Raw genomic sequence first — 57,671 nt, forward strand, 5'->3', positions numbered from 1 at the left:
AATGGCTGCGGCTGATGAGTTTAAAGACAAAACCAGGCACGTTCATCAGCAATGGCAGACCGATTTTACGTACTTTAAAGTGATAAACTGGGGTTGGTATTACTTGTCTACTATTATGGACGATTACTCCCGTTATATCATTGCCTGGGAACTTAGCACCAATATGGAAACGACCGATGCCAAACGGATTGTCAAAACAGCATTGAAAAAAACAGGACTCAATACGGATAATCGGCCAAGACTTTTGTCTAATAATGGTTCCTGCTACGTTCCCAATGAGTTCCAAAAATTCATAAGCGACAGTAAAATGGGCCATGTGCGTGGTGCCCCGTACCACCCGCAAACACAGGGGAAGATTGAGCGATATCACCGTTCGATGAAAAATGTGGTAAAACTCGAAAATTACTTCTTCCCTGATGATTTGAGGGCCAATATTGAAGTGTTTGTGGATTAATATAACAATCATCGTTATCACGAATCATTACAAAATGTAACGCCTGCCGATGTTTATTTTGGACGGGCTAAAGAAGTTTTGATTCGAAGAAAAGAGATAAAATTTGAAACCATAAATGAAAGGAGGAGAATGAATCGGAAGTCGGCTTAAGTAGCCATTGAAATATTGATAACTTTCTTAACGTGAAGCTAAAAGTTATCAATATTTCAACAGCAAATAAAAATTATCATAATTATTAATTTTAAATGTAAAAAGTATCTCTTAAGTTTATAGAAAAATTTGTCCAATAGGTTCTGACGTTAAACACAAGTCTCAGGACAGAACAAAAGGATATTAACAGACCGGTGCAGGCCATTCAGCAATTTCAGTTGCGAAAAGTTATTCAAACCGAAGAAGATGCCAGATTAGCGCTAAGATTTGTAAAAGCAGCAGGTTTTGAAGGGATTGAATTAAACAGTTTTATGATTAAAAAAGTGCCGTTTATTGTACCTGTTATTACTTGGATGGCAGGAATGCCAACAGGAAATAGTGGCAAGTTAAACTGGCATGAATTGATTACAGAATCAGGCTTAAAAGTGGTGAGCATTCACGAAGACTTGGGCAGTATTTTAAAGAATACCGAAGAAATTATTGCAGAGGCAAAATCATTTAACACTGAATATGTGGTGGTAACCGGTATGTATCGGTTTGATTATTCGAGCCGCGACGAGGTGCGAAAGTTGGCCACCGATTTAAACCATGCCGGCAAGCTTTTAAAGCAAGGTGGATTAAATCTCTTGTATCATAACCATAACACCGAATTTCGCAGGGTAGAATCAGGTGAAACAGCTTTTGAAGTGTTAGTGGAGAACACAGATTCTGCTTATGTAAATTTTGAATTTGACTCGTACTGGGCGATTGAAGCTGGTTGCGATGCCGTGAAATTAATGGAATTGCTTGGCAACAGAATGAAACTCTATCACATCAATGATCGGGGAAACAGAGAGAAAGGTAAAATGGGCTCTATTATAAAATCGGATAGTATGGAGTTGGGAACCGGAAATGTCAATTTAGTTGATCTAATTACGACTGCAAAAAAGTATGGGGTGAAGGCCATAATTCTGGAAACACATAGAAACTGGATTGACGATTCTCCGGTAAAATCACTGCAAGTAAGCGGTGAGTTTTTACATGAAGAAATATGATTTTGAAAGAAGATAGCTGAAAAATTACACGCAAAAATATGTTTGGTTATTGTATGATGCATGGAGTTTTCAAATATAATTTGAATTTGTAATACGCTGGAAGTAAAAGCCTCTAATCTATTGGTAAATAGCTTGATTGGCTATTTGCAATCCAATGCAAAAGATAAAATTATATATCGAACCTTGCCAATATATCAAGAGGATTGCACTCTTTTATCGTCAGTATTATAAGGACCAATAAAAGTTAATTCAGTCAGTTGTTACGGTATTCATTCGTAAGAATTGATGCAAAAGGTTGATTTCATTTGGATATCAGCCTTTTGTTCTTCTAGGTAGAATAAAATGTAAATAGTCGCTCAAGAAAATTTCCTCAGGTAGTCCGAAGGAGATACCTTAAACTTTTCCTTAAATTTTCTTGAAAAAACAGAAGGACTTGAGAATCCTGTTTTTCTGATACCAGAGAAATAGAATTTTCTTCTTCTTTTATGAATTCTGTTGCTTATTTAAGCGATAATTGGATATAAAATCGTTGGGAGTTATACCTATAATGTGGACGGTGTATTTTGCAATGCACTAACTATCAGTGATGTATTTAGTCTGTTTCTCGAATGGTCCCCTTTGGGTAACTCTATAATTACTTGTTGTTAAATTATTTAATTATCTCTTAAATACACCAAATTTTATGGAGAATCCGATAGCCAATAAAGTGTCAATAACCTATACAAGTAAAACCTCACAGATGGCTGCCCAATTTTTTAGTAAACTAAGCATCACTATTACATTTAATCCAAGTACTTTCTGATTTGCTTTCTTTTTCTTTTCTATATTTGCGAATTCAAAAAAATAACGCAAGAAATGAGTTTTAATAAAGTAGAAGCAGCTTTAGAGGAATTACGACGTGGAAAGCTGATAATTGTTGCAGATGATGAAAATCGAGAGAACGAAGGAGATTTTATTGTGGCAGCAGAGTTGATAACACCAGAGGCTGTAAATTTTATGGCAAAAGAGGGTAGAGGTTTGATTTGTGCTGCACTAACCGAAGAAAGGTGTGATGAGCTGGAGCTTCAATCTATGGTTATAAATAATAATGCCATAAATAGTACTGCTTTTACTGTTTCTGTAGATTTGATTGGTCAGGGATGTACAACTGGTATATCTGCAGAAGACAGGGCAAAAACACTGTTTGCTTTAGTTGATAAAACTACTATTCCTGCTGATTTGGGCAGACCCGGGCATATATTCCCCATTAAGGCAAAACCTGGCGGTGTTATAGAAAGGCCGGGGCATACGGAAGCTGCTGTGGATCTTATGAAATTGGCGGGATTGGAGCCAGTGGGCGTATTGGTTGAAATAATAAACGACGATGGCACAATGGCTCGATATAATGATCTAATTAAAGTCTCCGAAAAATTTAACCTAGTTCTAATTACCGTAAAGCAGCTAATCGAGTACATAAAACACATTCGTGGCAATAAAGGAAACTGATTTTAGCATTATAATTTACTCGTGTATTTGTTGCTGGATAACCTTGTTTTATTAATGGCAACTCAAGTAAAATTAGTGGAAGGTTATTATTGCGAATCTCTTTATTAATTCAATTAAAAGTCAGTAATACTTTCGATTGTTTTTCTTTTTCTTTTTCTTTTCTATATTTGTGACAATAATTAGCCAAACTGATTTTTACAGAATATAGATAAATGAAGTTATTGCCACAACAACGCCGGGAAAAGATATTTGACTTGATTAGAGAAGATGGTCACGCCAAAGTATTGGAGTTAAGCAAGATATTTAAAGTGACTGAAGTGACGATACGTCAGGATCTTGAAAAGCTTGAGGATGAGGGGCTTGTTGTGCGTGAGCATGGTGGTGCTTATCTGAAAAATATCAGCGCGAATGTTCAGAATATCGAGTTGCTCAATAATGAGAACATGGCCGAAAAGGAATCTATTGCCAAAAAAGCTGTCGAAATGATTAATGATGGTGATACTATTATCCTTGATTCCGGATCAACGGTATCAGAAATTGCCAAACACATTACCGGATTTAAAAACCTGACAGTGATTACTAATGCGCTGAATATTGCTTTGATTTTAGGTGCTGATCCGGAAATAAACCTGATACTTACCGGGGGGGAGTTTAAAGCGCCAACGCTTTCTCTTACAGGGCAAAAGGCTGCTGATTCTTTGGAGGGGCTTCATGTAGATAAGTTGTTTTTGGCGACTGCAGGTATTGCATTAAAATCAGGACTTACTTATCCGAGTATCAGTGATATTTGTGTAAAGAGGGCGATGATAGAATCGGCAGATGTTGTGTATCTGGTGGCGGATTCATCAAAAATCGGAAAAAGCTCGTTTGCCAGTCTTGGGGCTTTGTCTTTGATTGATTATTTAATAACCGATTCAAAAATAAATGAAGATTATATCGATATCTTTTCTCGCCACGATATCAAAATGATCGTTTCTTAAAAACTTCCGTTTTTAGTTTCTTATTTTTTGTTTGTTACTTCCTTGTCGAAGGTTGTAATGCTCATGTATTCAGTGTTTTTTTGCTATTGATTGAGAACGTTTCATTGAGATGTCATGTCTGAACTTTTATCTGCTGTATTCAAAAAATTCTGGGTCAAATCTTATTTTTTACGAATTCTTTCTTTTTTGTTCGTGCTTTTGTTTTGTTTCTTTAAATTTTCTTTTATTTTCGCTTTGTCAATAAAAAAATAACTATACCAAAGTAATATTAAACGAAAATGAACGATTCAAAAAATTACATTCTTTCTATAGATCAAAGTACTTCGGCAACTAAAGTTATCTTATTTAATAAAAAGGGCAAAGTGTCCGATCGCGTTACTATTGCGCATCGGCAGTATTATCCGGCGCCCGGTTTTGTAGAGCACGACCCAGTGGAGATCTTTAATAATACCTGCGAGGGGATAAGCAAAATTTTAACGGCAAATGAAATTTCTGAACAGGAGTTAGCAAGTATTGCAATAACCAACCAGCGCGAGACTTCAATGATTTGGGATAAAAATACCGGAGAGCCGGTGGCAAATGCTGCTGTTTGGCAATGTCAGAGAGGTGCCGATTATTGTAATGAGTTGAAGGGGAAAGGTTATTCGGCAATGGTTTCTGAAAAAACGGGATTGCTGATCGATCCTTACTTTTCAGCCAGTAAATTGTGTTGGCTAATGAATAATACGCACGGGCTAAAAGAAAAGGCCGCCAAGGGCGATTTGCTTTTGGGAACAATGGATAGCTGGTTGCTTTGGAAACTGTCGGGTGGTAAAGTTCATGCTACCGATTACTCCAATGCATGTCGTACATTATTATTTAATATTAATACTCTTGAATGGGATGCTGAATTGATCGATTTGTTTGATCTGGATAAAAGTATGTTTCCTGAAGTGAATTTCAGCAACGAAATCTTTGGCTACACAGATCCGTCGGTAATTCTTGAAAATCCGCTGCCAATTTCCGGACTTCTTGGTGATTCGCATGCTGCATTGTTCGGTCAGAACTGTTTTTTGCCAGGAATGGGAAAAGCGACCTATGGAACCGGATCGTCAATAATGATGAACATTGGAGAGAAGCCGGCACCGTCGCCTGAGGGTTTGGTCACATCGATTGGTTACGGACTGAATAAAAAGATATTCTATGTGTACGAAGGAAATATTCATTGCACCGGAGATACAATAAACTGGCTGAAAAACGACTTGGAACTTATAAAAGATGCGTCGGAAACCGAGGCACTTGCCTGTTCGGTAGATGATAACAACGGCGTATACCTTGTTCCTGCATTTGTTGGTTTAGGAGCACCTTACTGGGATAATACTGCCCGTGCATGTTTGTCGGGTATGGCGCGAAACACTAAAAAAGCTCACGTTGTTCGGGCCGCACTCGAAAGTATTGCTTACCAGGTAAAAGACCTGATTTCTTTAATGGAAGAAAAAGGTGCCATTCAGTTGCAGGAACTTCGTGTTGATGGAGGCCCTACAAAAAATACCTTCTTAATGCAGTTTCAATCTGACATGCTGGGAAGAACAGTTGTTCGTGCCGAGATTGAGGAAGTTTCAGCATTGGGGGCAACATTTATGGCTGGGTTAGCTACCGGTTTCTGGAAGGATTTGGACGAAATCGCTTCATTAAGAGAGTCGGCGCTGGTTTACAATCCTGAATTGGATGCTGAAAATACAAAAGAGCTTTACAGCGGCTGGAAAAAGGCTGTGGAAAGAGCAAGACTATAAAACTAAATTCAAATTATAAAATCAAAAGATTAAAACGATGAAACAAAACAAACAAACATTTGGGGTAATAATCGCTACCCGAAACATTTTCAATTTTCAATTGGCGGTTGATGCCCGTAAAAAAGTGCTTGACAAATTGGCGAGCTTAGGATTCGGTTCGGTGATCCTTCCTGAAAGTGAAACGCCAACTGGCAATATCGAAGGTTATGAAGACGCGGTGAAGTGCGCTAAATATTTCAAACAACATGCTGATGTTATCGACGGAATTATCGTAGTTCTTCCAAACTTTGGCGATGAGCTTGGTGTGGTAAATTCAATTGACATGGCCGGGTTGAACGTTCCTGTTTTGGTAGTTGCTGTTGATGATGACAACGACAAAGTGGATGTGAAAAGCCGTCGTGATGCATTCTGTGGAAAATTATCGGTTTGCAACAACTTCTATCAGTACGGAATTAAATTTACCGATACTACTTACCATACTTATTCGCTGGATTGCGAAGAATTTACGAAAGATATTTACAAGTTTGCCGGTGTTTGCCGTGTTGTAAACGGAATGAAAGGATTACGTGTGGGTGCTATTGGTACACGTCCGATTGGTTTTCAAACCATGCGCGTAAGCGAGAAGATTTTGCAGCGTGCAGGTATTACAGTTGTTCCGGTTGATATGTCGGAGATTTTGGCAGCTGCCGAAAAGATCGATGAAAATGCACCTGAAGTAAAAGAAAAAGTTGAGGCCATTCAGAACTATGGTACTTGCAATATTCTTCACAAAGGACAGATCAGCAAACAAGCCCGTTTTGGTTTGGCAGTTGAAAACTGGATTGAAGAAAACGACATTGATATTTCAGCTCTTCAGTGCTGGGAATCAATTGAGAAGAACTTTGGTTGTGCCGCTTGTGTAACCATGAGTATGATGGGAGAGAAGTTGATGCCATCGGCTTGCGAGGTTGACATTGCAGGAACAATTGGTATGTACGCGTTGGCTTTGGCTTCGCAAAAACCATCGGCGTTGCTCGATTGGAACAACAACTTTGCTGAAGACCGAGACAAATGTGTATTAACACACTGTAGTAACTATCCAAAATCATTCTTCGAAAATGAGATTGAAATTGGTAGTCTCGACGTACTAGGAACTGTTTTGGGTCAGCAGGATACATTTGGTGCCGTAAAAGGTAAAGTTGCAGCGGGTAAAATGACTTATTTCAGAATTTCAACCGACGATACAAAAGGTGGTATCAAATCGTACCTGGGAGAAGGTGTAATTACCGACGATCCTTATGGAATGGACGGTGGTATTGCTGTTTGTGAAATTCCAAATCTGCAGGGATTAATGAAATACATGTGCAAAAACGGTTACGAACACCACGTTGGTATGGTTCGCGGACATGTTTCTTCAATTTTGGAAGAGGCCATTGGAAATTACATGGGCTGGGATGTTTACACACACGAATAATCAACTTAACACTTAAACTATGATACTCGTTCATAATTATGGCCTGGCACTGTTTTTCTTTTTTGTGTCAATGGTATGTTGGGGGTCGTGGGCCAATACGCAAAAATTGGCAGCCCGTACCTGGCGTTTTGAACTGTTTTACTGGGATTTAACGCTTGGATTGTTGCTTGCTGCAACTGTCGCAGCATTTACTTTTGGTAGTATGGGAACAGAAGGCCGCACTTTCATGCAGGATCTGGCACAAGCCGATGGCCGCAGCATTTTTAACGCAATGCTAGGTGGAATTGTGTGGAACCTCGGTAATATTCTGTTAACAGCTGCAATTGCAGTTGCAGGAATGTCGGTTGGATTTCCTATCGGTGGCGGTTTAGCCTGGATATTGGGTATTGCTTTCAATTTTATTCTGGTAATTCTCGATAAAGGTAAACCCGAAGGAAATGTAACACTCCTGTTTATTGGTGTTGCAGTAATTATTGTTGCCATTTATTTGAGTATGCTGTCGTATAAACGTCTGGCACAGAAACAAGAGAAAGCATCTGCAAAAGGTATTCTCTTGTCGGTTGGAGCAGGTTTGTTGATCGCATTCTTCTACGGATTGGTAGTAAAATCGCTCGACAACAGCTTTGTTACAGGTGGAGCAGGAAATCTTACTCCATATACCGGCGTATTCTTTTTTGCAGTTGGAGTTGCTGTAAGTACGCCAATTTTCAACCCGATATTTATGAAATTCCCTGTTGAAGGGGAACCTGTTAAAATGAAAGAATATTTCAAAGGCGACCTAAAAACACACTCTGTTGGTGTTTTAGGAGGATTGATCTGGATGACAGGTATGGTGGTGAGTTTTATGTCGGCAGGAAGTGCCAACCCGGCAATATCATATGCACTTAGTAATGCAGCGCCGGTTGTAGCCATTTTATGGGGAGTGTTTGTATGGAAGGAGTTTAAAGGAGCTCCGAAAGGTACAAATGCCTTACTGGCAACTATGTTTGTGTTGTTCCTGATAGGGCTGGTGTTGATATCGATGTCGAATAGTTAGAATAGAAATGGATTAGTAAAAGGAAATGGATTATAGTATTAATGAATTAGAAAAAGAGGCGATTGAGATCAGAAAGCGTACGCTTGAGGTCATTTATAACGCCGGAGGAGGACACACTGGCGGCTCTATGTCGCTGGTGGACATCCTCACCGCGCTGTATTTTTCGGTAATGAATATCGATCCGGAAAATATGAATGATAACAAGCGCGATCGTTTTATTCTGAGCAAAGGACACTCGGTTGAAGGCTACTACGCTGTTCTTGAACGGAGAGGTTTTATCGATCGTGCTCTGCTTGACACTTACGGTAAGTTTAATTCTGATCTCACCGGTCACCCAACCCGGAAAATTAAGGGAATAGAGGTGAATTCAGGAGCACTCGGACACGGACTTTCTGTTGGTGTAGGAATGGCATTAGCCTCGAAAAGACAGAACCTGGGTTTTAATACCTATGTTTTGATGGGAGATGGAGAGCATGGTGAAGGATCGATAATGGAAGCAGCAGCATCTGCAGGCCATTATAAGCTGGACAACCTGGTTGCGATAATCGACAGGAACAACTTGCAGATCAGTGGACGAACAGAAGATGTGTTGGCCATTGAAGATTTGCAGAAAAAGTATGAAGCAAATGGCTGGGCAGTTGTAAATGTTGACGGGCATGATATGGGAGCACTTATTGATGTATTCAATTCGTGCCCGGTGGAAGCGAACAAACCAACTTTTATTATTGCAAATACCATTAAAGGGAAAGGAGCTTCGTTTATGGAGAACAAAGCGGTATGGCATCATAAAGTGCCGACTGCCGAAGAGTTGGAGTTGGCAATTAAAGAACTGAACGAAAGAAAGGAGGCGTTGTATGTCAAGTAGTGTTATTCCATGCCGAAAAGCGTTTACCAATACAATTTTGGAAGAGGCCAAGGCTGATAAAAGCATTTTTGTGGTAACTTCTGATGCGCGTGGAAGTGTAACGCTGGACCAGTATGCAAATGAATTGCCCGAGCAATTTGTTGAAGTAGGAATTGCCGAGCAAAATGCAGTTGGAGTGGGAGCTGGTTTGGCACTCGCAGGTAATAATGTTTTTGTTAGCGGACCGGCATGTTTTTATTCGGCACGTGCGCTGGAACAGGTAAAAGTGGATGTGGCGTACACCAATACAAATGTGAAAATTATTGGGGTAAGTGGTGGCGTGAGTTATGGCGCGTTGGGTGCAACCCATCATAGTTTGCACGATTTGGCTGTTATGCGCACGTTTCCCGGAATGGAAGTTTATTTACCGGCCGACCGTTTTCAAACAACAAAGCTAATTCAGTATTTGGTAAAATCAGCTATTCCTGCTTATGTTCGGATGGGTAGAAATGCCGTTCCGGATGTGTATTCTGAGAATGATGATTTTGAATTTGGCAAAGCAAAAGTGTTGTCAGAGGGAAAGGATATTGCACTTATTGCAACAGGCGAGACTGTATATCATGCTGTTAAGGCTGCTGAAAAATTGGCTGAAGAAGGCATTGAAGCTACTGTGGTTGACTTGGTTTCTGTAAAACCTTTCGATGCTGAGACAGTTTTAAATGCCATAAAAAATACAAAATGTGTTTTAACTGTTGAAGAGCACAGTATTTATGGTGGTGTTGGAGCGATGGTTGCAGAACTCACATCGCAGGAATATCCGGTGAAAATGAAAATTCTGGGAATTCCCGATGAAAATGTGATCAATGCGAAACCAATCGAAATACTTGAGTATTATGGCTTAACCACTGAAAATATTGTTTCGGAAGCCAAAAAATTGCTTGCCGGATTATAAAATAGTTGAGTAAAGGAGCTGAAAAAAACGCTTAGATAGTGTGGTTTAGGCGTTTTCTAAATAAAGAGTTGACTTAAAACAGGATAGGATAAAAATAAGAAGATCTGTTATTTCGAAACGAAAATTTAGTGCATGTTGAATCGCAAATTATTCTAATTTTACGATGCTGTGAGCGAAAGAATAATCAATAGTACACATAAGTATTTAGTAGAAAAAATAAGGGCTAACGACGAAGCTGCTTTTAAAGTAGTTTATAACGACTATTTTTCGAAACTATTTTTCTTTACTTTCGATTTTATTCCGGAAAAAGAAACCGCAGAAAACATTGTACAGGATACATTTTTGGCGCTCTGGAAAAACCGAAAGGTGCTAAAAGACGATACTAATCTTACGGCCTATTTATTTTCTGTTGCCCGGAATAACTGTCTTTACAGGTTGCGCGACGCACGGTATCAGAAAAAGCTCATTAATAACTCGTTTGATATTAATGAAATCGAGCTCAACATATCATCTTTAAAGTCATTCGATACATCTGACCTGGCTTTTAATGAAATTCAGGCTATTATAATTTCTACGCTCGAGGAGCTGCCTGCGCAGTGCCGAAAAGTTTTCGAACTTAGCCGTTTTCACGATAAAAAGAACCGGGAAATATCGGAGGAACTCAACATTTCTATCAAAACTGTAGAAGGTCATATCTCAAAAAGTCTCAAGATTTTCAGAAACGCGCTGAAAGAATATTTACCTATTGCATCTTGTCTTTTAACGCTCTAGTTTTTAGAGGTTTATTTTTGAAAAGAAAAAAAAGAGAAAAAAAAGCAAATTTCACCAAGGGTATTTGCTTCCTCGTGCAATAGTATTAATAGGAGCATGAAGAATTTAAAGAACATAATAGATTACATTACCGGGAATCTTGACGCTGATGTTAAGCGTGTGGTAATTGACGAGATTCGTAAAGATGACGAGCAAATTGCCTTTTATAAAAAGCTGAAGATTGCGTGGGCTTTATTTTCTTCAACAAAGAAAATGGCAGACTATGATATTGAAAGATCATACAAACAGCTGCAAAAAAAAATTGAAAAAGAAAAAGTAAGAGAACGTTATCTTTCAATAGGTGAGGTTTTTAAATATGCAGCCATTTTTATTGCGGTGCTTGGTATTCCACTGTTTTTCTATTTGAACAGGCAAACGGAGCAAACGGTTTCGTCGGTGCAGGAATTTAAATATACATCGGTTGTTGCCGATAACGGACAGACATCAAAAATACTCCTACCCGACAGCTCTGTTGTTTGGCTGAATTCAGGAACAAAACTTACGTATAACAACGGTTATTCCTTCGACAACCGCGATTTGGTGCTGGAAGGGCAGGCCTACTTTAGCGTAACACGAAATGAAATGCTACCGTTAACAGTAGCATGCAGCGAAATTAAAGTGAAAGTGCTGGGAACAAAATTTGATGTGAACGCCTATCCCGGGAGCAATGAGATTGATGTTGTTCTGGAATCGGGTCAAGTAGAGTTGCTTAATTCTAACGTTGAATCATTTTCGTTAAAAATGGAACCAGGAGAACGAGTAAGGTACGATTTGAAATCGGATGAGTTCAAAGTTGATCATATCGATACCGAAGACTTCACAAATTGGAAAGAAGGTTATCTGATATTTGCGGATTCGCCTATGGTTGAGGTGATTGAAAAACTGGAGCGAAAATTCGATGTGGATATCGAAGTGAAAAATAACACAGTTTACAAATCTGTGTTCAACGCACGGTTTAAAGACGAAGAATTGAGCGAGATTCTTGAATACATTGAGTATTCCTGTTCAATTAAATACAAAGTGCTTAAAAATGACGAACTAAATAAATCAATAATAGAATTTTACTAACAATCTAACGAACTAAAAACTTATGATGCCTATGTGAAAATTCCTTTTTTCTTAAGATTAAAGGAGATGCGCTAACATCTCCTTCTAAAATCTCTATGTGCCAAGATATTTGCAGTGTCCGGCACAAAATAATTTGAATCATTAACTCAAATCAGAACAAATTTATGAAAAAAAACGAATGTGAATTGATTTCCATTATCCGGCAGGTAATGAAATCAAAACTATTAGTAGCTATGAAAGCAACTATTTTTATCTTACTGATAAGTATAACCCAGGTTTTTGCGGTTAGTACTTACTCTCAGACAACAAGGCTCAACCTTAGTATGCAAAATTCTTCATTAAAGGAGGTCCTGAAAGAAATTGAACAGCAGTCAGAATTCTACTTTATTTATGATGCATCTGTGGTAGATGTAGAGCAGAATATTAATGTGGAATTTAATGATAAGTTAATTACAGATGTTCTTGATAAGTTATTGCTTGAATCAAATATCGAGTACAAGATTAATGACAGGCAAATTGCTTTAACCGCAAAAAGAACTGTAACTGCTGATCAGGAACAAAAGACTATTAACGGAAAGGTTACAGATACGAAAGGTGAGCCGCTTCCGGGAGTTACCGTGGTAGTTGAAGGAACTACGATAGGAACTGTAACCGATTTTGATGGAAACTTTACATTGAAAATCCCGGCAAATACCCAAAGCGTTCAAGTCTCTTTTGTGGGTATGCGCACACAGGTATTAACCATCGATGACAGAACTAATTATTCAGTAACAATGGAAGAAGAAACTATTGGGCTGGAAGAAGTAGTTGCTGTAGGTTATGGTGTGCAAAAGAAGAGCGACTTAACCGGATCTATTTCATCGGTTAAGGCGGAAGACCTGGAAAACAGAAGTATTACTACGGTTGACCGTGGTATTCAGGGAAAAACTGCAGGTGTTCAGGTGGTAACAACCTCTGGTGCTCCAGGTGCAGAAACTTCTGTTCGTATCCGTGGTTATAGTTCAAACTCAAGCTCTACTCCACTATACATTGTGGATGGTCTTCGCACTACTAATATTAGTTACCTTGATCCTTCAGATATTGAGTCAATGGAAATCCTTAAAGATGCCGCATCTGCAGCTATTTACGGTGCTCAGGCAGGTAACGGAGTTATTTTGATCACTACAAAGAAAGCTTCAAAGGGCACTCTTCGTATCGATTATAACATGCAATATTCCATTCAGCAGGTTGCCCGAATTCCTGAAGTACTAAATGCAGAGGAATATATTCAATATGCAGTAACTGAAGGTAACCTGGTATCACAATCTCGTATTGATGATTATTATGATGGAACAACCGATACTGACTGGGCCGATGTGGCATTCGAAAACGGAGCTATGCAGCGTCACAGTCTTAGTTTTCAGGGAGCAAATGACAAGAGCTCGATCTACGGATCATTTTCATATTTAGGCAACGATGGTCCTATCATTGGCGATCAGGATAAAAACGAACGTTTAACCGGTACGGTTAATGCTGAGTATAAAATTAAGCCTTGGGTGAAGTTTGCATCAAACAACAATTTTGCCAATTTCAACACTACAAGGGTGCGCGAAGGTGGTATGTATTCAATGCTTGCTTCGGTAATTCAAATGGATCCGCTTACTCCGGTAATATACTCGAAGGACGATGTACCTCTTCATATGCAGTCGCTTCTTGATATGGGGCATGCTTTCCTTACCGATGAAAATGGCGACTACTATTCAATGTCTCCTTTCCAGGAATCGAACAATGTGAACCCATACATTATGCGAGATGGTTACCAGCAACAAAGTGAAGGTTTCAATTTCCGTGGCGTTTCAAGTATCGATGTAACACCTTGGAAAACCCTTACCTTTACTTCTCGTTTGGGATATGACTTTTCAAGTTATACTTTCTACAATCTTCAATGGCCACATACCGATAATACTGATACCAACTATGACTATGTAACAATTGAGGCAGGTAGTCTGGATAACAAATATTGGCAGTGGGAGAATTTTGTTAACTACAATGAGACTTTTAGTGAGAAGCATAATGTAGGTGCAATGGCGGGTACATCATTCTCCGAAAGAAATACTTTTGGCGTATCAGGTTCTGTAAGCGGATCAAGTGCCGAGAATATTGGTATCACTAAACTAGACCGCAACTATGCTTATTTTGCCAATGCAACCGGTACTGCCACTAAGCAGATTACTGGTGGTGAAAAACGCACTTATGCTGAATTGGCTTACTTCGGACGTTTGTCATACAATTACGATAACAAGTACTTCTTTCAGGGATCGTTACGTGCCGATGCTGCCGACCTTTCCATTCTTCCGCTCAACACAAGATGGGGATATTTCCCATCAGGTTCTGCAGGTTGGACTCTCTCTCGTGAGAACTTCTTCCAGAATTTAAACTTAAACTGGCTCTCGCATGTGAAACTGCGTGCCAGCTGGGGACAGAACGGTTCTATCTCTGGATTAGGTGATTATATGTATGCTTCAACCATAACTTCGGATGTGATGTATCCTTTCACCGAATCTACTTACCAAGTTGGTTCGTATCCGTCTTCTACAGGTAACTACAACCTGCAGTGGGAAACTTCTGAACAGCTCGACTTTGGATTGGATATGCGTATGCTAAAAGACCGACTTACTTTTACCATGGACTGGTATAAGAAAGAAACCAAAGACCTTATTATGACAACTGTAAATTCTTCGGCTGTTGTTGGTAATACAATATCTCCACTTAATGCAGGTAATGTAGTAAATAAGGGATTTGAATTTGACTTGAGCTGGAAAGATGACATTGGTGACTTCTCGTATGCTGTAAGTGGCAATCTCTCAACTCTTAAGAATGAGGTGACATATATATATCCTACTCTTAGCCGTGTTGAAGGAAACAGTGGCGGTTCAGGTGTTGCGTCATTCTTCGAAGTGGGATATCCTATTTGGTACATGAGAGGATATGAGTACCTTGGTGTTGATCCTTCAGATGGATCGCCCATCTTTAATGATATAAGTGGTGACGGACTTATAAATGATGCTGATAAAACAATGATTGGTTCGGCGATCCCTGATGTTACTTATGGTCTGACACTTAATTTGGCTTATAAAGGATTTGACCTGATTGTTTTCGCAAATGGTACCTACGGAAATGAAATCTGCTATGCAATTCCTCGTTCAACCCGTATTCAAGCCAATACCTTAAAGTATTTCTACGATCGACGCTGGACAACTCCGGGACAGAATGCTGAATATATCGCAGCTTCACTTCCTGATTATGCAAACTATGTGCAGAGTTCTGCAATGGTATTTGATGGCTCGTACTTTAAAATCAAACAGATTCAGTTGGGATACAATGTTCCAAAGGGAATACTGGACAGAACCAATATCTTTAATAACGCACGAGTGTATGTTTCATTCGATGATTTCTTTGTGTTCACTGATTATCCGGGATTCGACCCGGAAGTTTCAATGAGTGGAGATGGTCTTGGACTTGATTATGGTCAGTATCCTACTACTCGACGAGTTACTTTTGGTATTAACTTATCATTCTAATCTTTAATTTGAAAAACTATGAAAAGTAAATATATATCATTGATTTTGATTATTGTCGGTGTCCTTTCTTTCAACTCGTGCGAAGACAACCTCGACATAGAACAACACAGTGTATCATCCATCGATTCCTACTATCAGATAGATAGTGAAGCTGAAGAGGGTATTACTGCATGTTATACGGCTCTTAGAGCTCTTTACCAGGGGAATTTTACGGATATGATCATTATACTGAATAACCTTTCTGACGATATCTGGGCAGGTGGTAATAGCCACTACGATGGTCGATTTTATAGAATAAACGATTATACCTTTGATGATGCTTATGGTGGTTTCAGTACTATTTATAACAATTTGTACGCGCTCGTGTACCGTTCGAATGTAATTGTTGAATATGTAACTGGGGATACTGAGGTTATGAAAAGGGCCGTTGCAGAAGCAAAGGTTTTCAGGGCTTTTGCATATTTCTATTTGACTACTTTGTGGGGAACTCCTCCACTTGTTGATCATATACTCGCCGAAGAAGAATATCTGCAAGCCAATAGTACTACGGCTGATCTTTGGGCTTTTATAGAGAAAGACCTTAACGAAGCTATCAACAGTGGTGCCCTTACGCAAAAATCAAACAAGGATGACGTGACTTACCGCGTTACTAAACAGTTTGCACAGTCGCTTTTGGGGAAAGCTTATATTTTCCAGGAGAAATACTCTGAGGCTGCAAGTATACTTGATAATGTCGTAAATTCAGGTCTATACGGTCTTCATACTGACCTGAGCACTTCGGGAACACCTTTAGGTAATATGACTGAAGAATCCATCTATGAAGTTCATTATCTTAATGACAGATCACAAAGTGCCACCAATAATACGTTAAATTGGACAAGTATGGGGCTTAGAGGTGAAAAATATAGTTATACAGCAGAGGCTCCTTTTGCAACAGCAACCTGGGGGTATGAAAATCCAACTAAAGATCTATACGATGATTTTGTTTCAGTAGAAGGAGTTGATGGTTATCGTCTCAAGAATTCGATAGCTACACGCGATCAGATGATCAATGACTACGGTACAACCAACATCATGACGATTACAGATAATGAAGGGTTATGGTTTTACAAATACAGGATACTCAAAGATTTTTGGGCAGGTTATTTCTATGCCAATAATCATCGCATAATGAAATACAATGAAGTACTGCTTCTTGCAGCTGAGGCTCATTTACAAAGTGGCAATGCCGGAAAAGCTACGGAATATATTAATATGATACGTACACGTGCACAGGCACCATTGATTACTGGGGCTGTAACCTTTGATGAGATTAAAACTGAATCGCGTTTGGAACTCTGTATGGAGGGACACCGATTTCATAATCTCGTCCGCTGGGGCGATGCAGCAACTACACTTGCAAAGAAAGGTCAGAAGAATCCGGCTCTCTTAACGGATGGAAGTGTGATTTGGGAAGTTTATAACGACGATCCTGCCTTGTGCGGATTTAAAGTTGGTAAACATGAATTGCTTCCTTTCCCATCAACTGAAATGAGCGTTAATCCCAACATGGTTCAGAATCCAGGTTGGTAATTAACGTATAAGAATATAAAATAAGAACAGACAGTCGATTATAATACTGTCTGTTCTTTACAAACAGCTCTCATTTATACGGTTATAAGTCATCTGTAATTGGACGAAAAAATGAGATAGTGCTCTGAATGTTGCAGTTTGACCGCAGCGTAGATTTTAGAATTCATACTCAATGAAAATACATTAACCAATAACTAATATGATGAACAAATTTGTGAAATATGCTGTAATATTCGGTTGCTTATTCTTTGCATTTAAACCGGTAGTTTTTGCTTCCAACCAGGCAAAACAACGAATGATTGTATTAACAGATATAGAGGCTGATCCGGATGATTCACAAACTTTAGTAAGATTATTACTTTATTCAAATCAAATTGAGCTGGAAGGTCTTATTGCAACTACCTCGATACATCAAAAAGAAAGAGTAGCCCCCGAAACAATTCATAAAATTCTTAATGCTTATGATAAAGTGCAGCCAAATCTCGAAAAACACGAACCTGGCTTCCCAACAGCAGAAAAACTGCACAGTTTGGTAAAACAGGGATTACCGGTTTTTGGAATGCAGGGAGTTGGTGAAGGAAAAGATTCGGAAGGATCGAACTGGATTATTAAAGTACTGGAACAAGATGATGAAAGGCCTTTATGGATTTCGGTTTGGGGTGGCCCGAATACACTGGCGCAGGCATTATGGAAAATCAGGGAAACAAAAAGTAAAAAAGAAGCGGACCGCTTAATTAACAAACTCAGAGTTTACACTATATCCGACCAGGATGACACGGGTATTTGGATGAGAAATAATTTTTCTGATTTGTTTTATATCGTTAGTGTTGGAAGTTATATGACTGCCACCTGGAACGCAATAAACTCGGTGATAGAAGGAATTGATAACACTAAAATCAGTAACGACTGGATTGCCGAAAACATTCAGCAAGGTCATGGTCCGCTCGGCGCTGAATATCCTGATGTAGCTTATGGTATGGAAGGCGACACTCCTGCGTGGTTAAATCTAATCCTGAATGGACTGAGTAATTCAGAACATCCTGAATGGGGAGGCTGGGGAGGCCGTTACGAATTATATCAGCCTGAACCGTTGGAAGGCCCGATCCCATCTGTTTTTCTGGGAGGTGCCGAATATCAGCCTGAAAATCGTCCAATCTGGACCGATGCAGATGATACATACACACCACGAATTCCGAATCAATTTGGTCGTGCAATTCGAAAAGACACACTAACGGTAACAAACAATAAAGTGAGTTTGTGGCGCTGGCGTGATGATTTTCAGAAAGACTTTGCTGCACGAATGGACTGGTGTACTGCATCATATAATGAGGCAAACCACCCCCCTGTACCGGCATTAGGTACTCCTGATGAGTTCACAATAAAATCAGGAGAGATATTTAGCCTGGATGCCAGTGGAACCATTGATCCCGATGGAGATAATTTGAGTTACTGGTGGTTCCAGTATCCTGAAGCAGGATCTTATAAAAAAGCGATAAGTTTCGGATCTTTATCTGAAAACCTGTACAAGGTGCGTACTATTGTTGCTCCTGAAGTTGAAAAATCTGAAACAGCTCATTTTATTTTAAAAGTTACCGACAAGGGATCACCTTCTTTATCAAGATACAAGCGTGTGATTGTAACCATTATTCCTAATTAATCAATGATGAGAAAAAATATTTTGTGGAAAAATTCCACAGCATTCCTTTTATTATTGTTAACATCATTTCAATTCTGTGTATTTGCACAACAGCAACCTGAACTCGGAGTCAGGACAGTTAATCTTTTACATTCCAACGGATTCCAATTTAAAGATTTAAATAAGAATGACAAACTCGATGAATATGAAGATTGGCGCCTGCCCAACGATGAACGTGTTGCCCATCTTATTGGGCAAATGACTTTGGAAGAAAAAGTTGGATTTATGCTGATCAGTACCATTAACATGGGAGGAGCTTCCGGTAGTGGATTTGGTGTAAATCAAGTAGTGACCAGTGATTTGGCGGAAGAAGATAATATAAATGAAACCAATTTCTTTACGCGTCAGCCGCTACCTGTGCCCACTTTAAGTGTTTCAGGAACTACAAAAGGGATACTGGAGAGAAACCTCCGGCATTTTATTTTACGTGCCAATAGCAAGGCATCTACCATTGCAGAATGGGCGAATAAGGTTCAGGCAGTGGCCGAAACTTCGCGTTTGGGAATTCCGGTACTGATCACTTCAAATCCGCGAAATCATATCACCATCGATAACTCGCCGGGGCTAAGTCTGGGAGAGACCGGCTTTTCGAAATGGCCGGGTGAATTGGGTTTGGCTGCCATGCGCGATTTTGAATTGACCCACGAATTTGCTGAAACTGCAGCCAAAGAATGGGTCGCAGTTGGGGTTCGCAAAGGGTACATGTACATGGCCGATTTGGCTACTGAACCACGCTGGGGCAGGACAGAAGGTACTTTTGGTGAAGATGCCGATCTGGCTGCCAAAATGATGACTGAAGTTGTTCTTGGTTTTCAGGGGCAGAAATTAGGTCCTCACTCCGTGGCGCTAACCACAAAACACTTTCCGGGAGGAGGACCACAAAAGGATGGTCAGGATGCCCATTTTGATTGGGGAAAAGACCAGGAATATCCGGGGAACATGCTCGAGTACCACTTGAAACCTTTTAAAGCTGCGATCAATGCAGGTACTTCGGCAATTATGCCGTATTACGCAGTTCCTGTAAAAACTGAATACGAAGAAATTGGTTTTGCTTATAACAAGATAATAATCAACGACCTGTTAAGAGGCAAACTTGGATTTAAGGGAATTATCAATTCCGATACCGGCCCGATTTTTATGATGCCCTGGGGTGTTGAAAATCTTTCCATTTCAGAACGTTACCAAAAGGCTGTTGATGCTGGCGTTGACTTGTTTTCAGGGGTGGCAGATCCTACTTTTCTTTTAGAAGCAGTGAAGGAAGGCTTGGTTTCTGAAGCTCGTATCGACGAATCAGTAGCTCGTTTATTAAAGGAAAAGTTTGAATTGGGGATTTTTGAAAATCCGTATGTGGATGTGGAGGCTGCTGATACAATTGTTGGCAATGCTCAGTTCCAGGCCAGAGCAGATTTGGCTTTGCGAAAGTCGATTGTTTTGCTTCGGAATGAAGAAAATCTACTTCCTGTAAAACCAAAAACTAAAGTATATTTTGAAAAATACATGGTTTCACGAGGCAGCAATAATCCTCATATTGTAATTGTTCCGGAAACGAATAAATGGGATGTGGAATTTGTGGATACACTGGAAAAAGCCGATCTGGCTGTTTTATGGCTGATTCCCGGTTCCGGAGGTTTGTTCGGCTCAACAGGTGCTGAAATTCATAATGAACTGTCGAAAAACAGTATCGATGTAGACTATGTGAATCGTATCAAGACTCAAAGATCAACAGCAGTGATCATCAACTTTAGTAATCCCTGGGTGATCAGCGAGATAGACAATGGAAACCTGAACACAGTCTTGGCAACTTTTGGTACAACCAGCGATGCTGTACTTGATGTTTTATCAGGTAAGTTTAATCCCACGGGTAAAATGCCTTTTACTATACCTGCATCTATTGAGGCAGTAAAGAGCAATCTTCCTGATGTTCCTGGAAGTCAAGAATATGATGGTTATGCTGTTTTTAATTTTGATGAGGGAATTAGTTATTAAAGTATAGTCGATTGGTATTATTCTAACGGTGTAATAAAATTTTCACTGTTGTCTTAAGATTATGAAACAGAATAATTAAAAAATGAAAAATATCTTAATAACAGTCACAATGGTAGCTTTATTCTTTGGTTTGGCTCGTGCTACTGGTCAGAAAAGTAAAGAAGGAAATACCAAATTAAATCTGTCTGATTTAAAACTTGTTGGTCAGATTGATGAAAAATATCAATCGTTCAACATTGAAATGTGTGAGGTCGTTGGGGGTGATTTTTGGATACCTTATGATCTACTGGTTTCAAGCAAAAAAGGAGACTTTGAAGCCTTAAAGCGAACAATTCCTCCGGTTAATCTGTACGAGAGAAAACTCAGAACACTCACTACAGCCCTGGGACCTATGTACATCAGAGTAAGTGGCACCTGGGCAAACACGACCTACTTTCAGGATAATGATAATCCGAAATTGACCTCTGCCCCTGATGGTTATGAAAATGTCCTTACCCGAAAAGAATGGAAAGGTGTGATTGATTTTTGCAAGGCCACCAATTCCGAATTAGTAACTTCTTTTGCCGTCAGTAACGGTATGCGCGACAGTAAAGGGAACTGGACAACCGCACAGATCGAACCATTGGTGAACTACACAAAATCAGTTGGTGGAGAGATAGCTGCAGCAGAAATGTTTAACGAACCCACATTTACCGGGTTAGGTGGAGGACCGGCCGGGTATGATGCAGCATGGTTCGACAGGGATTACGCTTCGTTTAAAGATTTTATGTCATCGGCAATGCCTGAAATGAAATTAGTAGGACCAGGATCAGTAGGAGAAGGTGGCTTATTAATTGATACTACCGAAATGAATATTGCTGCGGGTGCCATTGGTAAGGTTATATCAACCCGGGCAATGTACACAAGCGAGCCCAAGCCTGAATTTGAAATCTTTTCTTACCATTTTTATGGAGGTGTGTCAAAAAGATGTGGCGGAAAACTTACTGCTGAAGATGAACTGACGAATGAATGGTTCAGCAAAACCGAAAAGGAATTGGATTATTACAAGGCTTTACGTGACGAGTACAATCCTGAAGCTCCTATATGGTTGACCGAGACCGCAGAAGCAGCTTGCGGAGGCAACCCCTGGGCTTCTGCCTACAATGATTGTTTTCGTTATCTGGAGCAATTGGGAAGGTTGGCTAAAAATGATGTTCAGGTAGTAATGCATAATACGATATGCGCCAGTGAGTATGCTTTACTTGATCAGGATTCGCACGAACCGAGGCCAAATTATTGGGCTGCTTTGCTCTGGAGTAAATTCATGGGAACAAAAGTTTATGAATCAGGTATTTCAAGCCAGGCTGTCGATGTTTTTGTTCATGACCTGAAAGGTTCTGAAGATGGTATTACTGCCTTGGTTATTAATCCAAATGGTAATGAGTCAGCTATTGAAATACCGAAAGATGCAGAACAATATCTACTTACTGCAGATGAACTTCTTACGAAAACCGTAAAACTTAATGGAAAAGTACTAAAACTTACTGCTAATGAAAAACTGCCTGATATAAAAGGAGAAAAAGTTAGTGCAGGAACTGTTTCTATACCCTCGTATAGTATTATGTTTCTGACTTTTAGAAATTAAGAAACACATTGAAACAGTTCTAAATGAAATTCAACAAAATAAAATTTATAATCTAAGAAATTAATAAAATGAAGAAATATTTCGCATTTTTAACATCTGTCTTAGCAGCACTTTTGTTCGTTTCCTGCGGGCAAAAATCGTTTGGATTGGAAGACTTGGCTGTCAAAGTTGACAAAAGCCAACAAGCAAGAATCCTGATTACCACTGACCTGGAAGTGGATGACATGAACGGCGTTATTTTGAGCCTGATGTACGCCGACCAATATGACATTGCAGGTATCGTCTGGACGGCAGGCATGTGGCATTTCAGTGGTGACCACGGCCTCCATACGCTTGGCGAGATCACGCCAAATTACAGATGTGTCGCCCAAGATTGCGAACATCGTGTGCAGACGGCAGCCGATCTTACAGAGTATCGTCCGGCTGATCCAACCTGGCTTGACCGTATGATGGATTATTACGAGGCCGATTATCAATTGATGAGCAAAAACAATCCGAATTACCCGACACCCGAATATCTCAGGAGCATTACCAAGGTTGGCAATATCGAATTCGAAGGCGATTATCGCTTCGAAACCGAAGGCTCCAACTTTATCGTTGATTGCATAATGGACGAAGATATGCGTCCGTTGTACATTCAGCATTGGGGTGGTATTAACACTACAGTTCGTGCCCTGTACACTATTTATGAGAAATATCACGGCACATCGGAGTGGGAGCAGGTTCTTGCAAAAGTTACCTCTAAGGTTCGTATCGGCGGTAGCGGCGAAGACAATTGCCGCGCTGATAGTAAGATTGACGATATGTTTCCAGGCTTGCAGGATGGTGGCTATTCAATGGGGGGCTTCTTCAGCTACCCTTCCTTCTTTGGAGCGAGCTACAACTCCGAGATGCGCGCTCCAGACGAACTTCAGCCTTATCTCCACGCTGATTTCATACTGGATGCTTACAAGAATGGACACGGTAAACTCGCTGAAGAGATTTGGCTGATGGGAGAAGGCCGTGCTATCTTTGGCGAACCGATTATTTACAACTATGGTCTAATAACCTATATGGATTGGGCAAAGGCAGGCGAACTTGGCTGGTCAACGTCAAGACCAGGTTTTGCGCGTGCTGACTTTAAACCATTCGACTGGAGCGTTTGTCAATTCGGATGCGCCTCTTTCATCAACATCGGGTTGCGTTCGGATGTCACCAACAGAATCACACGAGGCTTCTTCGGACCGACCCATGAGGAGGCGAAAGAGAGCAATCGTTACACCATCGTAATGTGGGAGGAACTGGCAGCGCGTGCTGACTGGGCAATCAACAAACCAGAGGACTGTAACCATGCCCCAATTGTGACGGCCGAAAAATTGGATTTCGTCGCTACTCCGGGGCAGACTGTTTCACTTTCCGGCAAGGCGATAGATCCTGACGGAGACAGGCTTGTCGAAAAATGGTGGGTTCCTGATTTCTCCTGTACCTATAAGGATGGCAAGGCGGAAGGTCTCGCCGTTTCTTCTGAGACCGGCTGGAGCACTGAATTCACAATTCCCGCCGATGCGAAAGTTGGCGACAAGTTCGTGGTCAACCTCGAAGTACGAGATAACGCTACCCGACCGATGACCCGTTTTGCACAATATGTAATAACAGTTTCCTAATAAATAACATAACAAGTGGCTGGATCGCTTAGGTTTAGTTTCCAGCCACTTGTGATATGCCTGTAATATTTCTTTAAATAGAAGTGGTGGGTTAGTACAGTAATTGAATTTTGAAATGAGAATATTTGAAATCAGATCCTTAACGGTTTTAATAGTAAGCTTGATACTTAGCACTAATTCGCTTTTGATTAAAGCTCAAAACAACAGCGATTTTTTATGGTATGATTACTCATTGCCAATGGAGGAACGGATTGAGGCTTTGGTGAATTCCATGACACTTGAAGAGAAAATTACGCAATTACTGGATGAAAGTCAGGAGATATCAAGGCTTGATGTACCAAGGTACGGGTGGTGGAACGAATGTTTGCACGGTGTCGCCAGAACAGGACGTTCAACTGTTTTTCCACAGGCCATTGGTTTGGCTTCAACCTTCGACGTTGAGCTTATAAAGCAAATTGCGTCAGCTATTGGAGACGAAGGACGGGCAAAATTTAACCTGGCTATCAAAAACAATAATCGTTCGCGTTTTGCCGGAATAACCTATTGGTCGCCCAATGTAAACATCTTTCGCGATCCCCGCTGGGGGCGTGGACAGGAAACCTACGGAGAGGATCCTTATTTAACTTCCAGAATTGGCGTTGCTTTTGTGAATGGCTTGCAGGGAAACGATCCAAAATATCTAAAAGCTGCTGCTTGTGCCAAACATTACGTGGTTCACTCCGGCCCGGAAGCTGTTCGCCATGAGTTTAATGCCGAGGTTTCGATGAAGGATTTGTGGGAAACTTACATGCCGGCTTTCGAAGCACTGGTTACCGAAGCAAATGTTGAAGGAGTGATGGGAGCATACAATCGTACAAATGGCGAAGCATGCTGTGCCAGCCCTTATTTAATGACTGAAATTTTACGTAATAAATGGGGTTTCGATGGATATTTTGTTTCCGACTGTGGTGCAATAAAAGATATTTATGAAGGACATGGATTAGCACAAACAGCGGAAGAGGCTTCTGCAATGGCAATTAAGGCAGGTATGAATCTGAATTGTGGAAGCTCTTTTGAAAGTTTGAATGATGCTGTGAAAAATGGCTTGCTTACTGAAAATGACATTGATAAAGCTGTAGCTCAACTTTACAAAACAAGGTTCCGACTTGGATTTTTCGATCCTGAAGAAAATAATCCCTTTTCAAAAATTGGCCCTGAAGTAGTGGGCAGTGAAGAACACGTGAATCTGGCCCTGAAGGCTGCTCAAAACTCCATGGTTCTGGTTAAAAACAAAAACAATGTTCTCCCGTTGAAAAAGGATTTGAGAACCCTTTTTGTTACCGGACCTCAGGCGGCAAACGCAGAAGCACTGCTTGGAAATTATTACGGTTTATCAGGGAATACGGTTAATTTTCTTGATGGTATTGTAAAGAAGGTAAGTGTTGGAACGAGTGTTAATTATAACCTGGGTCAAATGCCGTATCAAAACAATGCCAATCCTATCGATTGGACAACCGATAAAGCTGCCAATGCCGAAGCATGTATTGCTGTAATGGGATTCACCGGAATTATGGAAGGAGAGGAAGGAGGAGCAATTGCATCACCGGAAAAAGGCGACCTTGTAAATGCCCGTTTGCCCCAGGCTCAAATTGAATTTTTAAAGACAATTCGTTCAAAAGGAAATAACCCTTTAATAGTTGTAATTACAGGAGGTTTCCCGGTTATAATACCCGAAGTAATGGAATTAGCCGATGCAGTGATTTATGCCTTTTATCCCGGCGAACAAGGAGGAACTGCTCTGGCAGATATAATTTTTGGAGATGTTTCTCCTTCGGGCAGAATGCCTTTCACCGTACCAAAGACCATTGATGATTTACCCGCATACGAAAATTATGCAATGGAAGGGCGTACGTATCGCTATATGACTAAAGATCCTTTAATCCCATTTGGTTTTGGTTTGAGTTATTCGTCCGTGAAATATGAAGCGACGGGGCTCGAAACATCGGGTAACATGATTGAACTAAATGTAAAAGTTTCAAATGAAGGGAAATACAATACAGAAGAAATAGCACAAGTATATATCGCGTCACCAATGGCAGGTAAAGGGCACCCTTTTTATTCACTCAAAGATTTTCAAAGGATTTCCTTACACTCCGGCGAATCAAAAGAGGTGAAATTCATACTTGACAAAGAAAAATTTGAATTGGTAGATGAGGAAGGACTAAGATTTATTCCTGAAGGTGAGTTCAGTATTTATATAGGAGGAAGTGTTCCTTCAGATCGAAGCCTGGAACTTGGGGCATCAAAACCGATCGGCTTTCGCATATCTCCGAATGAAATAAACTAACCCGTTTTATCAAATGAAAAACAATATAAACCAATAACTTTTCAATTATCACGACCTGTTTTCATGTTTAAACCAAATGAATTCAGAACGGAGATCACAGAACTACATACTGATCTTCTGGTAATATCATAAATTTTCGATACACGCAAACAACTTAAACAGATATGAAAAAATACAATACAATAAAATCCACTGCAATCTATATTGCATTACTAATAATATCTCTACAGTACAGTGCAATTGCACAGCCACAACGACCTAATCCGGTTATGTCCCCTGACGTTCAGGCAGACAATACCGTAATTTTCAGACTTCGTGCTCCCGAAGCCATGTCTGTTAAGCTTGGTGGTACAATGAATGCAGGTTATGCTCAGTTGGATATGACCAAAAATAGTGAGGGTATTTACGAAATTAAGATCGGGCCACTGGAATCTGACATGTATGTATATACCTATAATGTTGATGGAGTTAAAACTTTGGATCCCAGTAATAATGTGGTAGTAAGGGACGGTTCGAACATCGAAAGTCGTTTAATGATACCAGGAGAATTAACAGACCTTTTTGATTCCCAGGATGTATCACACGGTAATGTAACATCTGTTTGGTATCCATCTCCTGTATTTGGAATAGCGCGCCGAATGATTGTTTACACACCACCGGGATATGAAGAATCTTCAAAATCATACCCTGTACTTTATTTGCTGCATGGTGGTGGTGGCGACGAAGAAGCCTGGACAAGCCGTGGGCGTGCAAACTATATTCTCGATAATCTAATTGCCCAGGGAAAAGCAGAACCAATGATCGTTGTAATGCCAAATGGTTCTATCGGGCATCCGGCAGCTCCAAACGAACGTTCGTATTCTGCTGATACACAAACAACCAATGCCATGGATTTTAATTCGATGAATTCAGGGAAGTATGAAGAAAGTCTTGCAAACGATATTATTCCTTTTATCGAAAAGAATTACAGAGTTATTAAGGATGCCGATCACCGTGCGTTGGCCGGTTTGTCTATGGGCGGACTTCACGTTACTAACACATTTATGGCTCATCCAGATTGGTTTGCCTACATAAATGTTATGAGTTCAGGTTGGTTTATTAGCGATAAAGAAATGTATGAAAACGGAGATAAAAGGCTGGCCGAAATTGCTCCAAAATTTAACAAGACTGTTAAATATCTACGTTTTACCCAGGGTGGGCCGGAAGATATTGCCTATAAAAATGGATTGGCAATGTTAGAGGTTTTCAAAAAGAACAATGTCAAATACGAATTTAGCGAAATGTCTGGAGGTCATTCCTGGAATGTATGGCGGAAAGATCTCAAGGATTTTGCACCTAAACTTTTCAAATAATTAATCAATCTATAAACTATAAAAATGAAAAAGTTATTATTTCTCACATGGTTATTTCTGACCGTGATGTCCGTTCAAACAAGAGCGCAACAAAACCTGTTTGGTGGACAGGACATCGAATCTGCAGTAGTCAATGCAGACAATACAGTTACTTTTAGATTTCTTGCACCAAATGCAAAAAGTGTATCGGTTGCCGGCGATTTTGCCGAAAAAGCTGAAGAAAATCCGGTTGGCGGAGTTGTTGGTACAGGCTTGTTGCCAATGACAAAAGGCAAAGACGGAATATGGACCTTGACAACCAAACCACTTAGTTCAGAATTGTACATGTATTTGTTCGATGTTGATGGCGTTGCAACCATCGACCCAAATAATCCATATGTTTTCAGAGACTATGCTACCGTAAGTAACATTTTTTTGGTTGGTAATGGCTTAGCAGATGTATACAAAGTACAGGATGTCCCCCATGGTTCTTTAACACATCGTTGGTATGATTCAAAAGGACTGGGATCTGATCGTCGGATCAATATCTATACTCCTGCAGGTTATGAAAACAGCAATGCGAAATATCCGGTACTTTATCTTTTGCACGGATTTGGAGGTGATGAAGATGAGTGGGTAAATTTCGGAAGGGCTACACAAATATTGGATAATCTGATTGCTCAGGGGAAAGCCGAACCAATGATTGTTGCAATGACAAACGGCCATACTGCAATGGAAGCTGCACCAGGCGAAAGCAGCATGGGTTTTTATAAACCTGGAAGAGAAAAAGACAGGGCAGATGTTCCAAATGCTTTTGTAGACAATTTTAAAGATGTAATTGCATTTGTTGAGAGTAACTACCGTGTTGTTCCGGATAAAGCTCACCGTGCCATCGCAGGCCTTTCGATGGGCGGTGGTCATGCCATAAATATCTCAAGAACGTATGAAAACACCTTCGATTATGTTGGAGTATTTTCATCGGCAGGTGGTGGCGACGAAAAATTTGATGCCAGCCTTAAAAAGCAATTTGATAATGGTGTGAAATTATACTGGATCGGTATCGGACGTGAAGACTTTATTTTACCCAGAAACAAAGAGTTCAGGGCTAAAATGGACGAATTAGGACTCAAATATACTTACGTTGAAACCGACTACGGACACGTTTGGAAATGCTGGAGAATGTATCTATCTGATTTTACTCCATTATTATTTAAATAGGTAAACTATGAAAAATACTATTCTAACTATGAAAGTCTGGATTATTGTTTTGGCAATTGTATCTGCTTTCACAAATTGTTCAAAACAAAAACCGGTTGAGAAACCGGCCAAACCTCGCACTATCGTTACATGCGATCCTGAGTTGGATGACAATAACTCGATGATACGTTTTCTGCTTCATGCCACCGATTACCAAATTGATGGTTTGGTGTATACCAGCAGCCGTTTTCACTGGAAAGGCGATGGAAAAGGAACTACTCAGTTTATTGAAGGAAGTGAATATGACCAACTTGGACTTGGGCCTCAAACCTCGTGGAGGTGGGCGCCGGATGAACGATTTATTGATGATATTTTGGATGCCTATGAAGAATCTTATGCAAATCTAAAAGTGCATGATCCTGAATTTCCTACTCCTGAGTATCTTAAATCAGTTACAGTTTGGGGAAACTGTGCTTTCGAGGGAGACTATTCTGAAGATACAGAAGGTTCAATCCTTATTAAAACAAATATTCTCGACGAAAAGCCCGGACCACTATTTTTGCAAGCCTGGGGAGGTTCTTCAACCATTGCAGCAGCACTTCGGTCGATAGAAGATGATTACAAAAGCACTCCTGATTGGGATGCTGTTTACAAAAAAGTTTGCGATAAAATTGTTCTTTGCCTTTCAGGCGATCAGGACAATGCATACAACAAATACATCGCTGTAAACTGGCCTGATGCGTATGTACAAAATTTACGTGGAAGTATGGGCAGGTACGATAACAGTTCTTACGATTACCTTACTTCTCCCGACTGGACAGCTGAAAATATGCGAATTGGACCAATTGGTTCGTTAGTTAGGTGCTGGGGCGACGGCAAACAAATGGTTTCCGGCGATGTGATGGATGTTATTGGACCTTATAAAGGAGAATCTATTTTAGAATTGGCAAATCAGGGCTATATCATGTGGAATTCTCCTTCGCCTGTCGGAACGCTTTATGGAGATGGCGACAGTGGTTGCTTTTACAACCTTATTGGCAACGGACTTCGCGCCTGGCAAGATCCCCGATGGGGTGGCTGGGCCGGACGTTGGGATCCAAACTCGGGTGCACCAAGGTCAGGACATCCCGATTATATGGCTATGGATATTATGATGTTGCATGACAGAGTGGTAGGAGCCGCGAAAACCGGTGAAAGTTTTGATCTATTTGCCATGTTTGGTATGGCGGGACCAGGTAACGCTGAAGAAGATCATTCGTTTCCGAATATGTTTCCGGAAAGAAATCTTGCAGAAGCAGCCCGCATGAAGTGGTCGGTAACACCAAATTACGAAGATGCAAACCATTACCCTGATCTAACTGGTCCTTTGAACATTAGTGCCAAGCCGGGTGAAAAAATTGAAATCAATGCAACTGCTGTCGATCCGGATGGTGACCAAATGGATATAAAATGGTGGTACTTCCCTGTAGGTACTTACGAAAGCGATGCACTTGCTGTAGATAGTCCGGCTACTGCCCAGACTACGTTTACGGTTCCTGGAAATGCCAAATCGGGTGAAACGATCCATTTTGTGCTTCAAGCTATTGACCATGGTAGTCCTGTATTGACAAAATACCTGAGAACGGTGATTACAGTTTTGTAATCTGATTACAGGATTAATAAGTTTTATCTGCTACTACTTGGTAGATAATTGAAAAATAAAAAGTTGATTATGAAAGGCATTCTGACAAATTTGAAAGTACTGACTATTGGTTTGGTAGCTGTATTTTCTTTAACTAATTGTACAAGCCAAAATTCATTAAAAGAAAAAGAAGAGGTTCAAAAGCCGCGTGTGGTGGTTACCTGCGATCCGGAGTTGGATGATAACAATTCATTGATTCGCTTCTTACTTTTTAGTACCGACTTTGACGTTGAAGGATTGATCTATGCAAGTAGCCGGTTTCACTGGAAAGGTGACGGTCAGGGAACTACGCAGTATATTCCGGAGAGAGAATATTCCTCTAACGGACGTGATCTTGGGCCACAAACTTCGTGGAGATGGGCTGAAGGTGAGCGGTTTATTGATGATCTGGTAGAAGCTTACGAGTCTGTTTATCAGAACTTGAAAGTTCATAATCCGAATTATCCTACGCCTGAGGAATTAAAGTCGAAGATATATTTGGGCAATGTGGAGTTTGAAGGTGATATCTCTTATGATACACCAGGCTCCGACAGGATAAAGGAAATTCTTCTTGATGATGATCCAAGACCTGTTTTTATACAGGTATGGGGTGGACCTAGTACTGCATCAAGGGCGCTCAAATCTATAGAGGATGAATATAAAGAGTCTCCCGAGTGGGAGAGTATTAAGGAAAAAGTATCGGCAAAGGCAAAGTTCTGCCTGTCCGGTCAGCAGGATTTGTCCTATCAGGAATATGTGCAGCCCAACTGGCCACAGGTGGAGTCAATCATGCTTAACGCCGGTGTTACAAGTTTGGGTTACGGCGCTAAACGTGCAGTTGGCGGGACTAAAGATACCATCTATTTTTCGTCAGCATGGACTTTGGAAAATATCAAAAGCAAGGGTGTTTTTGGTGAGCATTACCGGGTGTGGGGCGATGGCCGGCAAATGGCGCCCGGCGATTTTACGGATTACTTTGGCGAAAAAGGGTATACTGCCGACGAACTTCGCGAGAAGGGGTACTGGGTTTGGACACCACCTCAGCCGGAAGGTAATTTTATTAGCGAAGGCGACACACCCATGTTCCTGAACCTGATCGGTAACGGATTACGAGCCTACGAAGGGCAAGAGTATGGAGGATGGGCTGGACGTAGAAAAGAGCTAACTGAAGAAGAGAAAGCTGCCGGATTTACCGCTCCGTATGCAATGAGCAGAGTAAAAGATGAAGTCCTTCCTGATTTCTTGCCTGCGATACAAAATAATTTCGCAGCACGTTTAAACTGGTCGGTTACAACGGAGTATGAAAATGCAAACCACGAGCCCGTTATTGAAGCGCCTCTGGAAATGACGGCAGCTGCAGGAAGTACGATAAAGCTTAATGCCAATGTTTCAGATCCGGATAACGACTATGTTTCCACAAACTGGATGCAATTTAAGGTGGGAAGCTACAAAGGCGATGTTTCTTTTGCCAATGTAACAGAAGCAACTACATCTGTAACTATTCCATCTGATGCGAATAGCGGAGGTACTATTCATTTAATTCTTACCGCTACCGACAATCAAGAAGTTCCAATGACAAGTTACCATAGAATCATTTTAACAATAAACTAAATAAAACAAGTCCCGAATTATCGGGCTAGTTTCATGAGTTACCAATGAAAAACAAATAATAATAAACCAATGAAAAAAACGATTATTTCTATTTTAGCCATACTAGCGTTTTCGCTAAACATGAATGCGCAACAAGTATTTGAACAAGACCCGGCAAAACACCAGGCAAGAGTATTTCCGATGCCCGTAGAGCATTTATATTTCCACAGCGAAATTCTTCAGTCCGATAAAAATTTCACAGTGTACCTTCCCAAAAGTTACAAAACCGACACGGACCGTAAATATCCGGTGGCTTATATGCTCCACGGTGCCAACGAAAACGATTGGGAGTGGGCAAATATTCCTACCTCTATGATCAATGAAGTTATTACAAAGTCAACCGCTGACGGGATGGCTTGTGAAATGATAATTGTATGTCCTAACGCAACAGAGGGCACAATGGGCTATTTCAATCGTGAAAATTGGAAATACGAAGATTATTTTTTCAATGAGTTAATACCTTTCGTTGAGTCGCATTACCGTGTTATTGCCGATAAAGGACACCGTGCAATTGGGGGACTTTCGATGGGTGGCGGAGGTTCATTTATGTATGGAATGACTCATCCTGAAATGTTCAGCAGCGTATATGCTATAAGCGGAGCAGTTCCTTCAAGTCTGAATGTCAGTGAACAGAGTAAAACACCATTTAGCATACAATTTAATATTGATGACCTGACAGAAGCTCAAATTGAGGAAATAAAAACTGTGGATTTTGTTTTGGATTGTGGTGATGACGATTTTCTTTTTGATGCCAATGTAGCGTGCTATCAATCAATGAAAAAGGCAGAACTTACCTGCGAATTTCGTTCCCGCAACGGGGCACACGCTTCCTATTACTGGTACGACAGCCTGGGATATGCCCTTGTTTGGTTTACCCGCCATTTTTCTGAACAATGTAAATAAGCTGATTAATGAAAAAACTAACATTTTTATTCGTCCTGTTTTTAGCAACGTTAGCTATAGACACCATTGCTCAACAAAACCTGTTTGGTGGGCAGGATATAGAGTCAGCGATAGTGAATCAAGATAATACTGTCACGTTCAGATTTATTGCACCTAATGCGAAAGAAGTGAGTGTGGCCGGCGATTTTGTTTCAAAAGTGGAAGATAACCCGATTGGTGGAATGGTAGGTACAGGGCTTGCTCCGATGACGAAAGATCAGGATGGAACTTGGACGTTAACTACTGAGCCTCTTGCATCAGAGTTATACAGCTATTTATTTCTTGTTGATGGAGTAGCGACTACCGATCCTAATAATCCATTTGTATTTCGCGATTTTGCAACATTTACCAATGTTTTTGTTGTTGGAAACGGGCAAGCAGATTTATATAAAGTTAATGATATACCACACGGTTCAATATCTCACGATTGGTACGAATCCAAAGGCATGGGAAAGGATCGCCGTGTAAATATTTATACGCCTCCGGGCTATAAAAAGAGTAAAGAAAAATATCCGGTTCTCTATCTTTTACATGGATATGGTGGCGATGAAGATGAGTGGGTAAATTTTGGAAGGACTGCTCAGATTATTGACAACCTGATTGCCCAGGGAAAAGCGAAACCAATGATGGTTGTTATGCCTAACGGACATATCGATATGGAAGCCTCTCCGGGTGAAAGCAGTATTGGTTTTGTTAAACCAAAACATTCAACTGATTATCCGGCAAGTGATGGCACTTTTGAGGGCAATTTTGATGAAATAATTGATTTTGTCGAAAACAATTACAGGGCTGTTCCCGATAAGGCTCACCGTGCAATAGCTGGTTTATCCATGGGAGGATTTCATGCCATTCATATCTCGGCCATTCATAAAAATACCTTTGACTATGTTGGTGTATTTTCATCGGGACACAACGTGATACTAAATGATGGCAAAGGGGTTTTTGCCAATTTTGATGCTTCCTTAACGAAACAAAAGGAAAACGGCCTGCAATTATATTGGGTAGGTATTGGTGTAGACGATTTTCTGTACAAACAAAATAAGGAGTTCAGAGCGTTATTGGATAAAACCGAAATGGAGTATACCTACGTTGAAACGGGGGGGGGACATATCTGGAAAAACTGGCGTATTTACCTGGGTGATTTTGCTCCGCTTTTATTTAAAAATTAGTAATCAGATTACAACTAAGCCAATAATTTAAAACTATGAAGAATAAATTTCGTACATTTTGTACAATCGTTTTTGCATCGATTTTGATCGTTTTGAGTGGTCCGAAATCATTTGCACAGAAAGAACTAGCTGTTAAAGTTGATAAAAGTAAGCAGGCAAGGATCCTTATTACCACCGACCTGGAGGCGGATGACATGAATGGCGTTCTTTTAAGCCTGATATACGCCGACCAGTATGACCTTGCCGGTATCGTTTGGACGGCAGGTATGTATCATTTCCAGGGTGATGCAGGCATGCATACGCTCGGCGAGATTACCCCTAATTTTAGGTGTAACGCCAGGCATTGCGAACATCGCGTGGAAACAGCAGCCGATCTTACTGAGTATCGTCCGGTAGACCCTACGTGGCTGGGCCGCATTTTGGATTATTACGAGGCCGATTATCAATTGATGAGCAAGAATAATCCTAATTATCCGACACCTGAATACATGAAGAGTATCACCAAGGTGGGTAATATCGAATTCGAAGGCGATTATCGCTTCGAAACCGAAGGCTCTAATTTTATTATGGACTGTATTATGGATGATGATATGCGTCCGTTGTACATACAGCACTGGGGCGGAATCAACACTACGGTTCGTGCACTGTACTCGATCTATGAGAAGTATCACAGCACACCGGAGTGGGAGCAGGTTCTTGCAAAAGTTACCTCGAAAGTTCGTATCGGTGGTAGTGGCGAAGACAATTGCCGTGCCGACAGTAAAATTGACGAAATGTTCCCTGACTTACAGGATGGTGGCTATGGTGGAGGCTTCTTCAGTTACGGTTCTTTCTTTGCAGCGAGCTACAACTCTGAGAGACGTGCCGACGACGAACTTCAGCCCTATCTTCACGCTGACTTTATTTTGGAGGCCTATAAGGAGGGACACGGAAAACTTACTGAGGAGATTTGGCTGATGGGCGAAGGCCGTGCCATTTATGGTGAACCGATTATATTCAACTATGGCCTTATAACCTATATGGATTGGGAGAAATCAGGCGAACTCGGATGGGGGCCGGTTGGTACTGGATCTAAGCGTGCGGATTTCAAACCATTCGACTGGAGTATCTGTCAATTCGGTTGCGCCTCTTTCATTAACATTGGATTGCGCCCGGATGTTGCCAATAGAAGTAATCGATTCTTCTTCGGACCGACTCCAGAAGGCGCAAAAAAAAGCAACCATTATACCATTGTAATGTGGGAAGAATTGGCAGCACGTGCCGATTGGGCGATCTGCGCACCTCAGGACTGTAACCATGCTCCGATAGTTAAAGCCGACCAATTAGATTTCGTTGCCAAGCCGGGTCAGAAGGTTTCGCTTTCCGGTAACGCGAAAGATCCTGATGGAGACAAGTTAGTGGGAAAATGGTGGGTTCCTGCTTTCTCATGCACCTACAAAGAAGGTAAAGCAGAAGGTCTGGCTGTTTCTTCTGAGACTGGCTGGAACACTGAATTTACCATCCCTGCCGACGCGAAAGTGGGCGACAAATTTATTGTTAATCTCGAAGTGAAAGATGACGCCACTCGTCCGATGACGCGTTTTGCTCAATATGTAATAACAGTATCGTAATGCAAAAATATTTCTACATCACTATCCTGCTGCTATTTATGTGCAGCGGGATAGTATCGGCCCAGTTTTTTATTGGTGGGAAGATTGAATACAAAACAATGCCCAGTAAAATTCTGAATGAAGATCGTGAATATTCGATATTCCTTCCGAAAGGCTATGCAGAGAATACGGACAAAAGTTATCCCATCCTATATTTGTTGCATGGTGGGGGTGCCAGTCATAAAGAATGGCCCGAAGAAGGAAATCTGGTACAGGTGGCCAGCCAGTTAATTGATTCGAAAGAGGCTTGTGAGATGATCATCGTATGTCCGGAGGCCAATAAAACATTTATGAATTATTTCAATAGTCCGGAGTGGCGGTACCAGGATTATTTCTTCGAAGAAATGATTCCGTATATCGAATCGAATTACCGGGTTATTGGCGATAAAAAGCACCGCGCTATTGCAGGCCTTTCAATGGGAGGCGGAGGAACAGTTGTTTACGCTTACAGTCATCCAGAGCTTTTTAATGTAGCATTCGAAATGAGCGGCTATTTATACCGTCAGGATTTATCTTCTTTTGTAGGAGAGAGTAATCCAACACTCGACAAAATGCAGCAACTCGTTGAGGACAATAACTGTGTGAAACTTATTAAAAATGCCAATGCTGAAAAGGTAGAGTCATTAAAAACGGTAAACTGGTTTATTGATTGCGGCGATGATGATTTCACGTTTGTGCCTAATATAGAGTTTGTGTTGGCATTAAACGAGAAACAAATTCCTTATGAGTTGCGGGTGCGTAATGGTGCCCATATTTGGGAATACTGGCACTCCGCATTATATATTGTTTTGCCATATATAAGTAGCTGCTTTCAAGAGAATTGATGTTTATGTATTTAGATAGTTAGTTTACGGATATGATAATTTAGTTACATATAGATAGTTTAGTTACTTAGTTAGTTTATTCGATCCGGGCTTTGTTCCGGATCGTTTTTTTAAAATACTGGGTGTAAAATACTTTTCAAAAAGTGAATGGAGAATGCGATTATCAAGATTCGTATAAATCGAAATCGTTCAGATATGGTAGGCTTATCTGAAAGATGTTATGAATTACCATGCTTATAATTCTCTTGTTCCTTATTTCTTGCTTCCAAAGCAAGTGACTTTGTGAATGGTCAAGTTCTTTATGTTAACGATGCTAAATACCTTGCCCAGTGAATATTGGGAATATACACATTAAAGCTAAGTTGATGTCAAGGTGCTTATTCATAGTAAGTTATAAATATGAATCTGACTTAAATTTTATAATTGATCAACCAAAAAGCATTTTTATTAAAAAACTCCCTGGTCTCTCCAGGGAGTCGAAGTTTGTTATAGAAATTCTATCGTTAACAAACTAAACTAAATTGTAATATTTTGATACCATCCGTATTGGCTTTGGTGAGCCGAATCAAAACCCGATAATTTGTTATTTAATGCTATGTCGTCAAAACTAATTAATACTCGCCTCAGAATCAAATTTCTGAGATGAAGGTATTTATAATTGCGACGTTTGACATTAGACTAATTTGTGGTTTCCCTTTTTGCAATTGAGAGAATTATTCTCAAATACGTTCATAGTACGTTGATGTACAAACATCGTGCTTTATCGGGAATTCATCTTTGGAATTTGCGACTTTGCGACATAAAAATTAAGTTTAAAAAATAATGTATTAGAATGACTAAGAATCAAACTCCAATATTTTTTAGGTATCGTTTTTTGTGGCATGTCCTGTTTTGGATTGTTGTTTTGGTGGTATTTTGGCTTATCTATGCTAGTATCAGAGGAGAATACTATGAGGAGTTTATTGTTAATATCATTCAATTACCGGCCAAAATGATAGGTACATATACTTTCATTTATTTAGTGCTACCGATAGCTATTAAAAGGAAGGAGTATTTTGTATTTGGTTTTTTAGTTCTTATTCACTTTGTTTTGTATGGAATTATCGTTCGTGCTTCTATATACTACATAAACCCCTTTCCAAATCCTCGAGGTTTTAAAGGAACTGAATTTTTTGATCTTACCCGGATCCTAACTAAAGCGGCTTCTGATTATGTTTTGCCTGGCATAGCTTCTGCCATTTACATTTTTAAAAGATGGTATCTTGAAGAGCAGAAGAATAAAAAAATGGCTGAGGAAAAAATCGCAGCTGAGCTTAACTTCCTGAAAGCGCAGATACATCCGCATTTTCTGTTTAACACCTTGAATAATTTGTATACACTAATCTTGATGCAATCTGAAAAAGCCCAGGATGTTGTATTGAAATTATCAGAGTTGCTTGATTATATGATTTATAAAAGCAATGTTGAATTTGTGCCACTGGTAAATGAATTAGAAATTGTTGAAGGGTATATTGAGCTTGAAAAAATGAGATATAGCAAGAGACTCAAGTTAGTATATAATGTAACCGGAGATGCAGATAAGCATGAAATTGCACCACTAATTTTGCTGCCATTTATAGAAAATTGTTTTAAACATGGAGCAAGTAAGGATCGTATAAATCCGCATGTTAATATTGAAATATCTATTAAGCCGGAGTTTCTAACCTTAAAAGCAGTTAATTCAATTCCAAAAATTAAGGATCAGGAAGAGGATGAAAATCAAGGCATTGGATTAAGTAATGTAAAGAGAAGACTCGACTTGATTTATCCGGATAAACATGAGCTTGAATTTAAATCAGATGATAAATTATTTGAGGTGCTATTAAAAATATACTTGGAGTAATATTTCGCTATGGAAACAAAAGTACAATGTTTAATTGTAGACGACGAACCTCTGGCCATCAATTTGTTGAAAATGCATTTGAGTAAGTTTGGTGCTATTGAAATTGCGGGAGCTGTTGAGGATGCTGTTGAAGCCATCGATTTTCTGAACACACATAATATTGATCTGATGTTTCTGGATATCCATATGCCCGAGATGAAAGGAACAGAATTATTAAGATCACTAAAAAATCCCCCGGCTGTTATTTTTACTACGGCATACCGCCAATACGCGCTTGAAGGTTACGATTTGAATGCAATTGATTACCTGTTAAAACCAATCTCATTTAGTCGTTTGGCACAAGCAGTTGAGAAATATTTTGCGTTTCATAAACAACAAAATAGTACTTCGCCTAATCCTGAAATAAACGAAAACTTTCTTTACCTACAGGAAAGAAGTTTTATTCACAAAATTCCTGTCGCCGAAATAGTATATGCGGAAAGCATGGGGGATAACCTTACCTTTTACCTCAAAGACAGAGAAATTACCAGCAGATGCACCGTTTCTTCAGTGGAAAAATTTTTGTCAGAAAACGGATTTATAAGGATACATCGTTCTTATATCGTATCTCTTAAGCTTATAACAAGTATTGGCCCGGTGAGTGTCTTTATCGGAAAAAAGGAATTACCCATTGGAAGAACTTATAGGAAACGAGTACTTGAACAGCTTAATTACAAAGCATTTTTTAACAAAAAATAATTAAAGCAATGAACCTAACTAAATCAACTACTTCGTTAATCGAATTAATTTTTCGATCGGTATTACTGGCAGGTTTAACTATTTTATTTTTTTCCTGCAACAATGTCGAAAATTATCCGAAAGAACCTGATCCTTTGGGAACCGGGAAGGTTAAGTGGTCGGAAACATTGACACCGGACGGTTGGACGAGTGTAAATAATGAAGACGGGGTTACGCTGGGCTACTCAAAAAGTTCCGGTCTTCAGTTGATCCAGGTTGATGGATACGCCTTCAAAGATCTTAATAGAAACAATTTGCTTGACCAGTTCGAAGACTGGCGCCTCGACTTTGGAACAAGGGCTGAAGCTATGGTGGATGAGATTTCGGTACAGCAAATGATGGGCATGAAAATGAATCCATTCGGTGCCTGGAGTGTTAACCCGGATACACTGGATGCTGTAATAAAAAATTCTCTCGATCTTGGTTATCGTCAGTTGCGCGCACCACGCGGAGGTGCGAACGACACAAGAACGAAAGTGAACTGGAACAATATGGTGCAAGAGTACATTGAAGGGCTTGACGACATGGTTTGTTTACCTGCGGTTTGGATTGACGATCCCCGGTCGGGTGATGTATCGAGTTGGCCAAGTAATCTTGGTTTGGCAGCTACATTCGATCCTGAAATTGGAGCTCAGTACGGCAGGATGATGTCGGAAGAATGGCGTGCTATGGGAATTTCAATGCAGGTAGCTACACAAATGGACCTGGCAACCGAACCACGCTGGAAAAGAATTCCCGGTACTTTCGGAGAAGATCCCGCATTGTCGAGGGATATGGCACAGGCCGTTATCAACGGTTGGCAATCAACGTATGATGAAGCAGGAAACGACCTGGGCTGGGGCAAACACAGCGTAAATAACCAAATGAAACACTTTTCGGGCGACGGTGCTGCCGAAGGTGGTCGCGAATCGCATACCCGCGACGGAGCATACAACGTTTTTCCTGGCGGCCAGTTTTTTACGCACACTCTACCTTTTCTGGCTTGCATGGATCTGCCTGGAAAAACCAAAACGGTATCGGCTGCCATGACAAACTATTCTGTAGGAATTGAAGCAGATGGTTCTCCTGTTGGGGGAGAGCGTCTCGCCACAAGTTACAGTACATACAAAATCAATCATTTATTAAGAGATAAGTACAACTGGGATGGTTACATCCTCACTGATTTTGGTGTTCTTACAAGTAAAAATTATGGAGTTGAAGATCTGACTCCGGTGGAAAAGAGATTAGCCCTCCTGCAAGCTGGATGCGATGCATTTGGAGGTGAAGGTGGAGACATTCAGGAAAGTATTGATTTAGCAATGGAAGCTTATGAGCTTGGAGTTGCCAAACTAGGGCAAGCCGAGATGGATGAGATTATGAAAAAATCTACAGAAAGGATACTCAGAACTCACTTTAATATTGGTATTGTTGATAATCCATACCTCGATTTTAAAGTAGCTGAATCAACGTTCCTCAAACCGGAGCATGAAGTTGCAGGCCACCAGGCACACCTGAAATCGATTGTGATGCTGAAGAACAGCGACGCCATTATACATAAGGCAACTGCAGGTGTACAAAAGCCAAAGGTGTACATTCCAAGGGTATTTGTTCCGGCAGCAGGAGGTTGGTCTAGAACACCGGCATCAGCCGTGCCCGGATTCGACCTGGAAGAAGCCGGAAAATATTATGACGTACTTACCGATGCGTTGTCTGAAAAATTCAGCGGCCCTGCTGATCGGGATGGCAACCCAACGCTTTCTGCAGACGACATCATTCGGGCGTCGAATGATGAAATCGCAGAATGCGATTTTGCCATTGTTCGGATAAACAATCCTAAAAACGGAAATCCAACATTCATGGAAGCAGGCGGTATGAGAGATGGCCCGGGATCTGAAAGCAGTATCACAGATAGAAAAGATTATACTTATTTGCCTATTTCTCTTCAGTATCGTCCCTATATCGCAAATTCAGAATTCGTAAGAAAGGTGTCTCTTGGGGGAGATATGATAGAGGTTACGGAGAATAGTATAAAAAAAGTTGTTAAGGAGAATCGAACGTATTTTGGAGAAACCGGAATTATTACGAACGAACCTCATTTAGATCTTGTGTTGAATACCGCGGCCGCAGCAAAAAAAACGATTGTAGTATTAGACATGTCGAATCCGATGGTTTTTACGGAATTTGAGAGTGAGGTTGACGCAATTCTGGTAGGATTTGGCGGAAACAGAGCTGCTAATGTTCCCGATAAAGCATTCCTTGAAATCATTTCTGGCCAAGTAGAACCATCGGGTTTATTACCGCTTCAAATGCCTGCCAATATGGAAACCGTGGAGGCACAATTTGAGGATGTGCCACGGGATATGGAATGTCATGTTGATGGTGATGGAAATACCTATGACTTTGCATTCGGACTGAATTGGTCGGGTGTAATCAAAGACGATCGAACTGCAAAATATGATGTCGCACCAATTATTGGCGAAGCACCGTTTAAAAACTAAATCAATAACCAGCAGTAGTCATTCAAAAACCTTAGGAAATGTTATCAAGTAGAAATATATATTATAAATGGCCTTTACTGCTCAGTTTATCCCTATTCGTGATTTTACTATCATGCACTCAATCAGGTGATCAATTGCGTTCCGATCTTGAGCAGAACTTCTTAAATCCACCAAATGAAGCCAAACCACGTGTTTGGTGGCACTGGATGAATGGAAACATTATACAGGATGGTATACGAAAAGATTTAGAGTGGATGGACAGAGTTGGCATTGGAGGTTTCCAAAATTTCGATGCCGCATTTATGACACCACAATTGGTTGATGAGCGCTTAGTTTACATGACCCCAAAATGGAAAGATGCATTTCAGTTTACGACCAAACTTGCCGATTCTCTTGGTTTGGAAATGGCCATTGCGGGATCGCCGGGATGGAGTGAAAGTGGTGATCCTTGGGTAAAACCCAAGGAAGCAATGAAAAAAATTGTTTGGAGCGAAACACGTATTCAGGGAGGAAAGCCATTCTCCGGCAAACTTCCCCACCCACCAACAAGAACCAGAGCATACCAGAATATGGAGGAAAGTGGTGGTGGATTGGGTTCAACATCAGGAGCCTAGCCGGAACCAAAACCTGAGTATTACTCGGATGCTGCGGTAATCGCTTTTAAAATTCCCGATTCAGATAAAGCATTGAATGTACTACTACTGAAAACTAAATTATGAAAATTATCAGGACTGTTTTAACGCTGTTTTTTCTAACACTTTTGCTATCAGCATCAGCTCAAACCTGGATATGGTTTCCGGGCGATTACGAAAACTGGCTGGGTAACCAAATGAATAATCGCCGGACAGAACGTGGGGTAACCATTCCTGTACAATGGAAACTCGACGGGCATGAACCACTCATGATCTTCACAAAAACTGTTGAACTGGACGAGCCGGAAGAAATTGAAGTTTACGCTGAAGGAGAATATATTCTAACCGTTGGATGGCGGATAAAATATCAGGGTAATAAAAAGGGTCTTACGAAAGTGACCATTCCTGCAGGGAAAAACGAGCTAAAAATTAAAGTGATTAATTATGCAACTGTTCCAGCACTTTTTGTGAAAGGTAAATCAATTAATTCAGACGAAACATGGATGACAAGTCCGCTGGATGAACGTTACATGACCAAAAATATGAAACACCCCGACTCACCTACGGGTTACTTTATGAATGCCGGATCAGGAAGTTTGAATGATCCGAATGTATTACCATCAGCCTTTAGGTTGCCTACAAAGCCGATGGAAGCTGTTGATGTATATGAAATAGATGGTGGTCGGTTATATGATTTTGGCAAGGAAACCTTTGGTTTTGTGAAATTTCATAATCTCTCAGGTACTGAAAAACTTACCATTCATTATGGAGAAACTGCGGAAGAAGCATTGGATGTCGAAAATTGTGAAACCTTTGATATTGTTGATGTTCCTGCAGGAATGTCAGATTATATCATGCCCCGATCGAATGCATTACGATACATTTTTGTTAAAGCCGAAAATGCAGAATATGACGACGTTTCGTTGTTGTATGAATATGCACCGGTAGAATACCGTGCAAGTTTTAAATGTAACGACGAAGAACTCAATAAAATATGGGAAGTTGGTAGGTATACATTGGAGCTTACAACGCGAGAGGTCTTTATTGATGGAATAAAACGTGATCGATGGGCCTGGTCGGGCGATGCTTACCAAAGTTATCTGATGAACTACTATATGTTTTTTGACCAGGAAACTACCAAACGTACCATGTACACCCTGCGTGGTTCCGATCCTGTTATGGTGCACTTGAATAACATTCTCGATTATTCTTTCTATTGGTTTATGGGCATTTACGATTACTATCTGTATACCGGCGATCTGACTTTTCTTAAGCAAATCTACCCTAAAATGGAATCTTTAATGGATTTTGTGCTGGAACGGAGAAACGATCGTGGACTGGTTGAAGGATTAGAAGGTGACTGGGTTTACATCGATTGGTTTGACAACGATGTGGATATTACAGGAGAAGTGAGTTTCGAGCAGATCGTTTTCTGTAAAAGTCTTGAAACAATGGCGATGTGTTCCGAGATATTAGGGGTTGAAAGTGAAGCAAAAAAATACGATGCACTGGCAAAAGATGTTCGTTTGAAATTAGCAGATTTTTGGGATGACCAAAAGCAAGCTTTCATTTTTAATCGAAAGGATGGAGTAAATAGCGATCAGATAACCAAACACGCCAATATGTTTGCCATTTTTTATGACTACGTGACAGCTGATCAGAAGGAAAAAATAAAAGAATCAGTCATTTTAAATCACGCGATTTCGGCCATTTCAACGCCCTATATGCGATTTTATGAGTTGGAGGCAATGTGTTCGTTGGATGAACAGGAATATGTTTATTCTGAAATAAAGGATTATTGGGGAGGAATGCTGAAACTTGGTGCTACCTCATTCTGGGAGAAATTCAATCCTGAGCACAAAGGTTTGGAGCATTATGCCATGTATGGCCGTCCATTTGGGAAAAGCTTATGCCACGCATGGGGAGCAAGTCCTGTTTACTTACTGGGAAAATACTTTGTTGGTGTAAAACCTACCAAACCGGGGTATCAGGAATTTGAGATTCGTCCAACTCTTGGTGGATTGGAATGGTTTGAAAGCAGTATTCCCACTCCCAACGGCAACATTAAAGTTTACGCTGACAAACAGAATATAAAAGTTATTGCAACAGAAGGAGAGGGGAGTATCATTTTTAAGAGCTCAAAGGCACCAAAAGTAAATATTGGCGCTGTTGAAAAAATTGATGAAGATGAATTTCTCATAAAAATTAATGGTGATGGAGCGGAAGTCAACATCGAATATAAATCGCTCTAAGAAAAAGGTGTTATTCTAAAAGTGATAAATCTCTTTTGCGATTAGTTTAGTTGAAGCAGATCAGGTGCCTGAAATTTCAGGTACCTGATTCTAGCAACTTTCATTTTATCGGATATTTAGCGAATACAAATAATCTTGTTCATAAAACTGATAACTATTTAATTAAACATTTATATGAAAACATTTTCTAATTCAACGATCAAAAACCTTTCATTTTTTATCCTTTCATTCCTACTGTCTAGCTGTGGGTCGAAATGGTCAGTGGAACAAAAAGAAGGATTTAACCTTGTATATAACGAGGGAGGTCAAACTCTTGGTTATGCTCCATCGTCAGGAATAGGTATCATCGAAAACAAAGGCTTTGCATTTAAAGATCTGAATAAAAACGGTATGTTAGATAAGTATGAAGACTGGCGTTTATCGTTTGACGAAAGAGCTCAGGATTTGGCATCGCAAATGTCGGCCGAGCAAATTGCCGGATTGATGCTTTACAGCGCCCATCAATCTATACCGGGAAGAAGCGGAGGCCGAAGAGGTTTTGGCGGATCGACCTACAATGGAAAATCACTGGAAGAAAGTGGTGCTGAATCGAGCGATCTCACTGATCAACAAATAAATTTCCTTACCGATGACAATCTGCGTCACGTGTTGATTACCTCAGTGGAATCGCCTGGAGTGGCTGCCAAATGGAACAACAACATGCAGGCATTGGTTGAAGGTATTGGCTTAGGGATTCCGGGAAACAACAGTTCCGATCCACGTCACCGAACTTCTGCAAATGCTGAGTTTAATGAAGGTGCAGGCGGACAAATCTCCATGTGGCCAACCTCATTGGGAATGGCTGCAACTTTCGATCCAGAAGTGGTAAAAAACTTCGGAAATATTGCCGCTACAGAATATCGTGCACTGGGTATTGCAACTGCATTATCTCCACAGATCGATCTGGCTACAGAACCTCGCTGGGGACGTTTCAACGGGACTTTTGGAGAAGATCCACGACTCGATCGCGATATGGCTCGCGCCTATGTGGATGGATTTCAAAGCTCAGAAGGAGATGCCGAGATTGCAGGTGGCTGGGGGTACAACAGCGTAAACGCTATGGTGAAACACTGGCCAAGCGGCGGTCCTGAAGAAGGTGGTCGCGATGCGCATTTTGCTTATGGAAAATATGCCGTTTACCCGGGAAGCAACTTTGATGAACACCTGATTCCTTTTACCGAAGGTGCATTCAAGTTGGACGGAGCAACCGGAATGGCATCGGCAGTAATGCCTTACTACACCATCTCGTTTGGAATCGATAAGGAAAACGGAGAAAATGTTGGAAACAGCTACAGCAAATATATCATTCAGGATCTTTTGAGAGATAAATATGGATACGACGGAGTTTTGTGCACTGATTGGGGAATTACAAAAGATAATCCGGCCATAAATTCCTTTGGAACAACTTCGTGGGGTGCCGAACATTTATCGGTAGCCGAAAGACACTACAAAATCATTATGGCTGGTGTCGATCAGTTTGGTGGTAACAACGATATGGGCCCTGTAATTGAAGCTTACAACATGGGAGTGGACGAACACGGCGAAGAATTTATGCGCAAACGTTTTGAAGAATCTGCAGTACGTTTACTGAAAAATATTTTCCGCACCGGATTATTTGAAAATCCGTATCTGGAAGTATCTGAAACCGAGGAAACTGTTGGTAAAGCTGAGTTTATGGCTGCCGGTTACCTAGCACAACTTAAGTCGGTGGTGATGCTTAAAAATGCAGAAAACAGCCTTCCGATAAAACCGGAGGCCAAAGTATATGTACCCCAGAAATATTATGCTGCCAGCCAGGGAATGTTCGGATTTGGAGGCTCGGAAGCCCGATGGGATTACCCGGTTAGCCTTGATATTGTAAAGAAATATGCATCGGTAACCGAAACTGGGGCTGATGCCGATTATGCGTTAGTATTCATCGATAGCCCGAACGGTGGAAGTGGACACAGCCCGGAAGATGAAAAAGCCGGTGGTAATGGCTATGTGCCGATTAGTTTACAGTACGGCAAATATACAGCAACAAATTCTAGGGAAGTAAGTATCGCCGGTGGTGACCCGCTGGAGGATTTTACTAACCGCTCTTATAAAGGAAAAACCACAACCGCAACAAATATCAGTGATCTTGACCTTGTTTTGGAAACCAAAAAAGCAATGGGAGACAAACCGGTTATTGTAGTGGTAAATGTTTCCAACCCTATGGTTTTTGCAGAATTTGAAAAAGCTGCCGATGCAATTATTGTATGCTTTGGAGTGCAGGATCAAGCAATAATGGACATAATCAGCGGAAAAGAAGAACCAACAGGATTGCTTCCAATGCAAATGCCGGCAAACATGAAAACCGTTGAAGAACAGTTTGAAGATGTTCCGCGAGACATGGAATGTTACGTTGATGCCGAAGGTAATACTTACGATTTTGCTTTTGGATTAAACTGGAGTGGAGTGATTAACGACGAACGTGTAAAAAATTATAAATAAACGTTCAGTTTCTACCTTATGAGATGGAACAGGATACCGTTCCATCTTATTCTGCTACTCGTTTTATATCACAATTTGTAAGCAATCAGTCTATCCCAGTTGAATTATTGCTGGAAAACAAATATGGCTCGGTGGATATAACTTTTACAAAATACTTTGCACACAAATTGCGAATTGGAGTTTTTCATTTTAATTCTTTGGAATTCGATTATGATGAGGTGTATAAAAACAGTATCATTTTAAAAGATTTATTGTTTGTTGAAACTGTTGAGAATCTCAAACTGGCTGCCGGAGCAATTCGTGCAGAAAAATTTATTTTGACATTCTAAATATTTTTTTTCGAATATTTACAGCTAATTCAACGATTCAATTATTCTGTGAGTTGTATGATAAGCTTTAACCAATAGAGTATTATGCTACTGCGGAAGTTATTGAACTGGTAGAAAGTTCGCTTTAAGTTGTATTTTGATCATTTCACTTAGCGTTTATGTTTACAGGCCAATTGTATTTGTATATTTATCTAATGTAATTTGGAACAAATCGACCGATACGAAAGACTACCAATTGCAAGAGAAAAACCAATGATACAATTGCCACGGAAATATTTTAGGATTTCGTTGATACTCTCATTTGTTATTAGCCTGATTATTCATTTTTCGCTGATAGCCAGTATTTTTATTGATATAGGATTCAGGCGTCATTCTCACGAAATTCAATTTCCTCCGGTATTTATTATTACCCAGTTTATAGCCACATTTCTCATCGGCTTTTTAATTTTTGTGGTAAACTATCGTTTTTATCAGCCTTTGAATGTGCAGCATAAATTAAAATATAACCGCATAATAAGTTCCATCGTTGTAACCCTAGTGCTTGTATTTATAGGAATTTCCCTTGTAAATATTTTGAATAATTACATGAAAGTGGAGTATGGTATTCGTCCGCGACATCTTGACATTGAGGCGATTACCAGAAATTTATTTTGTGCCGTAATAGTTTTGATTTGTATAAACGTGATTCGGTTCTTACATCACAAACAAACCATGGAACTGGAAGTAGAACAGCTAAAAACACAAAGCGTGCAAAGCCAGTTTGAATCACTCAAAAATCAAATGAGTCCGCACTTTCTTTTTAATTCGCTTACCGCGTTAAATAACCTTGTGGAAGAATCGCCCAAAATGGCAAACACCTATATAAACCGGCTTTCGCTGGTACTTCGTTACTCGCTTCAAAGCCACAAAAAGCAAACGGTTACAGTGGCCGAAGAGCTCGATTTTATCGATTCTTATTTATTCCTGCTAAAAATACGGTACGGAGATAATTTGTCTATCAAAATCAACATCGACAATCGTTTTCATTATTATAATGTTCCACCCTTAACCATTCAAATATTGATTGAAAATGCAGTAAAGCATAACGAGATAAGTAAAAGTAATCCATTGCTGATTGAGGTTCTTTCAACAGACGATGAAAAGATTGTAGTGGTTAATAAAATTCAGGAGAAACTTACAGCTGAAGAAGGCAATGGTATTGGATTATCCAACCTTACAAAACTTTTTCGTTTATTAGGTAAGGAAATTACGATTATGGATGACAAAGGTGAGTTCAGGGTTGAAATACCGTTGCTTAAACCAAACGATTATGAAGGCATTGATAATTGAAGATGAAAATCCGGCGGCAAAACAGCTGGTTAATATTTTAAAAAGACTGAATGATATTGAAGTTGTTGATATACTCGACAGCATCAAATCCACCATTCAGTGGTTTAAAACCAATGCCAAGCCCGATGTAGTTTTTATGGACATTCACATTGCCGACGGATCCGCATTTAAAATTTTTGATTTTATAGAAATTACCTGCCCAATAATTTTTACCACCGCTTACGATGAGTATGCCGTAAATGCTTTTAAAGTAAACAGCGTTGATTATTTGTTGAAACCAATTACTCAGGAAGCTGTTGAGAAAGCCTTCAAAAAAATAAATGTACTTACGGGCGACAAATCCACCCAAAAAGAAATCAGTCAGATTATTAAAGAATTAAACCGGATAAAAAGTTATAAAACCCACTTTCTGGCATCTGTTAAGGGCAGTAAAATGGTTCCGTTGTTAGCCGGCGAAATTGCATTTTTTTATATCAATGAAGGAAAAGTAAAAGCCGTGACCATTGAAAAGAAGGATTATTTACTGGATTTTACGCTCGATGAACTCAATACCAAACTAAATCCCGATGATTTTTTCAGGGCCAACCGGCAATTTATCGTAGCCCGAAATGCCATTAAGGAATTAGACTCCTGGTTCAACGGAAGACTATCCGTTGTTTTGAAGATTCCTGCTCCCGAAAAAATCCTCATCAGCCGAACCCGCGTAGGAGAATTCAAAAACTGGTTCACAGGTCAGTAATTCTTGTCTGGTCATTTCACCTCCTTTATAAAACATTTCACCTCGTATTTTGTCTGTTTCAACCTAAACGCTTTAATCTTCACCCCTTTTATTGGTCACAATCATAAAAAGTATAAAATCAATTACTGTGACCTTATGAAAAATCAAAGCCGCTACATTATCATGATTAACCTCTTCTTTCTTTTTTCTGCTATGCTTGTAAAAGCACAGGATGAAGTGGGAATTAAACCACTTACAGGCGAAATAGAATTTGACGGGCTGGTAAATGAACCGGCCTGGAAGTTGAGCCAAGAACTGCCTCTTGTCATGCACTTTCCGGTTTTTAATAATCCGACAACTGAGAACAGCGAAGTGTATCTCACTTTTGACAACAACTATTTGTGGGTTGGTGCAGTTCTGTATTACAAGGATGTTGACAACATTGTTTCAACCAGTAAAAAAAGAGATGAGGAATCGGAAAACTCCGATGCTTTTGGGATTCTGCTCGACTCATACGACGACAATGAAAACGCTCTTGCATTTTTCACCATGCCCTCGGGATTAAAGATTGATTATTCGGTTTCGAATGATGGTCAGGGTGGCGGCCCCGGCCCCGGAATGAGTTCAAAAAATTACACCTGGAACTCCTATTGGGATGTAAAAACCACTACTACAAACGAAGCGTGGCATGTTGAGATGCGCATCCCGTTTTCAAGTTTACGATTTCAGAGCAAAAACGGCATCACCAAAATGGGCTTGATCGTTAACCGAAGCATCAGTCACCTGAACGAGATTAACACTTATCCGCCAATCGACACAAAATACGGCCGCGGTGCCAATACCCGACCATCGTTGGCGAAAACCATTGTCTTTGTAGATATCAATCCACGCAATCCGGTATATATTTCGCCATATGTATTGGCAGGAACCACCCGAATGAACGAATTGAACGAAAACGAAACGGACTACCAAAAATCAGATGATCCGGAACTTACCGGCGGTTTAGATGTAAAATATAACCTTAACAACAACCTGACACTTGATTTTACTGTGAATACTGATTTTGCCCAGGTGGAAGCGGACGATGAACAAGTTAACCTTACCCGCTACTCACTGTTTTTCCCCGAGAAAAGACTTTTCTTCCAGGAACGATCAGGTATTTTTAGTTACGAACTGGGTGGCCCGCAAAACCTGTTTTATAGTCGGAATATAGGAATTGCACAAGGTGAACCGGTAACCATATACGGCGGAGTACGAATGGTTGGAAGAGTTGGCAAATGGGATGTTGGTTTCCTGAATATGAACACCGCTGACTTTGAAGAAATACCATCGGAAAACTTTGGTGTTGCCCGCTTAAGAAAGCAGGTTATCAACGAAAATTCATACATCGGCGGAATGATGACAACACGTCTTGGATTCGATGGAAGTTACAATATTGCTTACGGTTTTGATGGTATTTTTAAATATACCGATATTGATTACGTGGCTATAAAACTGGCACAGTCACAGGATAAATCAATGGATGCTGATGTGTTTTCAATGGATCCCACTTATTTCTCCATCGATCTTGAACGCCGCTCCGAAGAAGGATTTTTGTACGAAGGAAAGTATGCTTACTGGGGCGAAAATTTCGATCCTAAATCAGGTTTTGTTTTTATCAATAACATTCACGAAGTTCGGACCAGCATGGGCTATGGTTGGACTGCTGATGAGAAATCTCCGATTTTCAATTATTCATTTTCAGGAGAATTTAATTTAACCAGCCGTATGGAAGACGGGAAAATAGAAAACATGGAACTTGCCCCCCAGTTTAAGATGGATTTGAAAAACGGAATTGGTATTTTCCTGATGCCGGGCTTTAATAAAGAAGGTGTTCCTTTTGATTTCAATTTACCGGGCGGAATTGTTGTTGAAGAAGGCGATTATTCCTTCTGGGCATTTCGCTCGCATTTTAATACGCCACGGACTAAAAAAGTTGTTGCAAATTTTAGTATCGACGGAGGCGGATTTTATGATGGCAACCAGTTTGCAGTGGAACTGGAAACCGACTTCAACATTTCATCCAGTTTTCAACTCTCGGCTTTTTACAAATTCGACAAGGTACGTTTTGATGAAACCAACCAGGAATTCACCAATAACCTGGCGCGCTTAAAAGCCACTTATATGTTGAATACCAAATTATCAATGAGTGCATACATGCAGTACAACGAGCTGGAAAACATTGTAATTTCCAACTTCAGGCTTCGCTTTAATCCGCGCGACGGGAACGATCTTTACCTGGTGCTGAACGATTCGCGTTTTGCCGACAAAAAGAATTTAACACCCACTCCTCCGGGATTTCTCTCGCAAACCATATTATTAAAATATACACACACATTTAGATTATAAGCTATGAATCGAATTAAATTGATTTTAAACATTTTGTTACTGATTGTAATGCTACTGCTAATGGATCCCCGATCATTTTACGGACTGGAATTTCACGAATGGGCAGGACTGATAATTGGCTTGTTCTTCATTCTGCACAAAGCACTAAACTGGAGCTGGATAAAAATAGTAACGGTTTGCTTTTTTAAGAGTTCACCAAACCGTGCACGTTTAAACTATGTTCTCGACGTGTTGCTGCTGGCTGGAATGGTATTGATGATACTGAGTGGAATTGCCATTGCGCGAACCATCAATTTTTCATGGATGAATCTCGGAGGCTCAGGCATGTTTTGGCGGGTGATGCACACCAGTTCTTCGTTTATTACGCTGGCGCTTTTCGGCATTCACCTGGGGCTTCACTGGAAATGGGTACAACTACGTTTTAAATTCAAAAAAGTAGCATCATGAGCAAAAAGATCATCAACGGAATAATTTCGCTGGCAATTGTTATTGCAGCGCTATACGGCTTATCACGGCTGCGTTTTATCGAACGAAGCATCTGGATATTTAAAACAAACGATATGCAAAACACCCGTCGTGGTGGTTTTGAGAGAGGTGGTCGAGAAGGAAGAGACTTTAGAACACGACCGCAGGATTTTGGAGGCCGGGAGCGCCAGAATTTTGAGAACCTACCCGACAGTGTTCGGCAACGACTACTTGCCGAAAGAGGTGCCCGGGTTGAAAACGATAGCTTAAGAGAAAGCCGGGCACTTAATGATACCGCAGAAAGGGGCGATTTCAGAGGCAGAGGTGAGGGACGTGACTTTAGAAGAGGACAAAGCGTTCGGCTGGTTAATGTTGGTTGGTTTTTTATCGTATTTGCCGGTTTTACAGTTATTACTATTTACCTGGACATGCTGTTAAAATTGATTAAACGAAAGAAAAACCAGAAGGAGTGTTGAGTAAAAATTAGGCTTAAGAATATATGGTTGTTTAACCGAAGTTGAAAAAGTTGTATGGGAACAGTGATGATCCCTTTTGGGATTAGTTTGGTTTAGTTGATGCAGATCAGGTGCCTGAAGATTTCAGGTGCCTGATTTTTTGTACAAAACATTTCATCTGATAGTTAACTTATACAAACGTTTTTTAGGTCATTAAACTTATAACTAATTAATAGCAATCTGTTTATATGAAATTATTCACAAAACCTACAAGCAAAAACTTGTTATTATTTGTCCTTTCATTTCTACTGTTTGGCTGTGGAGCGAAATGGTCTGAGGAGCAAAAAAAAGCGTTTAATCTGGTTTAAAACGAGTAGTGTCAAATCCTGTGTTATTCTCCATCTTCAGAGGTATGTATCATCTAGAATAAAGGCTTTGTATTTAAAGATCTGAATAAAAACGGTATGCTAGACAAGTATGAAGACTGGCGTTTATAGTTTGACAAAGGATCTCGGATCTGGTATTACAAATGTCAGTAGAGCAATTTGGTGGCTTAATGCTTTACAGTGCCTACCAAACGATACAGGGAAGAGTGTAGGACGAGGAGGTTTAGGCGGATCGACATACAATTGAAAACCTCTGAAAGAGAGTGGAGCCAAATCAAGTGACCAACCGATCAACGAATAAAATTTCATACTGATTACAACCTGCACCACGTGTTGATTACCTCAGTGTCTTTGCCGGCAGTAGGTGCTAAATGGAACAATAACATGCAGGCACTGGATGAAGGTATCGGATTGGTTCCTCAGAATGGTTGTTAATTAGCGTATCAACTACCAAGCACGTGTAAATTCTTCAATTTTTCCATCGTATCATCAGTAGGCATAAATTCCTTATCCATTTTTATCACTGCTCTCGTTCCGATAACTATTTGGCGATTTCCCTTTAATTTTTTTGAAAGTACGGTTGAAATGTGGAACATCGTTAAACCCGACGGCATAACAAATATCTGCAATCGGAATATTTGTTTCACGCAACATTTGGCATGAACTTTCTATACGGAGGTCGTTTAATGCAGTAAAAAAGGTTTCTCCCTTTTCTCTTTTATAAAAAGTACAAAACGAAGAACGATTCATACCTACGTGTTGTGCCACTTCATCCAGCGAAATATTCCGTTGGTAATTGGTAATCATAAAACGCCAAACTTCGCGAATTTTTAAATTCGCTTTGGTTTGCTTTTCAAACGCACCTACCACACGGGTCTGCTTCGATGATCCGATCTTGTAAAAGATATTGATAATAGATGAAAGTTGTTCAATATTGTTTTGTTCCGACATACTTTTCATGATAGCTTGTAAGCATTTCAACGTTTCATCTTCAAAACAAACTCCCTCCTTTATTGCACTTAAATTCTCAATAACTGGAATTGTTTCAGGAAACGTATCTGCCAGCCTTTTTAAAAATGATTCGGGAAAAATGATAGTGATGTTTTCAATCTTTCCTTCTTCATCATGAACATGTTCATCGAAATACCAGCCATGAGGAAGATTGGGAGGGATAAGGATAATTTCTCCTTTTGAAAAAACCTCCATTGAATTACCAATAACCCGCGTGCCACTTCCGGTGATAATATATGATAACTCCCAGTCGTCGCTTTGGTGAAAAGTTATTTGTTCATCCCAATAGATGTGAACATGGTCGAAAAAGAATGATTTTTCAGCAGTATAGTCGTTGTTGCAATATTTTGGATTTTCGGTGGTAATCTCTTTCATGACTTTGATAAAACTACAAATATCTGACAATTATTTCAAAAAAAAGAACAATAGGAAAATAAGTATGTCCCCTTCTTTTGTAGCACAAGAATAATTGTTTTTCCCAGTGTTTCAAATAAAAATGATATTTAGTGGAGGTATTAAGACAATTTATAAGCTTAGTAAATCCCTTGTCCGATAATAGTTGGAAGATGTTATCAGAGTGTTGCACTCTTAGACGTTATAATGAAGGCGATTTTGTTTTGCGACAAGGAGCAATCGGTACTGATTTATATTTCGTTAAAGAAGGATTATTACGCAATTTTTATGATAAAGGGCACAAAGAAATTTCGGAATGGTTTACATTTGAAAAATCTTTCTGTTTCTCTATTATGAGTTATTTTGAAGGTACTCCAAGCTATTTAGCCATTCAATGTTTGGAGGATTCTGAAGTTATTTCTATTTCTGGTGAAGGGTTTATGAAATTGCAAAAATGTAATTTTGAGATAGCCAATTTTGCATTTTTTTTAATTTCCCGATCACTTATACTTTCACAGCAACGAATGCTTAGCATTCAGTTTGAAACTGCATTACAGCGATATGAAAAACTCCTGGATGAGCATCCAACAATTCTGCATCGTGTTCCTTTGCATTATATTGCTTCCTATTTAGGAATAACACCAGAAACCTTAAGCCGGATAAGGAACCAAATACATTAATTGATAATTGTCAAGACCGCCAATCTCTCTGTTACTTAATATTGCATATCAATCCGTAAATAAGTAATAATTAAACATTTCCTTATGAAAATAAAGTATTCATTTATGATCATGTTAACCTTAACATTTATGGCGGTATTAAAATCCGCTGATGCCCAAAATCCACCTCAACTAGGAAAAGCTTCGATTGAAGATATCGTGAAGGCTATGACGATTGAAGAAAAAGCTACCATCCTTGTTGGTGACGCTTGGGGGACCAGAAATTTTAACCCGGCTGGCGCCAATAGCAAGTATTCTACAGGCATCGTACACGTACCTGGTGCTCCGTTTTCCACCCGTCCAATTCCACGTCTTGGCATACCGGGAACAGGAATGTCAGATGGTCCTGCCGGCATACGTATGGACATTTCCAGACCGGGAAGTAATAAAAAATATTATGCGACATCGTTTCCGGTTGGCACTGTTATGGCTTCTACCTGGAATACAGAATTAGTTGAATATATAGCAACCGAAATGGGCCGCGAAGTAAAGGAATACGGCCTAGATGTGGTTCTTGGCCCGGGAATGAATCTTCAACGCAATCCTTTGTGTGGAAGAAACTTTGAATACTTCTCTGAAGATCCTTTTCTGAATGGGAAGATTGCTTCTGCTATTGTGAACGGCATACAATCCAATGGTGTGGGAACCAGTCCTAAGCACTTCGCAGGTAATAATAGTGAGACCAACCGCTTTTACAGTGATAGCCGCATGAGCCAGAGAACGCTCCGCGAGATGATCCTCAAAGGATTCGAAATTATGGTCAAAGAATCACATCCCTGGACAATCATGTCGTCTTACAATAAACTCAACGGTGATTTTACTCAGCAGAACTATGAGCTTCTCACAACTATTCTCCGCGACGAATGGGGGTACGATGGAGTTGTGTTAACAGACTGGGGATATAAAGAAGGTACTGTAGAAGCAGTAAAGGCCGGCAACGACCTGATGGAAGCCGGTATGGACTTTGAAATCGAAAGGATCATTGAAGCTGTACAAAATGGCAGCCTCTCTATTGAAGATATTGATCGAAATGTCAAAAATGTGCTTAACTATGTTGTCAAGACTCAACACTTCAAAAGATATGAATATTCTGATAATCCAGATATTGATGCCAATGCCAAACTCGCACGTAAGGAGGCAGCAGAAGGTATTATCCTTCTCAAGAACGATGACAATATACTGCCTCTAAAAAATATGAAAAACGCAGCTGTTTTTGGACTTAATTCTTATAAAATGATAGCCGGGGGTGCGGGTTCAGGAAATGTAAATAAAAAATATGTCCGTAACCTTGATGAAGGGTTAGCCATTAATGGCATAGCAGCTGATACTACAATTGCTGACTGGTATAAAAAATATATTGCGTATCAAGATGCTACAAACGGCATTAACCCTCCTTCAATGGAAGCTGTACTTCTTGGTAGTCAGGTTTTAGCTGAACCTTTGGCACCCACCGGACTTACGGAAAAAAATATGAATAGTAATGATGTTGCGATCATTACCATCGGAAGAAACGCCGGTGAAGGCGGAGACCGTAAAATAGAGGATGGAGACTGGTACCTGACTGCAGCAGAAAGAGACCTTCTTCAAAAAGTAACTGATACTTACCATTCTGTTGGCAAAAAGGTAGTGGTGGTTTTGAACATCGGGGGAGTGATTGAGACAGCTTCATGGAAGGATATTCCTGATGCCATTCTACTTGCCTGGACTCCCGGGCAGGAAGTTGGATACACGGTTGCAGATATCCTTGCAGGAAAGAGCTATCCATCAGGGAAACTTCCAATGACCTTTCCGCTCGGTTATTTTGACCTGCCATCATCGCACAATTTCCCCTACAATTACGAAGGCTCCGGGACATTATACCTGGATATGGGTAATAACTCACAACAGGGTCAACCAGTTAAAGATGTTGATTATGTGAACTATGAAGAAGGCATTTGGATTGGCTACCGCTACTTCACCACTACTGGTAAGGAAGTCTCTTATCCATTTGGCTATGGACTGGGATATACCAACTTCGATTACGAAAACCCAGTTGTTAAAGTCGCGGGCGATGGTACGGTTACTGCTACTGTTACGG

At 40.2% G+C, this 57,671-nt stretch carries 42 protein-coding genes (1 of these 42 running past the window's edge); 40 read left to right on the forward strand and 2 right to left on the reverse strand.

The window, feature by feature from the left end; translation table 11 throughout:
- Both G4420_RS22610 and G4420_RS22615 read left to right on the forward strand, forming a co-directional pair.
- On the forward strand, positions 1-454 hold a 454-nt coding region (locus tag G4420_RS22610; protein ID WP_163326227.1), incomplete at its 5' end, for a DDE-type integrase/transposase/recombinase.
- A 368-nt stretch (positions 455-822) separates the two neighbouring features.
- Positions 823-1,638 (forward strand): sugar phosphate isomerase/epimerase family protein, encoded by an 816-nt coding sequence (locus G4420_RS22615; protein WP_204273793.1) that lies wholly within the window; start codon positions 823-825, stop codon positions 1,636-1,638.
- 356 nt (positions 1,639-1,994) lie between these two features.
- On the opposite strand, the gene G4420_RS23635 is transcribed toward G4420_RS22615, so the two are convergent.
- Positions 1,995-2,141: an AraC family transcriptional regulator gene (locus tag G4420_RS23635; protein ID WP_163326270.1), complete on the reverse strand. Its 147-nt coding sequence runs from the start codon at positions 2,139-2,141 to the stop codon at positions 1,995-1,997.
- A gap of 352 nt (positions 2,142-2,493) precedes the next feature.
- Between G4420_RS23635 and ribB the strand changes: the two genes are divergently transcribed.
- The 36 genes from ribB (at position 2,494) to G4420_RS22800 (ending at position 53,106) form a co-directional block, all read left to right on the forward strand.
- Positions 2,494-3,123 (forward strand): 3,4-dihydroxy-2-butanone-4-phosphate synthase, encoded by a 630-nt coding sequence (ribB, locus tag G4420_RS22625; RefSeq protein WP_163326228.1) that lies wholly within the window; start codon positions 2,494-2,496, stop codon positions 3,121-3,123.
- 212 nt (positions 3,124-3,335) lie between these two features.
- Positions 3,336-4,103, forward strand: a complete 768-nt coding sequence (locus G4420_RS22630) for a DeoR/GlpR family DNA-binding transcription regulator (RefSeq protein WP_163326229.1) — start codon at positions 3,336-3,338, stop codon at positions 4,101-4,103.
- A gap of 278 nt (positions 4,104-4,381) precedes the next feature.
- Positions 4,382-5,875, forward strand: coding sequence for a glycerol kinase GlpK (gene glpK, locus G4420_RS22635; RefSeq protein WP_163326230.1), 1,494 nt, complete (start codon positions 4,382-4,384; stop codon positions 5,873-5,875).
- Positions 5,876-5,912: 37 nt separating this feature from the next.
- Positions 5,913-7,328: an L-fucose/L-arabinose isomerase family protein gene (locus G4420_RS22640; RefSeq protein ID WP_163326231.1), complete on the forward strand. Its 1,416-nt coding sequence runs from the start codon at positions 5,913-5,915 to the stop codon at positions 7,326-7,328.
- Positions 7,329-7,347: 19 nt separating this feature from the next.
- Entirely contained in the window at positions 7,348-8,364 is a 1,017-nt protein-coding gene (locus tag G4420_RS22645) for a GRP family sugar transporter (protein ID WP_163326232.1), read from the forward strand.
- A gap of 25 nt (positions 8,365-8,389) precedes the next feature.
- Positions 8,390-9,229: a transketolase gene (locus G4420_RS22650; protein ID WP_163326233.1), complete on the forward strand. Its 840-nt coding sequence runs from the start codon at positions 8,390-8,392 to the stop codon at positions 9,227-9,229.
- Complete coding sequence (locus tag G4420_RS22655) at positions 9,219-10,160, forward strand: transketolase family protein (protein ID WP_163326234.1); 942 nt, start codon at positions 9,219-9,221, stop codon at positions 10,158-10,160. Before G4420_RS22650 ends, G4420_RS22655 begins: the two co-directional genes overlap by 11 nt.
- 168 nt (positions 10,161-10,328) lie before the next feature.
- Positions 10,329-10,931 (forward strand): RNA polymerase sigma-70 factor, encoded by a 603-nt coding sequence (locus G4420_RS22660; protein ID WP_163326235.1) that lies wholly within the window; start codon positions 10,329-10,331, stop codon positions 10,929-10,931.
- 96 nt (positions 10,932-11,027) lie between these two features.
- A complete protein-coding gene (locus G4420_RS22665) occupies positions 11,028-12,038 on the forward strand; it encodes a FecR family protein (RefSeq protein ID WP_163326236.1) in 1,011 nt (336 codons plus the stop codon).
- A 164-nt stretch (positions 12,039-12,202) separates the two neighbouring features.
- Positions 12,203-15,598, forward strand: coding sequence for a TonB-dependent receptor (locus G4420_RS22670; protein ID WP_163326237.1), 3,396 nt, complete (start codon positions 12,203-12,205; stop codon positions 15,596-15,598).
- 45 nt (positions 15,599-15,643) lie between these two features.
- Positions 15,644-17,170, forward strand: coding sequence for a RagB/SusD family nutrient uptake outer membrane protein (locus G4420_RS22675; RefSeq protein ID WP_163326238.1), 1,527 nt, complete (start codon positions 15,644-15,646; stop codon positions 17,168-17,170).
- Between the two features lie 199 nt (positions 17,171-17,369).
- Complete coding sequence (locus tag G4420_RS22680) at positions 17,370-18,827, forward strand: DUF1593 domain-containing protein (protein WP_204273794.1); 1,458 nt, start codon at positions 17,370-17,372, stop codon at positions 18,825-18,827.
- Positions 18,828-18,833: 6 nt separating this feature from the next.
- Positions 18,834-20,852, forward strand: coding sequence for a glycoside hydrolase family 3 protein (locus G4420_RS22685; RefSeq protein ID WP_163326239.1), 2,019 nt, complete (start codon positions 18,834-18,836; stop codon positions 20,850-20,852).
- A gap of 82 nt (positions 20,853-20,934) precedes the next feature.
- Entirely contained in the window at positions 20,935-22,476 is a 1,542-nt protein-coding gene (locus G4420_RS22690) for a hypothetical protein (protein WP_163326240.1), read from the forward strand.
- Positions 22,477-22,544: 68 nt separating this feature from the next.
- Complete coding sequence (locus tag G4420_RS22695; protein WP_163326241.1) at positions 22,545-24,119, forward strand: nucleoside hydrolase-like domain-containing protein; 1,575 nt, start codon at positions 22,545-22,547, stop codon at positions 24,117-24,119.
- 238 nt (positions 24,120-24,357) lie between these two features.
- The gene (locus G4420_RS22700; protein WP_204273795.1) at positions 24,358-26,445 is read left to right on the forward strand and encodes a glycoside hydrolase family 3 N-terminal domain-containing protein; all 2,088 of its coding nucleotides are present in this window, start codon (positions 24,358-24,360) and stop codon (positions 26,443-26,445) included.
- 164 nt (positions 26,446-26,609) lie between these two features.
- A complete protein-coding gene (locus G4420_RS22705; RefSeq protein WP_163326243.1) occupies positions 26,610-27,797 on the forward strand; it encodes an esterase in 1,188 nt (395 codons plus the stop codon).
- Between the two features lie 24 nt (positions 27,798-27,821).
- Positions 27,822-28,994 carry an esterase gene (locus G4420_RS22710; protein WP_163326244.1) on the forward strand — a complete coding sequence of 391 codons (1,173 nt, stop codon included), beginning with the start codon at positions 27,822-27,824 and terminating at the stop codon, positions 28,992-28,994.
- Between the two features lie 7 nt (positions 28,995-29,001).
- The gene (locus G4420_RS22715; RefSeq protein WP_163326245.1) at positions 29,002-30,615 is read left to right on the forward strand and encodes a DUF1593 domain-containing protein; all 1,614 of its coding nucleotides are present in this window, start codon (positions 29,002-29,004) and stop codon (positions 30,613-30,615) included.
- 69 nt (positions 30,616-30,684) lie between these two features.
- Positions 30,685-32,244, forward strand: coding sequence for a DUF1593 domain-containing protein (locus tag G4420_RS22720; RefSeq protein WP_204273796.1), 1,560 nt, complete (start codon positions 30,685-30,687; stop codon positions 32,242-32,244).
- Between the two features lie 69 nt (positions 32,245-32,313).
- Positions 32,314-33,186 carry an alpha/beta hydrolase gene (locus tag G4420_RS22725; RefSeq protein ID WP_163326246.1) on the forward strand — a complete coding sequence of 291 codons (873 nt, stop codon included), beginning with the start codon at positions 32,314-32,316 and terminating at the stop codon, positions 33,184-33,186.
- Positions 33,187-33,194: 8 nt separating this feature from the next.
- Positions 33,195-34,394 carry an esterase gene (locus G4420_RS22730; protein WP_163326247.1) on the forward strand — a complete coding sequence of 400 codons (1,200 nt, stop codon included), beginning with the start codon at positions 33,195-33,197 and terminating at the stop codon, positions 34,392-34,394.
- Between the two features lie 35 nt (positions 34,395-34,429).
- Positions 34,430-36,004 (forward strand): nucleoside hydrolase-like domain-containing protein, encoded by a 1,575-nt coding sequence (locus G4420_RS22735; RefSeq protein WP_163326248.1) that lies wholly within the window; start codon positions 34,430-34,432, stop codon positions 36,002-36,004.
- The gene (locus G4420_RS22740) at positions 36,004-36,867 is read left to right on the forward strand and encodes an alpha/beta hydrolase (RefSeq protein WP_163326249.1); all 864 of its coding nucleotides are present in this window, start codon (positions 36,004-36,006) and stop codon (positions 36,865-36,867) included. The genes G4420_RS22735 and G4420_RS22740 overlap by 1 nt, the downstream gene beginning before the upstream one ends.
- 832 nt (positions 36,868-37,699) lie before the next feature.
- Positions 37,700-38,749, forward strand: coding sequence for a sensor histidine kinase (locus G4420_RS22745; protein WP_163326250.1), 1,050 nt, complete (start codon positions 37,700-37,702; stop codon positions 38,747-38,749).
- A 9-nt stretch (positions 38,750-38,758) separates the two neighbouring features.
- Positions 38,759-39,487 carry a LytR/AlgR family response regulator transcription factor gene (locus tag G4420_RS22750; RefSeq protein ID WP_163326251.1) on the forward strand — a complete coding sequence of 243 codons (729 nt, stop codon included), beginning with the start codon at positions 38,759-38,761 and terminating at the stop codon, positions 39,485-39,487.
- A gap of 8 nt (positions 39,488-39,495) precedes the next feature.
- Entirely contained in the window at positions 39,496-42,003 is a 2,508-nt protein-coding gene (locus tag G4420_RS22755) for a glycoside hydrolase family 3 N-terminal domain-containing protein (RefSeq protein ID WP_163326252.1), read from the forward strand.
- Positions 42,004-42,041: 38 nt separating this feature from the next.
- On the forward strand, positions 42,042-42,617 hold the full coding sequence (locus tag G4420_RS22760; RefSeq protein WP_204273797.1) for a glycosyl hydrolase: 576 nt from the start codon (positions 42,042-42,044) through the stop codon (positions 42,615-42,617).
- 101 nt (positions 42,618-42,718) lie between these two features.
- Entirely contained in the window at positions 42,719-44,887 is a 2,169-nt protein-coding gene (locus G4420_RS22765; protein ID WP_163326253.1) for an alpha-L-rhamnosidase-related protein, read from the forward strand.
- Positions 44,888-45,061: 174 nt separating this feature from the next.
- A complete protein-coding gene (locus G4420_RS22770) occupies positions 45,062-47,401 on the forward strand; it encodes a glycoside hydrolase family 3 protein (protein WP_163326254.1) in 2,340 nt (779 codons plus the stop codon).
- Positions 47,402-47,424: 23 nt separating this feature from the next.
- A complete protein-coding gene (locus G4420_RS22775; RefSeq protein ID WP_163326255.1) occupies positions 47,425-47,730 on the forward strand; it encodes a hypothetical protein in 306 nt (101 codons plus the stop codon).
- 252 nt (positions 47,731-47,982) lie between these two features.
- Positions 47,983-49,059 (forward strand): sensor histidine kinase, encoded by a 1,077-nt coding sequence (locus tag G4420_RS22780; protein ID WP_163326256.1) that lies wholly within the window; start codon positions 47,983-47,985, stop codon positions 49,057-49,059.
- Positions 49,040-49,798, forward strand: a complete 759-nt coding sequence (locus G4420_RS22785) for a LytR/AlgR family response regulator transcription factor (protein WP_163326257.1) — start codon at positions 49,040-49,042, stop codon at positions 49,796-49,798. Before G4420_RS22780 ends, G4420_RS22785 begins: the two co-directional genes overlap by 20 nt.
- A gap of 135 nt (positions 49,799-49,933) precedes the next feature.
- Positions 49,934-52,165 (forward strand): carbohydrate binding family 9 domain-containing protein, encoded by a 2,232-nt coding sequence (locus G4420_RS22790; protein WP_163326258.1) that lies wholly within the window; start codon positions 49,934-49,936, stop codon positions 52,163-52,165.
- Between the two features lie 3 nt (positions 52,166-52,168).
- Positions 52,169-52,612, forward strand: coding sequence for a DUF4405 domain-containing protein (locus G4420_RS22795; protein WP_163326259.1), 444 nt, complete (start codon positions 52,169-52,171; stop codon positions 52,610-52,612).
- On the forward strand, positions 52,609-53,106 hold the full coding sequence (locus G4420_RS22800) for a hypothetical protein (RefSeq protein WP_163326260.1): 498 nt from the start codon (positions 52,609-52,611) through the stop codon (positions 53,104-53,106). The genes G4420_RS22795 and G4420_RS22800 overlap by 4 nt, the downstream gene beginning before the upstream one ends.
- 872 nt (positions 53,107-53,978) lie before the next feature.
- Here the strand turns inward: G4420_RS22800 and G4420_RS22805 are convergent.
- On the reverse strand, positions 53,979-54,857 hold the full coding sequence (locus G4420_RS22805) for an AraC family transcriptional regulator (RefSeq protein WP_163326261.1): 879 nt from the start codon (positions 54,855-54,857) through the stop codon (positions 53,979-53,981).
- 131 nt (positions 54,858-54,988) lie between these two features.
- Between G4420_RS22805 and G4420_RS22810 the strand changes: the two genes are divergently transcribed.
- Positions 54,989-55,555 carry a Crp/Fnr family transcriptional regulator gene (locus tag G4420_RS22810; protein ID WP_163326262.1) on the forward strand — a complete coding sequence of 189 codons (567 nt, stop codon included), beginning with the start codon at positions 54,989-54,991 and terminating at the stop codon, positions 55,553-55,555.
- An 84-nt stretch (positions 55,556-55,639) separates the two neighbouring features.
- Positions 55,640-57,671, forward strand: partial view of a glycoside hydrolase family 3 C-terminal domain-containing protein gene (locus G4420_RS22815; RefSeq protein WP_204273798.1) — the 5' portion only. The gene runs 353 nt beyond the window's last position; 2,032 of the gene's 2,385 nt are visible here — the first part of the coding sequence; the start codon lies at positions 55,640-55,642; the stop codon falls past the right edge of the window.

The sequence above is a fragment of the Draconibacterium mangrovi genome, from assembly GCF_010586825.1.
GTDB lineage: Bacteria > Bacteroidota > Bacteroidia > Bacteroidales > Prolixibacteraceae > Draconibacterium > Draconibacterium mangrovi.

What these genes read in the sequence shown, in the direction of transcription:
- ribB (WP_163326228.1), top strand. Translation starts at nt 2,494, where the DNA reads ATGAGTTTTAATAAAGTAGAAGCAGCTTTAGAGGAATTACGACGTGGA.
- G4420_RS22630 (WP_163326229.1), top strand. Translation starts at nt 3,336, where the DNA reads ATGAAGTTATTGCCACAACAACGCCGGGAAAAGATATTTGACTTGATT.
- glpK (WP_163326230.1), top strand. Translation starts at nt 4,382, where the DNA reads ATGAACGATTCAAAAAATTACATTCTTTCTATAGATCAAAGTACTTCG.
- G4420_RS22640 (WP_163326231.1), top strand. Translation starts at nt 5,913, where the DNA reads ATGAAACAAAACAAACAAACATTTGGGGTAATAATCGCTACCCGAAAC.
- G4420_RS22645 (WP_163326232.1), top strand. Translation starts at nt 7,348, where the DNA reads ATGATACTCGTTCATAATTATGGCCTGGCACTGTTTTTCTTTTTTGTG.
- G4420_RS22650 (WP_163326233.1), top strand. Translation starts at nt 8,390, where the DNA reads ATGGATTATAGTATTAATGAATTAGAAAAAGAGGCGATTGAGATCAGA.
- G4420_RS22655 (WP_163326234.1), top strand. Translation starts at nt 9,219, where the DNA reads ATGTCAAGTAGTGTTATTCCATGCCGAAAAGCGTTTACCAATACAATT.
- G4420_RS22665 (WP_163326236.1), top strand. Translation starts at nt 11,028, where the DNA reads ATGAAGAATTTAAAGAACATAATAGATTACATTACCGGGAATCTTGAC.
- G4420_RS22670 (WP_163326237.1), top strand. Translation starts at nt 12,203, where the DNA reads ATGAAAAAAAACGAATGTGAATTGATTTCCATTATCCGGCAGGTAATG.
- G4420_RS22680 (WP_204273794.1), top strand. Translation starts at nt 17,370, where the DNA reads ATGATGAACAAATTTGTGAAATATGCTGTAATATTCGGTTGCTTATTC.
- G4420_RS22685 (WP_163326239.1), top strand. Translation starts at nt 18,834, where the DNA reads ATGAGAAAAAATATTTTGTGGAAAAATTCCACAGCATTCCTTTTATTA.
- G4420_RS22690 (WP_163326240.1), top strand. Translation starts at nt 20,935, where the DNA reads ATGAAAAATATCTTAATAACAGTCACAATGGTAGCTTTATTCTTTGGT.
- G4420_RS22695 (WP_163326241.1), top strand. Translation starts at nt 22,545, where the DNA reads ATGAAGAAATATTTCGCATTTTTAACATCTGTCTTAGCAGCACTTTTG.
- G4420_RS22700 (WP_204273795.1), top strand. Translation starts at nt 24,358, where the DNA reads ATGGAGGAACGGATTGAGGCTTTGGTGAATTCCATGACACTTGAAGAG.
- G4420_RS22705 (WP_163326243.1), top strand. Translation starts at nt 26,610, where the DNA reads ATGAAAAAATACAATACAATAAAATCCACTGCAATCTATATTGCATTA.
- G4420_RS22710 (WP_163326244.1), top strand. Translation starts at nt 27,822, where the DNA reads ATGAAAAAGTTATTATTTCTCACATGGTTATTTCTGACCGTGATGTCC.
- G4420_RS22715 (WP_163326245.1), top strand. Translation starts at nt 29,002, where the DNA reads ATGAAAAATACTATTCTAACTATGAAAGTCTGGATTATTGTTTTGGCA.
- G4420_RS22720 (WP_204273796.1), top strand. Translation starts at nt 30,685, where the DNA reads ATGAAAGGCATTCTGACAAATTTGAAAGTACTGACTATTGGTTTGGTA.
- G4420_RS22725 (WP_163326246.1), top strand. Translation starts at nt 32,314, where the DNA reads ATGAAAAAAACGATTATTTCTATTTTAGCCATACTAGCGTTTTCGCTA.
- G4420_RS22730 (WP_163326247.1), top strand. Translation starts at nt 33,195, where the DNA reads ATGAAAAAACTAACATTTTTATTCGTCCTGTTTTTAGCAACGTTAGCT.
- G4420_RS22735 (WP_163326248.1), top strand. Translation starts at nt 34,430, where the DNA reads ATGAAGAATAAATTTCGTACATTTTGTACAATCGTTTTTGCATCGATT.
- G4420_RS22740 (WP_163326249.1), top strand. Translation starts at nt 36,004, where the DNA reads ATGCAAAAATATTTCTACATCACTATCCTGCTGCTATTTATGTGCAGC.
- G4420_RS22745 (WP_163326250.1), top strand. Translation starts at nt 37,700, where the DNA reads ATGACTAAGAATCAAACTCCAATATTTTTTAGGTATCGTTTTTTGTGG.
- G4420_RS22750 (WP_163326251.1), top strand. Translation starts at nt 38,759, where the DNA reads ATGGAAACAAAAGTACAATGTTTAATTGTAGACGACGAACCTCTGGCC.
- G4420_RS22755 (WP_163326252.1), top strand. Translation starts at nt 39,496, where the DNA reads ATGAACCTAACTAAATCAACTACTTCGTTAATCGAATTAATTTTTCGA.
- G4420_RS22760 (WP_204273797.1), top strand. Translation starts at nt 42,042, where the DNA reads ATGTTATCAAGTAGAAATATATATTATAAATGGCCTTTACTGCTCAGT.
- G4420_RS22765 (WP_163326253.1), top strand. Translation starts at nt 42,719, where the DNA reads ATGAAAATTATCAGGACTGTTTTAACGCTGTTTTTTCTAACACTTTTG.
- G4420_RS22770 (WP_163326254.1), top strand. Translation starts at nt 45,062, where the DNA reads ATGAAAACATTTTCTAATTCAACGATCAAAAACCTTTCATTTTTTATC.
- G4420_RS22775 (WP_163326255.1), top strand. Translation starts at nt 47,425, where the DNA reads ATGGAACAGGATACCGTTCCATCTTATTCTGCTACTCGTTTTATATCA.
- G4420_RS22780 (WP_163326256.1), top strand. Translation starts at nt 47,983, where the DNA reads ATGATACAATTGCCACGGAAATATTTTAGGATTTCGTTGATACTCTCA.
- G4420_RS22785 (WP_163326257.1), top strand. Translation starts at nt 49,040, where the DNA reads ATGAAGGCATTGATAATTGAAGATGAAAATCCGGCGGCAAAACAGCTG.
- G4420_RS22790 (WP_163326258.1), top strand. Translation starts at nt 49,934, where the DNA reads ATGAAAAATCAAAGCCGCTACATTATCATGATTAACCTCTTCTTTCTT.
- G4420_RS22795 (WP_163326259.1), top strand. Translation starts at nt 52,169, where the DNA reads ATGAATCGAATTAAATTGATTTTAAACATTTTGTTACTGATTGTAATG.
- G4420_RS22800 (WP_163326260.1), top strand. Translation starts at nt 52,609, where the DNA reads ATGAGCAAAAAGATCATCAACGGAATAATTTCGCTGGCAATTGTTATT.
- G4420_RS22805 (WP_163326261.1), bottom strand. Translation starts at nt 54,857, where the DNA reads ATGAAAGAGATTACCACCGAAAATCCAAAATATTGCAACAACGACTAT.